Source organism: Methylobacterium sp. Leaf465, from assembly GCF_001424705.1.
Classification (GTDB): domain Bacteria; phylum Pseudomonadota; class Alphaproteobacteria; order Rhizobiales; family Beijerinckiaceae; genus Methylobacterium.
The window spans coordinates 1-53,998 of record NZ_LMRA01000047.1 but is presented as its reverse complement, the minus strand read 5'-3'; the positions used below and the strand labels follow the sequence as shown (position 1 = coordinate 53,998).

Below are 53,998 nucleotides of genomic sequence, written 5' to 3'. Positions count from 1 at the left end.
TTGCTATATATGCAAGGCTAACAATGGAATGCTCATCAAATTGTCGTATGGAATCGTTTCGAAAGACAGCCAGATACCATGCCAATGACAATGGAGTATCACGAGAAACGTTCCATTTCGAATGTCTTATTCAATCTACAATATAGTCCTCTCCAAATAGGTTTTTACAAATATCGATGACATGACTTGAAAATAACACTACTATGAAACGCGACCTGGGTGGCCTGTAAGATATCTCGTGATCGGTTCCTGAATGGGCATTCGCACAAGCGTGTCGATCGCATTCCAGGGCGTATTTGGAAACCCATGTTGCCGAGCCGGGGTCCTCAACGCGACCAGCCCTATCCTCAAGGGCAATGGCGGCGATCGCTTCGCTCGCAAGGGGGGAGCGATTTTCTGAACGTCGCGTTGTTCATTCGCCCCGCATGCCGGCTGGGGTAGAATCGGGATCCAGGTTGATTTGAATTTCTAATTGCAAACGTCCGAAGTCCGATTGAACCCAAGTCATCATCGACTGGCTCGAAACTTTAGCTCGGCTTGTGCCGCACCGCAACATCTTTGATGATTTGGGTGCAGGGGACGTGCCTGAGAACTCGCCCGATAAGGCGCCGAGAGGCAGGGGTGGGTGGCCAGAATGGCGATGATTCCAAAGGCTGCCGAAACCTCGACCGGGACCTGGCGCGGACTTCCCAACGATCCGGCAGTCGTGGGCCACGTTGGGCGCGCGGCGGCCGATGGCGGGGAGCAGCGCGCGGGAAGTCGGGCAGCAGGGCGCCGCGGCGCAGGCAGCTCTGCCGGGCCGGGTCGTCGAGGGGGATAGCGCGGACCGCGCAAGCACCGGATCGCAAGGGCGGTGCATCTTCGCGCGTCGCTGTTTCTGACGTAGACAGGTTGGGACGTCCGCGTGCGAGTGCCCGATATGTCCCCCGTTGCGCGATACCCCGACAAGTCCCCTGCTGGGATCCCGCGGATGCGAATCGGCCTCGGCTTTTCGGCGTCACGGTCCGCGTACCTCTGCGCATTCATGGCGATCTGCGCCGCGAACGGTCTGGCGGGTCGAATGTTGCAGGCCCTGGAAGCCGAGGGTTGGGTCGTTGCCGGATCGCGGACGTTCGACATCAGTGCCATCGTCTGGCTCGGCATCGTCTGCGGGATCGCCCTCGCGTTCACCGACCGAGGGGGGAGCGAACCCATGCGCGGGGATGTCGTGGTGCTCGGTATCGCCGCGCCCTTCGTCCTCGCACCTTCTTCCGCGCTTGCGTGGGTCACGCTCACGGCCATCGCGCTCTGGACGCTGGCGACATCATCCGGCCGCCTCGCTCGCGGAGCCGCGATCCTGCTCGTGGTGACGATGCCGATGTGCTGGACCCGTCTCCTGTTCAACCTCGCGGCGCCGTATATTCTGTCGGCCGATGCGCTGATGGTCGCCACAATTCTCGGAACCGAGTCGTCTGGAAATCTCGTGGCCTCGTCGAATGGCCAAACCTACCTTCAGATCTACCCGGCCTGCTCCTCTCTGGGCAATGTCTCGCTGGCATTGCTGGGTTGGGTGATCGCCATCAATGTCGTGAGGCCGCGCGCCCGGCGAAACAACATGCTTTGGGGAGCGCTCGCCTGCTGCAGTGTCGTCGCGATCAACATCCTGCGTCTTGCAGCCATTGGCCTCCTTCCGGAGCATTTCGAGTTGCTCCATGGCGCGGTCGGCAACAGCGTGACGAGCTGGCTCACCCTCGCTGCCATCGGAGCAGTCTGCTGGGCCGGTGTTCGAGCCCGCCCCTCGGATCCTGTCGCGCAAGACCTTCCGAGGCAGGCCGACACCGGTGCGGCCATCCGATGACGCACCCGATGTCCGACCCAGCCAGGGTCGCCGAACCGGGATACCCGGCCGCTGGGGGGACCGACGCGCCGCGGCGCACGGGCCTGCGTGTTCCTGTGGGCTTGGCTGTCCTCGCCCTGTTCGCCATTACGAGCATCGGTGCGAAGGTTCTTATAGGAACTGCTCCGGACATCCGAAATCCTGCTTCCCTTAAGCGAACGCTGGTCGCGCGCCTCATGACAGAGGGCTTCAGCGTCGACGAGGCCCCAGGCTCGGCGGAAGTCTCGCTCACGGCGAGACGTGGAGACTGTCGCCTCGCATTGACGGAGGCGAGACCTCAGGGCTGGAACCACGCCCTGATCGAGCGGCAGACCGGCGAGACGGACAAGCTCATGTTTCTCTTCGAGGGACAGATGACCAGCGATCTGCCCCGCTACCGCGCGACGTGGCGATATCAGACTGCGCGCATTCTCCGTCAGGTCGGTGGACGGCCTCACTGGCATCCCGTGCTGGCGATCCGCGTGGGCCGGCAATGCCCGGTCCGGTTCGAGACTTTCGCCGTCCCCTTGGCCCTGTAGCATCCGCGCCGTGCCGCGTGATCTGTCGCGCCATCTCCTGCACGTTCGGCGCTGCGCCTGGAGCCGGAACCATGCGCCGACAGGATGTGATCGAGGGGCCGAGATCGACCGCCGGCGATACCTGCAAGCCCTGACTTGGTGGCCGCGTCGAGGAGCGCGCAGGCGGTCTGGGCCATCCCCCTGAGACCCGGCTGCATCACCGTTCGCGTAAATCCCTTCATCGCGTCAGTGCGCGATCACAGTGTGACACGAAAGGAACATCATCCTGGTCTGAAAATGACGCATCAGAACTGCGCATCTCACCTCAGGCGACAGGATAGTAGTCACGATACCAGTTTACGAACTGGGGTATTCCTTCTGCGAGTCGAACCTTTGGGCGATATCCAGTGATTGATCTGATTTTTGAAATATCTGCCCAGGTCGATGTCACGTCTCCTGGCTGCATCGGAAGCATGATTTTCTTTGCTTTTCGGCCAACGGCTTGCTCAATGATTTCGATGAAAGTGAGTAGATCTTCGGGAGAATCATTGCCAATATTGAGAATCCTGTTTTCGGCCTCAGGCGGTGGTCGATCGAGAACGCCGATGATCCCATCCACGATATCGTCAATAAACGTGAAGTCACGGCGCATCCGGCCCTCGCCATAGACCTCGATCGGTTCTCCTAGAAAAATTTTACGGGTGAACGAATAGTAAGCCATATCGGGACGGCCCCAAGGTCCATACACCGTAAAGAAGCGAAGCCCTGATTGTTTCAATCCATAGAGATGCGCGTAAGTAGAACTCATCAACTCGCACGAACGTTTCGTGGCCGCATAGAGCGAGACCGGGGAGTCTACCCTATCTGTCTCCGTAAATGCAGCGCCTGACCCTGGCCGATTGCCGTACACAGAACTGGATGACGCATACACGAGGTGCTCGAACCGGCTGTTGTCGCGGCACGCCTCCAAGACAGACAGGTGGCCTTGTAGATTTGAGTGTTGATAGGCGAAGGGGTTCTCGATGGAGTAACGAACGCCTGCTTGAGCACCAAGATGAACCATTCGCATGACGCCTTCGTCTCTGACGAGGGTCCTGAGCGCAGGCGCATTCGCAAAGTCCATACGTTCCATGCGAAAATTGGCAAATTTTTCCAGTCGCCCGGCCCGCGCCTCTTTCAAAGAAACGGCATAGTAATCGTTAAATACATCGATTCCGATTACGCCTTCTCCGCGTTCAAGCAATCTCTTGGCGACATGATATCCTACGAAGCCTGCGGCTCCACTGACGACGACTGGATCGGTTCTGACTGGCATTATGCCCTCATTATCGTTTCTTATCGCGTTGACATCGGCGCAAAGCAATTATAATTGTAAAAGTAGATAAACACAAAAACATTGACCCGATTGATCGGGTAAATTTTTTGTTTTGGCGATGAATTCGGAGACATCTATCCAGGCGATTTTCTCAGGCGCGTGGAAACGAAATCACGGAATAATTCCCTGGCATCGGGATGGCGAGCGCCGAGGGGCCTTCAGCGCATCCACGCGAATGGTCGGCGACGTGCGCCTCGATGGACGGGACCGCGCTTGCTCGACGCCTTCGGAATCACGCGCCGAGACGGAAGTGTCTGCATCTTGGAGCTCCGGGACGACTGGGAGGGACGTCGTGTCTCGCATAGGGTCGGTGTTAGGCTGAAATGTGAGTGTGACCGGGGAGCCTGACGGGCAGCCATTCGAGGCTGGTGCGCGCCCGCAGGTCGAGGGCCCGGTCCGACCGCAGCGTGCCGACGAAGCACCAGGGGCAGATCAGGTCCGAGAACACCGCGATCGTCGGGGACATTCGCGACTCCGGCAGGTCGGGAGGATCTCGGACGTCACCGCGACGGCGTCGTCGCCAGGCGCCGGGCCGTGACGAGGCCGAGGCCGGCGATGACGACGGCGCAGAGGCTGAGGGCGGTGAGCTGGCCGAGGCCCCGGAGGGCGCCACCGAGGATGGCCACGCCCAGGGCCTGTCCGCAGAAGAACGAGAAGGCGTGGAGCGCCACCGCCGAGGCGCGGGCGGTCGGCGCCACCTCGGTCACCTGCACCTGGAAGGTGTTGTGGAGCATGTAGAAGCCGAGCCCCAGGGCCACCAGGGCGGCGCAGTCGAGCTGCCAGGTGCCGGCCAGCCCGAGGGTGACGAGGGCCCCGGCGCAGATCAGGCCGCCGCCGATCAGCATCCGCGACAGGCCGAGGAAGCGCAGCAGCAGGCCGACCGAGAACGCGTAGAGCAGCCCGCCGGCGGCGAAGCCGGCCAGTGCCAGGCCGGCCTCGCGGGCCCCGCCCTCGCCGCGGGCCTCGATCAGCGGGGCGAGGTGGGGAAAGATCCCGAACACCGCGATCGCCTCGATGAACACGGCCCCGAACAGGATGCGGGCGCGCGGATTGCCCACGATGGTGCGGTAGCGCGCGACCGCCGTGCGGAAGTCCGGTCGCCGGGCCGGGGCTGCCGCGCGGCGGTCGAACCCGAGGAGCGCCGCGCCGCAGCCGAGGGCCGCCACCGCCGCGGTGATGGCGAAGACGCCGGCCCAGCCGATCGCCCCCTCGATCAGGCCCGCGAAGGTCGAGCCGGAGAGCTGCCCGAGAATCACCGCCACGAGGAAGCGGCCGATGGCGACCTGCCGGCGTTCGATCGGGATACGGTCGCCCATCAGCGCGAGCGCCAGGGGGACGACGCCGCCGGCGCTGCCCCCGGCGATCATCCGCAGGACGAACAGGGTGTCGAGGCTGGTGGTCAGCGCGCAAGCTGCCAGCGCCAGGGTCAGGATGCCGAGGCAGATCGCGATGATCCGCTCCTTGCCCAGGGCATCGCCGACGGGGCCGAGGATCGGCTGGATCAGCGCGTAGGGCAGGGCGAAGGCGGTGGAGAGCAGCGCCACCGTGTGGGGATCGCTCTGCAGGTCGCGCGCCAGCACGCCGACCAGCGGCTCGATGGAGCGGCCCGCAAAGGTGCTGGCGAAGCCGGCGAAGGCCAGGATCACGATCAGGCGCGTGGTCGAGAACTCGGCCTTCAGGTCCGTGATCCTTGCTGGCGGCGGGCGAGGGGGGCTGGCGCAGGGCGAGGCCCAGGAGCGGGCATCGCCATACGCGGCCGGGATCGGCCCGTCGATCCCGATCCTCCGCGGTCAGGCCTGGACCCCGGCCCGGGCCACGTCGCCGGCATTCGGCAACTCGGCGATGCGCCAGCACAGGTCCATGACCCGGCGCACCTGGGCGTCGGGCAGGATCCCGTCCGCGAGGTCGGTGAACTTGGTCTCCAGCGCGGCGTCCGACATCGGCCGCTCGACGCTGCCGATGGCATGTTCGATGCGCCGGGGCAGGCTGCGGCCGTCCGTCAGCACCACCGTGAGCTCGACCTGCTCGGGCCGGATCGCCGGGTCGACCACCGGCTTCACCCGGGCGCGCAGGGCCGCGATCACGGGGTCGTTCACCGCCCGGTCGCTGAACTGCTTCTCGCCGCCGGCCCCCTCCACCAGCGCCACCGCGACGGCGTGGGTGATGCTGAACTTGCCCTCGAGGCCGGTGCGCGGCGTGGTCTTGCCGGTGAGTTCGAGCACCAGGGGATGGACCTTCATGTCGACCCGCTCGATCATGTCGGGGGTGAGATGGGCCTCGTTGCGCAGCTGCACCGCCGCGTCGATGGCCGGATGCATGACGATGCCGCAGGCGAAGGGCTTGTAGGTGTTCAGCGCCGCCTCGTAGCGGGTGCCGAGCCCTTCCGTGATCTCGCGGTAATCCTGCTTCGTCGAGATGGTGTTGGCCCAGCCGCGCCTGGCCTCGATCATTCCGTCCGAGCTCGTGTAGTTCTTCGCGGCCAGGATCGCGGCGAACAGGCCGTTCGAGGCGGCCCGGCCCGGATTGAAGCTCTTGTTCATGGAGCCGAAGGATTCGCGCAGGCCCACGGGCTGCGAGGCGGCGAGCCCGAGCGCCCAGACCATCTGCTGCTCGGTGAGGCCCATCAGCTTGCCCGTCGCGGCCGCCGCCCCGAACACCCCGGCGGTGCCGGTGATGTGCCAGCCGACATCGTAGTGGTTCGGGTAGACCGCGTTGCCGATCCGGCACTCCGTCTCGACGCCGAGCACCAGGGCGTTGAGGAAGTCCGCCCCCGAGACCGGGTTCATCTCGGCGTAGGCGAGGATCGCCGAGGCGACGGGGCCGGCCGGGTGGATCACGGTCTTCAGGTGGGTGTCGTCGTAATCGAAGATGTGGCTGGCAACGCCGTTCAGGAAGGCGGCGTTCAGGATGTCGAAACGCTCGGGGCGCCCGAACAGGCCGGCCTGCGGCGGGCCGGAGAACGGCTTGAGGGCCGAGACCGCGACGTCCAGGGTCTCGTGATGCGATCCGCCGATGGCGACGCCGACCCAGTTCAGCAGGGTGCGGGTGCCCTCGCGGCGGACGGCCTCGGGCAGGTCCGCGTAGCGCGCGCCGACCACGTAGCGGGCGAGGATCCGGGTGACCTCCGGCGGCACCGGCTTCGGTTCCGCCTTGGCCTCGCCCTTCGTCTCCGGTGCGGCTTGGGCGGGACGGACGGCGCTGCCGGTTCCCGCGAGCGCGAGGCTCGCGGAGCCGAGCAGGGCGCGGCGGTCGATCGTCGGCACGGGCATGGATCTCTTCCTCTGGCGTCCTGCGGCCCGCGCCCGCGTGGACGCCGCCGTGCCGGACGCGCCGGGGCCGAGGCCGCCGGCGGGACCGGAACCGAGGCATAACCCGACCCTCGCGGCAGGGCTCCCGCTTTCTGCAAGCCATCCGCGGTTTTGCGCGCCGGTTACGCATGAGAAACAAGATATCCGGTGGGATACAAAGGTCTGGATGCGCCGTGCAAGCACAGGTTTCGCTTTCGGAGCGTCCTTCCGGCGACGTGCACTCGGAGAGATGCGATTCGGCGTGAATCCCGACGAGCCCGCCGACGGCCCATGTGCTGGCCGATCCGCTTCAGGGCTTGGGGGCCGTCTCCGTCGCGGTGAGGTCGATGTCGACGCCGACCTCCAGGGCGACCCATTGGCCCGAAGCCCAGGGGCCCTGTCCGACGCCGAACTGCGTGCGTACGAGGTCGAGGTGGCCCACCGCCCGGGCCGTCGCTCCCGCGAACGTCAGGCGGAAGGGCAGGGCCGCGTCGCGGCGGATGCCGCGGATCGTCAGGCTGCCGACGGCCTCGTAGGCGTCGCCGCCCTTGGCGACGAACCGCGTCGCCTCGAACCGGGCCTGCGGCGTGGCCTTGACGTCGAACCATTCCGCCTGGGGCAGGGCGGTATCGCGCTGGGCATCGCCGGTCTCGGCGCTCGCGAGATCGATATCGACCACGGCGTGCCCCGTCTCCGGGGTGGCGGGGTCGAAGGTGATCTGTGCGCTGAAGCGCTTGAAGCGACCCTTGAAGGGCGTGCCGACCTGGACGCCCGAGAACCCGATCCGACTCTGGGCCGCATCGACGGTCCAGGCCGCGGCCGCGGCGCAGGCGGGCAGGGCCAGGGGCGCCGCCGCGAGGGCGACCGCGAAGGCGAGGCGAGCGGCGATCATGGCTGGAATCCGGACTTGAGCGGGGTGCGGGGCAGCATCCGCCGGAGGGTGTCGTCGCGCAGGACGAGGTGGTGGCGCAGGGCCGCACCGACATGCAGCAGCAGGAGACCGATGAGGAACCAGGCCCCCCAGGCATGGACCTGCTTCAGCACCGCCTCCATGGCGGCCTTGTTCGCCAGCTCCGGCAGCACCGGCAGGTGCGGCCAGGGCAGGACGCCGTAGAGCACGGTCGGCAGGTTGAAGGGCGAAGCCGAGACCACGGCCCAGCCGACGAGCGGCAGGCCGAGGAGGAGCCCGTAGAGCAGGGCATGGGCCGCGTGCGCGCCGGCCCGCTCCCGGGCCGGCAGCGTCGCGGGCAGGGGCGGCGGCCGGTGGGCCAAGCGCCAGCCGAGGCGCAGCAGCGTCAGGGCCAGCACCGTGAGGCCCACCGACTTGTGCCACTGGTAGAGCTGGAACCGGCGCATCGGCGCCAGGTCCCCGTGCGTCATGGCGAGACCGATCGCGATCAGCCCCAGCACCGCCAGCGCACTGAGCCAGTGCAGCGCGATGGCGACGCGGGTGTAGCGCGGCTCGGGCCCGACGCGGGCGGTCTCGGTCATGACGCGCTCCCTTCGGCGGGGTGGACGGAAAGGCCTATTCCTTGCGCTCGAAGGCGCCCGCGATGGTGAGGTGCAGGTCGTCGCCGATCAGCGGCACGTAGGTCTTCACGCCGAACTCGGAGCGCTTGAGCGTGCCGGTGGCCTCGAAGCCCACGGTGACCTTCTTGTTCAGCGGGTTCACGCCGGCGCCGATGAGGGTGACGGTCAGGGTCACCGGCTTCGTCACGCCGTGCAGGGTCAGGTCGCCGGTGACCTTCGCCTTGTCCTTGCCCTCGGGCGTTACCTTCGTGGAGACGAAGGTCATCTCGGGGAACTTGGCCGCGTCGAGCCACTGGTCGCCCTTGAGCTCGCCGGTCAGCTTCTCGCTGGTCGTCATCACCGAGGCCACCGGGATCTTGATGGACAGCTTCGAGGCGGCGGGGGTCTTCGGCTGCAGCTCCAGGGTGCCCGAGACGTCCGAGAAGCCGCCCGAGTAGTTCGAGAAGCCCATATGCGAGACGGTGAAGCCGACCTGGGTGTGGCCGGGATCGACCGCGTAGGTGCCGGCCTGGATCTGGGCCGGGTCGCGGGTCGGCGGGGTCTGGGCGAGGGCCGGCGCGGCGAACGCGAGGGCGAGGGAGAGGGTCTGGGCGACGAGGGATGGCGAGAGACGGATCACGGGGTTCGCTCCGAGGATGAGGGCGCCGATGAGGGTGGCATCTGGGCGCCGGGTCGGTGGAGCGCCAATAGGCCGCTTCCCGCGGGTGCGATAGCGCGCTAATCGGGGACACATGGTTGCGCATCTGGAAACCTTCGCCGGAAACCTCGACGATGTCCGGGCCTTCTGTGCCGTCGTCGACCTCGGCAGCATGACCCAGGCGGGCGCCTTCCTGCGCGAGACCAAGGGCAGCGTCAGCCGGCGCGTCGCCCGCCTCGAATCGGTGCTGAAGGTGACGCTGCTCGCCCGTACGCCCCGGGCGGTCTCGCCCACCGCCGAGGGGCTCGCCTTCCACGCCCGGGCCCTGGAGAGTCTCGCCCTTCTGGACGAGGCCCTGCAGACGGCCCGCGGTGCCCGCACCCTGCCGCGGGGGCACCTGCGGGTGACGGCCTCGATCGATTTCGGGGTCGAGGTACTGCCGGATCTCGTGGCGAGCTTCCGGGCCCGGCACCCGCAGATCACCCTGGAACTCCTCATCACCGACAGCCGCCTCGATCTCGCGGCCAACCGGGTCGACCTTGCGCTCCGCCTCGGCGGCGGCGACCACCCCGACAGCGGCTACACCGCGCCGATCCTGGCCGACCTGACGATCGGCCTCTACGCGGCCCCGGCCTACCTGGCCCAGCGCCCGGCCCCGGCCGACATCGACGGGCTGGCGGCGCACGACGTGGTGCTGGCCCGGGAGCGTCTCGGTGCCACCCAGATCCTCGTCTCGGACGTGGAGGGGCGCGAGGCCGGGATCACCCTGCGGCCGGCCGTGCGGGCCACGGATTTCGCCACGGTGCTGCGCCTCACCCTGGCCGGGGCCGGGATCGGCCACATCCCGAGCCTCGTCGCGGCCAAGTCCCTGGCCCGGGGCGACCTCGTGCGCGTCCTGCCCGACTGGGCGAGCCGGGGCGGGACCCTGCGCGCCGTCACCCTCGCGGGCCGCGAACTCCCCGCGCGGGTCCGCCTGTTCCGCGAGCACGTCCGCACCGAGATGGCCCGGCGGGCCGCGATCTGCCCCAGGTCCGGGCTCGATCGTCCCACGCCTGTGCCGGCATCGGTGGCGACCTGTGACGAGAGTTCAGGCAGAGTGTGATCCCGGGGGCGGCGCGCCCCGCGCGGCGGGGTTCCGGCGACGAGCGGTCCGGCAGGGTGTCGGCATGGTGCGAGACGACGATGAGGGGCAGGATTGGCGCTCGGTCAGCACCCGCCCCCTGAACCCGGAAGAGCTGGCGGAGGCGCGCCAGCGCGCGCACGAGCCCGGGCGCGGCCGGGGCGCGACCGACCCCGTCGACATCCCCAAGGCCGGCTGGCGGGACATCCTGTGGCGGGTGTTCTGGGCGATGCCGCAGGACCGGGTGCTGACCACGGCGGGCGGCGTCGCGTTCTTCGCCCTGCTGGCGGTGTTCCCGGGCCTCGTCGCGGTGGTGTCGATCTACGGGCTGTTCTCGGATCCCCACGTCATCAGCCAGCACGTCAGCCTGCTGGCGGACATCCTGCCGCCGGGCGCCCTCGAACTGGTCTCGGACCAGCTGGTGCGGATCGCGCAGCGCAGCACCGGCTCCCTGAGCACCACGTCCGGCATCAGTCTGCTGATCGCCCTGTGGAGCGCCAATTCCGGGGTGAGCGCGCTCTTCGACGCCCTCAACGTGATCTACAAGGAGCGCGAGAAGCGCAGCCTGGTCCGCTTCTACGCCACCACCTTCCTGTTCACGATCACCAGCGTGGTGTTCTTCCTCATCTCCACCGGCGCGGTGGTGCTGCTGCCGGCGATCCTCGACCGCCTCGGCTTCATCACCGCCACCGACACCGTCCTGCAGATCGTGCGCTGGCCGGCCCTCCTTGGCGTGGTCACCCTCAGCCTGTCGCTGATCTATCGCTACGGCCCGAGCCGGAACCGGGCGAAGTGGCGCTGGGTGACCTGGGGCAGCAGCCTCGCGGCGCTGTTCTGGGTCGGCGCCTCGGGGATGTTCTCCTGGTACGTGGCGAGCTTCGACAGCTACAACCGCATCTACGGGTCGCTGGGAGCCGGCATCGGGTTCATGACCTGGATGTGGCTGTCCATCGTCATCGTTCTCGTGGGGGCCGAGATCAACTCGGAGATGGAGCGCCAGACCGCCTGCGACAGCACCGAGGGCCGGCCGAAGCCCCTGGGCGTCCGCCAGGCCTTCGCCGCCGACAGCGTCGGGCCGAGCCAGGACTGAGCGGGAGCCCGGGGCCGGGCGGCGCCGTCGCCCCCCTGAGCCCGGGAACAGCGCCGACGCCCGACGGGTTTCCGGACGGCAGAGCGTCGGGAGTGGCGGATGGCCGGACGACAACACGCACGACCACCCGGGCCGGGCGGAGCAGGGGCCGCTGCGGCGCGGGCCGGCGGAGGCGCAGCCGTGACGGGGGCGCGCCCATGGTGAGCGCTTCGGCGACCGTCGCGCAACGGGATCTCGACCGGCTGATCGCCCTCGGGCGGCAGAAGGGCGAGCTCTCCCCGGCCGACCTCCAGGCTGCCCTGCCGATCCACGGCATGAGCGCCGAGGCGATCGCACAGGTGGTCCTGGACCTCGAGGCCGCCGGAATTCCGGTTGAGCTCGAGGACCTGCTCACGGGGCGGGCCCATCCCGACGGAATCGCGCGGCTGCCCCTCGCGCCCGCGCCCGGACCGCCCTCCCTCGACGCCGCACCGGCCGCGCCGCGCCCGGACGCGCCGGCGTCCCGGGCCGGCGCGCCGGTGGCCGCCGGCTTGGAACCGGGTCCCGCGACCCCATCGGCCGAGGGGCACCGGGTCCGGAACGCCGTGCTGGTGGCGGGCCTGATCGTGCTGGTGCTGATGGGGGCGGTCCTGATCGCCCTCGGCCGATGAAGCGCGGCGCTCGGGAGACCGACATGGACATCCAGACGCCCCTCGCGGCGGCGATCGTCGCCGAACTGAAGTGCCGGGCCGAGGCGAGCGAGCACGGCCTGCGGGTCGCGGCCGGCGAGCCGGATTTCGTGACGCGCGACGGCCGGGTGAACCTCGACGAACGGCATCAGGGCGATCGAGGGCGCCCGGGCGGGCGGTCCCTGATGGTCGGCCACCCGCACGACAGGCCCGCGCCCCCGGGCGAGCCGGAACGCGCCCCCCGGGCGAGAAAGACCGTCCCGCGATGAAAGCCGAGATCCTCAGCCTCCGGACCCTCCACGAGGGCTGGAGCCGCTACTCGCTGGCCCGGGTCCGCCTCGCCGACGGCAGCGAGGCCGAGCGCGAGATCGAGGACCACGGCAACTCCGTGGGCGTGCTGCCCTACGATCCGGTGCGCCGGGTCGCGACCCTGGTGCGGGAGCTGCGGGTGCCCGCCCTCTACGTCGCCGGCGAGCAGAGCCAGCTCGAGGCCCCCGCCGGCCTGATCGACGACGGCACCCCGGAGGACAATGCCCGGCGGGAGGTGCTGGAGGAGGCGGGCCTGCGCCTCGGCGACCTCGACTTCGTCGGCGCCACCTATTCCTGCGGCGGCATCTCGACGGAGCGCATCCACCTGTTCCTGGCCGCCTACGCCGCCACCGACCGGGTGGACGGGGGCGGGGGCGCGGACGGCGAGCACGAGAACATCCGGGTCGTCGAGATGCCGTTGGCCGAACTCGCCCGAATGGCCGATCGCTGCGAGCTGACCGACCTCAAGACCCTGACCCTGGTCCTCGCCCTGCGCGCCCGCCGGCCCGCGCTGTTCTCGGGCTGATCCGAGAGTCTGTCAGGAGTCCTGAACCTGACAGATTCTCGGGTCCTTTCGTCTCGTTTGTCTGTTCGGGATAACCGGTTTCCACGGATCCCCGACAAACGCTAGACCGCGTCGCCGATGACTCCGGCCTCGTCCTGGGCCTGCAGCACGTCGGGGCGGGGCATCGAGATGATGTTGTAGCCGGAATCGACGAAGTGGATCTCGCCGGTGACGCCGCCCGAGAGATCCGAGAGCAGGTACATCGCCGAGCCGCCGACCTCCTCCTGGGTCACCGTCCGGCGCAAGGGGGCGTGCGCCTTCTGGTGGTTGAACATCAGGCGGGCATCGGCGATGCCGGCCCCGGCCAGGGTCCGCATCGGGCCCGCCGAGAGGGCGTTGACCCGGATGCCGTCCGGGCCGAGGTCGCCCGCGAGGTAGCGCACGGAGGCCTCGAGGGCCGCCTTGGCGACCCCCATGACGTTGTAGTTCGGCATGATCCGGGTCGAGCCGCCATAGGTCAGCGTCAGGAGCGAGCCGCCGCGGGGCATTCGCTTGGCTGCGCGCTGGGCGATCTCGGTGAAGGAGAAGCAGGAGATCGTCATGGTCCGCGAGAAATTCTCGCGGGTGGTGACGTCGACGTAGCGGCCCTTGAGCTGTCCCTTGTCGGAGAACCCGATGGCGTGGACGACGAAGTCGAGGCCCTCGGGGAAACGCGCGTCCAGGGCGGTGAACAGCGCGTCGACGCTGGCGATGTCCTCGACATCGCAGGGCAGGACGATGTCCGAGCCGACGGAGGCCGCCAGCGGCGTCACCCGGCGCCCGAGGGCGTCGCCCTGGTAGGTGAAGGCCAGCTCGGCCCCGTGGCGGTGCAGGACCTTGGCGATGCCCCAGGCGATCGAGTGATCGTTGGCGACCCCCATGATGAGGCCGCGCTTTCCCGCCATCAAACCCGTCATGCACGTCCCCCGGTCGCGGATCCTCGGGTCCCTCGGACCCGTCATCGTTGGTGGGAGGCTTAGCGCGGGGGTCGTGGCCCTGTCCAATCCGACCGGAGCCGAAGGCACTTTCGCCGAAACGCAAAGGCCCTGTCGGGCGGGAGCCGCGACGGGGCCTTTGGGTGCAGGCGGGGCGGCGCGACGGCTAGAAGTAGCCGTCGGTGTCGCAATTGGCGCGGTCGATCATGACTTGCTTGATGTAGACGGCCGTGGTCCCGGCAAGGGCGAGGCCGCCGACGGTTCCCAGCGTGAACCACAACATGGCTGTGCCTTCCAGCAATCCCAAGAAACAAGGAACGGCGGAAGGTCTCTCCAGTTCCTTAACGGGCCGGGCCGGACGTTAAGCCCGATCCAGATCCGTCGCCCTCAGGCGTCGACGTGCTTGAGGACGAGCGTCGCGTTGGTGCCGCCGAATCCAAAGGAATTCGACAGGACGTGCCCGAGCTTGGCTCCGTCACGACGCTGGCGCAGGATCGGCATATCGGCGAAGGCCGGGTCGATCTCGTCGATATGGGCGCTCTCGCAGATGAAGTCGTTGTTCATCATCAGCAGCGCGTAGATCGCCTCCTGCACGCCCGTCGCGCCGAGGGAGTGGCCGGTGAGGGACTTGGTGGCGGCGATCGGCGGACAGTCGTCGCCGCGCCCGAAGACCTCGCGGATCGCCTCGATCTCCTTGTCGTCGCCCACGGGCGTCGAGGTGGCGTGCGGGTTGATGTAGTCGATCCTGGCGCCCTTCAGGCCCTCGATCGCCTGGCGCATGCAGCGGACTGCGCCCTCACCGGAGGGGGCGACCATGTCGTGCCCGTCCGAGGTGGCGCCGTAGCCGGCGATCTCGCCGTAGATCGTCGCGCCGCGCGCCCTGGCGTGCTCCAATTCCTCGAGCACCAGCACGCCGGCACCGCCCGCGATGACGAATCCGTCGCGGTTGGCGTCGTAGGCGCGGGACGCCCGGGCGGGGGTGTCGTTGTACTTGGAGGACATGGCGCCCATGGCGTCGAACAGCACCGAGAGCGTCCAGTCGAGGTCCTCGCAGCCACCCGCGAAGATGATGTCCTGGCGCCCGCCCTGGATGACCTCGGCAGCGTTGCCGATGCAGTGGTTCGACGTCGCGCAGGCCGAGGAGATCGAATAGTTCACGCCCTTGATCTTGAACCAGGTCGCCAGGGTCGCCGAGGCGGTGGACGACATGGCCTTGGGCACGGCGAAAGGGCCGACGCGCTTGGGACCCTTGTCGATCGCGATGGCGGCGGATTCGACGATGACCTTCGTGGACGGCCCGCCCGAGCCCATGATGATGCCGGTGCGATCATTGGAAATGTCGCCCGCCTCCAGGCCGGCGTTCCGGATCGCCTGGTCCATGGCGACGTGGTTCCAGGCGGTGCCGCCGCCGTGGAAGCGCATCGCGCGCCGGTCGACGACGCCCTCCGGGTCGAGGGTGGGGCGGCCCTCGACCTGGCTGCGAAAGCCGTGCTCAGCGTAGGAGGCCGAACGCCCGATGCCGGACTTGGCCTCGCGCAGAGAGGCGAGGACTTCCTCGGTGTTGTTGCCGATGGATGAGACGATGCCCATCCCGGTGATCACGACACGCCGCATGGACACGATGCTCTCCGCCGCCGGGGCTTGTTCTTCGCGGTGCTTGTTCTCGAGACGGCACCTTCGCGTGGATTCAGGTAGGACTCGGGCGTCCCGATCTCAACCGCGTCGGGCTCAGCCGCCCGCCGCCTGGGCCTGGAACAGCGCGACGCGCAGGTCCTTGGCCTCGTAGATCCGGGTGCCGTCGGCCTCGAGCCAACCGTCGGCGATGCCGAGCACGAGCTTGCCGAGGCGCACCCGCTTGATGTCGATGCCGTAGACGACCTTGGTCACCGTCGGCAGGACCTGGTCGGTGAACTTGACCTCTCCGACGCCGAGCGCCCGGCCGCGGCCGGGGGCGCCGAGCCAGCCGAGATGGAACCCGACGAGCTGCCAGAGGGCGTCGAGGCCGAGGCAGCCGGGCATCACCGGATCGTTCTTGAAGTGGCAGCCGAAGAACCAGAGGTCCGGTCGGATGTCGAACTCGGCCAGCACGTGGCCCTTGCCATGGGCGCCGCCCTCGGAGCCGATCGAGACGATGCGGTCGAACATCAGCATCGGCGGCAGGGGCAGCTGCGCGTTCCCGGCGCCGAACAGCTCGCCACGGCCGCAGGCGAGCAGTTCCTCGTAGGAATAGTGCGAGGCCCGCTGGGGCGCGGCGGTCGCCGGGGCGGTGCCCGACGGAGCGTTCGGATCGGAAGCGGAAGACATGATGAGCGGATCGGTCCTCAGGGTTGGGTCCGGGGCGCGCGTGGCCCCCTCGGCGTCGCGCCACCGGCGCCGGAACGGACACGGCACGGGCCGATCCGGCCGGCGCTGCGGCGTGAAATCGGCGCTTCGTTAACACAGGGCTTGTGCGCCTCAAAGCTGTCCGCCCGCTCGAAGCGTCCCAATCCGCGGCCGCCGCTCGGAGGCACGACGGGACGGAGGGGGCCGCCGCGTAGGGCAGGGCCAGCCCCGCGTGCGGCTCGGGTTGCGATGCGGCAGCGGGTTCCGTATACATATCCGCTGAGTTTCCCGTTTTCCGCGTGGGATGTTTGTACGCCCGATGTCGAACCTTCTGCCCCTGCAGGCCGTGCTGAACGCGCGGGCCTCCGTTCCCGGCGGCGACATGGCCGCCGGCCGTCGCGGTTGCCCGCTGTCGGATCTGCGCGATCGCCTGCGCCGGGCGGGCCTGCGCCCGACCCGCCAGCGCCTGTCCCTGGGCTGGCTGCTGTTCGGCCGCGGCGATCGCCACCTCACGGCGGAAATGCTCTACGACGAGGCGATGCGCGCCAAGGTGCCGGTGTCGCTGGCCACCGTCTACAACACCCTGCACCAGTTCACCGAGGCCGGCCTCCTGCGTCAGCTCGCGCTCGACGGATCGAAGGCCTACTTCGACACCAACCCGAGCGAGCACCACCACTTCTTCCTCGAGGACGAGGGCCAGGTGTTGGACATGCCCGATTGCGGGATCACCGTGGATTCCCTGCCGGACGCCCCCGAGGGCATGGAGATCGCCGGCGTCGAGGTGATCGTCCGCCTGCGCCGCCGTGGCCCGGTCGCCCGCAAGGCCTGACCGCCGGCCGAATCCGCACGCACCGTCATCGAGGCCCGGGCAACCGGGCCTTTTTCTTTGGCGCGGTGCCCTGACGCGCCGCGCAACGATGGCGCGCCTCGCGAAGTTATCGCCGGCGCGCCGTTCTCCCATCCCATCGAAACCGGACCCATATGGCCCCCACTCGCATCGTCTGCGTCCGCCACGGCGAATCGACTTTCAACGCCGCGCACCGCCTGACCGGACAGGATCCCGGCCACGTCGACGCCCGCCTGACCGAGCGGGGGCAGGGCCAGGTCCGGGCGGCCCGGGCGGCCCTGCACGACATCCCCTTCGATCTGGTGGTGACCTCGCCCCTGACCCGGGCGATCCAGACAACCCAGGGCATCTTCGGCGACCATCCGAGCCGCCCGCGCATCCTCGTCGAGGTCCTGCATCGGGAGTGCCAGGAAAGCAGCTGCGATGTCGGCCGGGCCGCCTCGGTGCTGGCCGCCGAGTTCCCGGACGTCGCCGTCGACCATCTGCCGGAGATCTGGTGGCATGCCGAAGGCGCGCCCGACGCCCGCGGCGTGCATATCGAGCCGCGCACCCTCTTCGACGCCCGCGTCCTCGGCTTTCGCGACTGGCTCGCGGCTCGGCCCGAGCACAGCATCGCGGTGGTCGGCCACGGCACCTTCTTCTATCACCTGACGGGCGTCTGGCTCGACAATTGCCAGACCGTGACCTTCGACCCGATGGCGGCGCCAGCCCCGGTCTGAGCCGGGCTCTACGCGAGCCCCGACCGCGCGGCGTCCAGGCGCCGCTGCACCAGCGCGCGCTCGAGAGGCGCCGCCCGGCGGCCGATCTCCAGGGCTTCGTCGAGGATCGCCACGGCGCTCGCCCAGACCTCCGGCACGAAGGCCGCGGCACCCTCCGCGACCTCGGCCGCACAGCGCGCATCCGCGAAGGCCTTCCCGGCGGCGGTGGCGGCCCGGGAGACCGCCGCGGCCCGAGCGCCCTGCCTCCAGGCCCCGCGCTGCGAGGCCTCCTGCGCCCGCGCGCCGCCCTGCCAAGCGGCGTCCCGGGCGACCACCCGGGCCCGGTCCGAATCCGCGGCCCCGTCGCAGGCCGCGGCCAGGGTGGGCAGGCCCGCCAGATCCAGGAGGGGCGGCAGGATGCGACGGACGCTCGCCAGGGCGAGGAAGGCGACGCGCTCGGCCTCCACGGCCGGGACGTCCGCCGAGCCGGAGAGCCGCAGCACGAAGGCCATCAGGCGCGGCCGCTCGGCATCGGGCATCGCATCGTTCAGGCCGAGGGCGTAGGCGGACAGGAGCGGCGAGAAACAGGGCGGGCAATCGGCCGAGGCGCGGATCGCCCGATAGGGCAGGCCGGCGGCTACGATCGCCGCCTCGTTGATGCAGGTGCCGCCATCCGGACCGGGAAAATCGTGCGAGCCGGCCAGCAGCCGCCAGTTCAGGATATGCTCGAAGCCCGCCGCCATGCCCGCGCTCTCTCCGTCTTCGGATCGCGAGAGTGCCACGGCCTCACGGGCTTGGCGAGGGAGAGCTTGGCGAGGGAAGGCTTGGCGAGGGAAGGCTTGGCGAGTAAGGGCGCCAGAGGCGTCAGCCGCCGAGATCGGCCGCGAGTCCGGCCAGCATGGCGAGGCCGAGCACCAGCACGAAGGCGCCGGCCAGGAGTTCGAGGCCGCCGACCGCGAGCACCCCGGCCCGTCCGCGTCCGCCCGCGAGGCGCAGGGCGAAGGCCTTGGCGAAGACCGCGAGGCTCGCCAGCGTGCCCGTGGTCAGCGCGGTGCCGAGGGCCATGGCCAGGGTCGCGGCGATGCCGGCGGCCAGCAGGCCCTGCGAGGCGGAGAAGACCAGGATCAGCACCGCCCCGGCGCAGGGGCGCGTGCCCGCGGCCAGCACGACACCGGCGCGCTCGCGCCACGAGTCGAGCCGGGCCAGGGCCGCGGCATCGTTCAGGTGGACGTGGCCGCAGCCGGGGGCGCAGGCCGGATCGGTGCGGCCGGCCAGTCGGCCGGCCTTGCGCCAGGTGACGCTGAGGCCGAGGAGCGCCACGAGGGCGAAGCTCACGGTCTCGATCACCGTGCCGGCGCGGGTCATGCCGGCGGCGGTGGCGCCGAGCACCAGGGTCCCGATGCCCACCAGGGCGATGGCGACCAGGGCCTGGAGCAGGGCGGCGGCGAAGCTGAGGCTGAAACCGCGGGTGAGGGCCCGCTCGCCTGCGACGATGTAGCCGGCGATCACCGCCTTGCCGTGGCCCGGTCCGGCGGCGTGGAAGACGCCGTAGGCGAAGCCGAGGAGCATCATCGGCCCCCAGGCGCCGCCCGCCTTGAGGGACTGCACCGCGGCCTGGAGGCTGCGGGAGAAGCTCGCCTGCAGGGCGAGGATCCGGCCCCCGATCCCACTGGCGGACGGGGTGGCCTCGCGAAACCCGATGCCGAAGGGCGAGCGCGGCGGCGGCGCGGTGACGCTCGGGCTCACCAGCCAGGCGAGGCCGGCGACGATCAGGGTCGCGAGGGCGACGGCCGCCAGGACGAGGAGGACCTGCCGGGCGAGGCGGGACCGGCCGTCCGGGCGGGCGGCGTCGAGGGCGGTGCCTACGGACACGCGACGATGATCCGGTTGGCGAACTGGACGCCGTAGTTCGAGGCCGAGGTCAGCGCCTCGAAGAACGCCTCCGACATGCCCGGTTTGGCATCGCCGGGCTTGGCATCGGCGGTCTTGGCGTCCGGGGTCTCGGTCTTGGGTCGGGTAAGGGTGGCGGCGCAGCCGGTCGGCGCCCCGGCGAGGCGGGCGGCATCCACGCCCTCCGCCAGGCTGAAGGCGACGAAGAAGGTCGGGTCGTAGACCTCCAGGGCCGTGACGCCGCGGCCCTGCGCCACCGGCGTCTTCAGGGGCAGGAGGAAGCTCAGGGTCAGCTTGTCGCCCTCCATCGCCATGCGGGGCTCGACGGGATCGGCGAAGGCCTGCTCCTTGCCGCCGACCTTCATTTTCGTGAAGTAGGCGAATTCGGCGAGGTTGGCGGTGTTCTCGGCGGCGAGGCCTGCGAGTTCGTCCGGCGTCACCTGGCCGTCGTTGTTCGTGTCCAGCCCCTGGGTCACGAAGGCCGAATACGAGGCATCGAAGGTCCAGGCGTGGCGGACGCCGGTGACGCGGCCGCCCTCGCCGTAGGCGATCTCGGCCTTGGTGGTCACCCAGACGTGGGGATGCGCCTGGGCGGGGAGCGCGGACAGGGCGGCCCCGAGGGCGGCTCCGGCCAGGGCGGCGAGGCGGAAAAGCGAGGCGGTCGGCATGGCACGGGACGCTCGCGAGTCAGGGTAAAGACTTTGTAAAGCCGCGCCGGCCGCGGGGTCCGTCGCTGCGGACCGGTCTCCCGCCTCACTGGGGCAAAAGCGAGGCGTCGGCCCACGGGCGCTTGTGCCTCCGGACCACGCGCCCCGGGACCTTTGAGGCCGTGTCGCGCAGGCGGGCGGGAGCGACGCCGAGCGCGCTCGGCCCGCAGCCGGCCGGGGTCAGTCTCGCCGGGTCAGAGCGGCGATCTCGGCACGCTCCTCGGCGCTGAGGCCCGCGGCGGCCGCGGCCGGGCGGCGGCGGGACAGGCGCCAGAGCCCGAACAGGCCCAGGCCGATCACCGCGACCGGGGTCAGCCACAGGAGCAGGGTGTGCAGGGCGAAGACGGGGCGCAGCAGCACGTACTCGCCGTAGCGCCCGACCACGTAGGCCTGGACCTGCTTGTCGTCGTCGCCGGCGGTCAGGCGCTCGCGCACGATGAGGCGCAGGTCCCGGGCGAGGGGAGCGTCGGAATCGTCGATGGACTGGTTCTGGCAGACGAGGCAGCGCAGGCCCGACGAGATGTCCCGCGCACGCGCTTCCAGGGCCGGGTCCTTCAGCACCTCGTCCGGCTGGACCGCCAGGGCGCCGCCGACGGAGGCCAGCGTCAGCCCGAGCGCCAGGGCGAGGTGCGGGAGCACGGCCCGGCTCATTCGGCGGGGGCCATGCCGGGCGGGACGGGCTTGGCCCGTGCCCGCGCCGGGGCGCCGACGCGCATGCGCCGGTCGGTCAGGGAGATCGCGCCGCCCAGCGCCATCACCACGGCGCCGAGCCAGATCAGCAGCACGAGGGGCTTGTAGTAGAGCCGCAGGCCGATGGCGCCCTCCGGCAGGACCTCGCCGAGGCTGGCATAGACCTGGCTCGCGCCGATGGTCAGCAGGCCGGATTCCGTCACCGTCATCTTGCGGCTCGGATAGAACCGCTTGCCGGTCTCCACCGTGCCCACGAAGTCGCCGCCCGCGTTGCGGATGGTCAGGAAGGCGGTGGTCTCGGCGTAGTTCTCGCCGGTGCGCGGACCGACCCGGTCGAGGGTCGCCACGTAGGGGCCGGAGGCGAGGGACTCACCGGGCTTCAGGGTCTTCAAGCCTTCCGTCGCCCAGCCCTGCGCGGCGATGCCCAGGACCACGACGCCGACGCCCGCATGGGCCATCGCGGTGCCCCAGGCGGAGCGAGGCAGGCCGGCGGCGCGGCGCCAGATCGCGGCGCCGCGGGCGCGGTTGCCGCCGTAGCCGCGGGCGCGGGACACGATCTCCATCGCGGAGCCGATGACGAGGTAGGCGCTGAGGCCGATCCCGACGGGTGCCATCATCGGGCCGCCCCAGGTCAGGGCCGTCACGGCGAGGCCGACAACCAGCGCGGCGGCCAGGGCCGCGAACAGGCGCTGCGTCGCCGCGTGCACGTCGCCGCGCTTCCAGGCCAGGGTCTGGCCGAAGGGCACGATGAGCAGCAGCGGGATCGCCAGGGGCACGAAGGTGTAGTTGAAGAAGGGCGGCCCCACCGAGATCTTCTCGGCGGTCAGCATCTCCAGCAGCAGCGGGTAGAGGGTGCCCACGAAGACGGTGGCGCAGCCGGCGGCCAGGAACAGGTTGTTCATCACCAGCGCGCCCTCGCGGGAGATCGGCGCGAAGATGCCACCCTGGCGCAGCATCGGCGCCCGCCAGGCGAACAGGGTGAGCGAGCCGCCGATGAACAGGATCAGGATCGCCAGGATGAAGACGCCGCGGGTCGGGTCCGTGGCGAAGGTATGGACCGAGGTCAGCACGCCCGAGCGGACGATGAAGGTGCCGAGGAGCGAGAGCGAGAAGGTGAGGATGGCGAGCAGCACCGTCCAGACCTTCAGGGCGTCGCGCTTCTCCATCACCACGGTGGAATGCAGGAGGGCGGTACCGGCGAGCCAGGGCATCAGCGAGGCGTTCTCGACCGGGTCCCAGAACCACCAGCCGCCCCAGCCGAGCTCGTAATAGGCCCAGTACGAGCCCATCGCGATGCCGAGCGTCAGGAAGCTCCAGGCGATCAGGGTCCAGGGCCGCACGGCCCGGGCCCAGACCGCGTCGATGCGCCCGTCGATCAGCGCCGCGATGGCGAAGGCGAAGGTGATCGAGAAGCCGACATAGCCGACGTAGAGGAGCGGCGGGTGCACCGCGAGTCCGAAATCCTGGAGCAGCGGGTTGAGGTCGTTGCCCTCCACCGGGGCCGGGCTCACCCGGGTGAACGGGTTCGAGGTCGTGATGATGAACAGCACGAACACGAAGGTGATCAGGCCCTGCACCGCCAGGGTGTTCGCCCGCAGGGTCGGCGGCACGGACTCGCGGGAGACCGCCACCAGCGCCCCGAACAGGGCGAGGATGAGGACCCAGAGCAGCATCGAGCCCTCGTGGTTCCCCCACACGCCGGAGATCTTGTAGAGGAAGGGCTTGGCCGTGTGGGAGTTCTCGATCACGTTGAGGACCGAGAAGTCCGACATGACGTGGGCGTAGGTCAGCGCCCCGAAACTGAACAGGATGCAGGCGAAGGCGCCGAGGGCGGCGGGCGTCGCCACGGCCCGCAGGGCCTGGTCGCCCGAGCGGGCGGCCCAGACCGGCATCACCGCCTGGACCAGGGACAGGGCGAGCGCCAGGGCGAGCGCGAAATGGCCGACCTCGATCAGCAAGGCGGGGTGTCCTTCCAAGGGAGGATGTGCCGCGGGACGCGGGGCCGACGGGGGACGGGCCGGGGCGCGCGGGGCATCATCGCTCGCTGCGCTGGCCGAGAGTCTTGTCGCCGGCGACCGTCTGGGCCTCGGGGGCGGCCGCAGCGGGCTTGTCGACCAGGCCCTTGCCCTCCTGCCACCGGCCCTGCGCCTTGAGGGCGTCGGCGACCTCGCGCGGCATGTAGGATTCGTCGTGCTTGGCCAGAACCGTGTCGGCCCGGAACAGGCCGCCCGGCAGCAGGGTGCCCTCGGCGACCACCCCCTGGCCCTCGCGGAACAGGTCGGGCAGCAGGCCGCGGTACTGGACCGCGATGGTGGCGTTGGTGTCCGTCACCGCGAAGTCGACGGTCTGGTCCGGCCCGCGCTGGAGCGAGCCGTCCTTCACCAGGCCGCCCAGGCGGAAGCGCGTGCCCGGGGCCACGGTCTGCGCGGCCACCTCGGTGGGCGAGCGGAAGAACACGATCGACCCGCTCATGGCCGACAGGATCAGGCCGAGCGCCAACGCCAGCACGGCGCCGCAGGCGGCGATCAGGATCAGGCGGCGGCTCTTGCGGGTCACGTGGGCAGGATCCCGGTTGATGGCTGAGACGGTGGGGCGGCGCGCGTTCCGCGCCGGACCGCCCGGCGGGGTTTCTTGCAGGTTCCGGTGTCGGCCGGGGCGCCACCCGGGTCAAGGGCCGGGGCCGGGACCGATTGTCAGGGGCTCAAGGCTTTGCCGCCGCATTGCCGGGCTTCGCACCGGGCTGGAGGCTGAGCTCGCGCGACAATTCGCCGAGCCGCTCCATGGCCGCCGCATCGGGGCTCAGGGCCATGCGAGCCCGATCGAGGGCCTGCAGGGCGCGCTCGCGCTCGCCGAGCACGCTGTAGGAGCGGATGAGGCGCAGCCAATCGTCGACGCTGCCGCCCTTGGCCGCTAGGCGGCGGTCGAGACCCGCGACCATGCCGCGGATGGCGGCGTCGCGCTCGGCCACCGGCATCGCCTTGACGGCCGCGACGGCGGCCTCCGTGCCGGCTCTGGCGGCCTCGTCGGAGGCCGAACCGGTCCGGGCGGGAGGAGCGGAGGGCGTGGCCGCGGCCGCATCCGCGGGGGCCGCGGCCAGACCGGCCTCGGCGGCGATCGCGTCGAGGCGGGTCTTCGCCTCGGGATCGTCGCCCAGGGCCTTGCGCGCCCGCTCCAGGGCGTCCTTCGCCTTGTCGCGCTCCTGGAGCACCCCATAGGAGCGCACGAGGCGCAGCCAGTCCTCCAGGCTCCCGCCCCGGTCGGCCAGGCGCTTGTCGAGGCTGTCGACCATGGCGCGGATGGCACCGTCGCGGCTCGCCGGGGGCAGGGCCTGGAGGGCGGCCGCGGCGCCGGCTTCGGGGGCCTTCGTCTCGCCGGGCGCGGCCTCGCCCTTCAGGCGCGCCAGGTTCTCGCGGACGAGGGGCAGCCAGGGGGCGTCAGCCGGCGCCGCGTCGGCCATGGCCTGGAGGCGCTGGATCGCCTGGGGAATGTCGCCGTCGAGCTCGGCCGCCCGCGCCAGGTAGAATTTCGGCTTGGCGACCTGCCCGTCGAGGTCGACCGCCCGCTGGAAGATGGCCTTGGCCTGGGGCGTGACCGCGCCGTTGGCCGCCGCCACCAGGGCCTCGCCCCAGTCGGACAGGCGCTGCGCCGTCTCGCCGAGGATGCGGGTGGCGGCCTCGTAGGCATGGGCGGCGTCGTCGAAGCGGCCCATCCGCATGTAGACGGGGGCGAGCACGGACCAGCCGCGCCCGTCGGTGGGATCGGCCGCGAGCCGCGCCTCGATCTGGCCGATGGCCTTGAGCAGGTCCTGGTCGCCGCTCTGGGCGGACTGGCGCTCCGCCGCCCTCTGAGCCGGCATGTGCGGCGAGCCGTAGAGACCGTAGGCGATGAGCGCGACCAGGGGGATGGTGGAGAGGGCGAAGGCCGAGGCCGCCCGGCGCTGGCGCAGGGCCGGCTCGGCGATGTCCTGGGCCGCCGGGACGCCGGCGCGATTGGCGCGCAGCAGGCGCCGGGCCGCCTCGGTGCGCGCGGCCTCCGCCTCGGGGGGCGCGATCAGGCCGCGGGCCTCGTCGCGCTCGATCTCGCGGAGCTGGTCCTCGTAGAAGCCCGTCTCGGTGGCGAGGCCACCGCCCTCCGGCGGGGCGGCGGGATTGGCCCGGCGCGACATCGGCCAGAGCAGGGCGAACACCGCCGCGCCGGTCATGACCGCCAGTATGAACCAAAGTGCCGTCATCACGCCCCGAACGCTGCCCCGCTTGCATGTAGACGCGGGCCCCCGCCGGCACGATGCAGGCCTCGGGCGACACGGTGTCACGCGCAGCACGTCGGGGGGAGGACGCAACCCTAGAGCATGACGGCTTGCGGGGAAACCGGGTCCCGGGATCCCGGCCGGGGATCGGCGGCCCTCACGCCGCTGCACGGCGCTCCGCGAGTCCGCGGCTCAGTGCGGGGCCACGCCGGCCGGCGCATCGCCCGGCACCTCGATCACCGCCCGCAGGCCGCCCAGCGTCGCCTCCTCCAGGCGGAAGCGGCCGCGATAGAGGGCCGCGAGATCGGCCACGATCGAGAGGCCGAGCCCGGAGCCGGGCTTGGTCTCGTCGAGGCGGCGGCCGCGCCCGAGCACGTCCGCCCGGTCCTCCGGGGCGAGGCCCGGGCCGTCATCCTCGATCGCCACGAGAAGGTGGGGATAATCGTTCTTGCCCACCGCCTCGGCGCGGATCGCCACGCGGCCGTGGGCCCATTTCGAGGCGTTGTCGACGAGGTTGCCGATCATCTCCTCGAAGTCCTGGCGCTCGCCCCGGAAGCGCAGGCCGGCCGGCACGTGGACCTCGTAGGCGATGTCCTTGTCGCGGTAGATCTTGCCGAAGGTGCGCACGAGGCCGGCCAGCGCCGGCTCGACCTCCGTGGAGGTGCCGAGGGTGCCGGCGAGTGCCGCGGCCCGGGCGCGGTCGAGGTGGTAGTTCACCTGGTCGCGCATCACCGCGGCCTGCTCGCGGATCTTGGTCGCGAGGTCGTCGGGCGCATCGGCGGCGCCGACCTCGTTGACGATGATCGAGAGCGGGGTCTTCAGGGCGTGCGCGAGGTTGCCGACCTGCGTCCGCGCCCGCTCCAGGATCTCCCGGTTGGTCTCGATGAGAAGGTTCACCTCGCCCGCTAGGGGGGCGATGTCGCGCGGATACTCGCCGGTGATGCGGTCCGATTCGCCCCGCCGGATGGCGCCCAGCGCCGTGCGCAGCTTGGCGAGCGGCGCGAGGCCGAAGCGGATCTGCAGCAGGGTCGTCAGGGCGAGCGACAGGCCGAGGAGCCCGAAGGTGACCATCAGCGAGAAGCGGAAGCGGTCGACGTCGTTCTCGATCTCGTCGGCGGGGCCGGCCACCCGCACGGTGTAGCGGCCCTCCTCGCCGAGATCGACGTCGCGCTCGATGATGCGCAGGCGGCGCTCGTCCTGGGCCCGGCCGTAGCCCTGGCGGATCTGGCCGATGCCCGCCTTGCTGTCGGGGGTGGCGGCAGCCTTCAGGGGCACGCCCACCAGGGAGCGCGAGGTGCGCAGGTCGCGCGGCTTCGCGTCGGGCCGGCCGATCTGCCAGTACCAGCCCGACAGGGGCAGGTCGAAGCGCGGATCGCTCAGGGTGAAGGACCGGCTCTCGGGGTCGTTGGGCGAGACGAGGTCGGTGGCGAGGTTGTTGGCGTAGACCAGCAGGCGGCTGTCGAAGGCGCGCTCGGTGTTCTCGCGGTACAGGGTCGTGAGGATCCAGGCGGCGATGAGCAGGATCGCCGAACTCGCCAGCAGCGCCGAGGTGGCGAGGCGCACCGCGATCGAGCGGCGGCGCATCGGGAGCCAGGAGGGGGAGGGAATCATGCTGGCCAAAGTCTGGGTTGCAGCCGATCTGCGTTGCAGCCGAAAATCAACGCGACGGCCGAGGATGTGCCGCCGCCGATCGCACGGGCCTTGGGGTGGTCGCCTGAGATTTCGATCGACTCCGGCTTGACCGGCACGCCCATTCTAGCCTGGGCGCAGGCCCGTGTCTCACCATGACTCGATCCGTATAATCCGCAGAATACGGATCTGTCTCCGCTTGTTGTCGAGGCTTGGATCGGCATGAACCTGTTCAAACTGATCGATACGGATGCCACCGACTTCGCCAAGCGCGCAGGATTCGATCAGGACGAGGCGATCCGTAACCCGGTCGTGATCAGCAAGAACGGGCGCCCGAAGACGGTCCTCGTGGCCTATGACGAATTCATCCGCCTGCGCGAACGCGACCGGCGTTCGTTCACGATCGATGATATCCCGGACGACATCGCCGACGCGATCCTGAGCGCCGAGGTCCCGAAAGGCCTGACGGACACGGATTAGCGCAGGTCTCCGACCATGGTCCCGGGCGAGCCGCCGATCGCCGGAACCGTGATCCGGTACGCGTTCCTCTGGTCGGACGAGAGTCGCGAGGGTTTGGAATCGGCGCGGAAGGACCGACCCGCCGTCCTGGTCATCGCACGCAAACCCACGGACGGAAGCTGCATCGTGGTTCCGATCACCCATCGGGAGCCCGAGGGCCGAACCGTCGGCCTGTAAATTCCCGCGGAGGTTTGCAAAAGCGTGGGCCTCGATGACCGGCGACAGTGGTTCATCGTGTCCGCGGGCAACGATTTCGTTTGGCCGGGCCCGGACCTACGGTCCATTCCCGACCACGACCCGGCGAGCGTGATCTACGGAACCGTGCCGCGGCGCTTCTTCGCCCTCGTGCTCGCGCACATGCAGACCCTGATCCGGGCGAGGCGGCTCGCGGTGAGTCCGCGTCGTTGAGATCACACCCGCGGCGCGGGCTGGTTCGGGTCGACGAGGTAACCGAGGCCCCGCACGGTCTGGATCAGGTCGACGGCGAGCTTCTTGCGCAGGCGGCCGACGAAGACCTCGATGGTGTTGGAATCGCGGTCGAAATCCTGGTCGTAGAGGTGTTCGGTCAGTTCGGCCCGCGAGACCACCCGGCCGGTGTGGTGCATCAGGTAGGAGAGCAGGCGGTATTCGTGGCTGGTCAGCTTGACCGGGTTGCCGTCAACGAAGACCCGGCCCGAGCGGGTGTCGAGCACCACCGGACCGCAGGCGATCTGGCTGGTGGCGTGGCCGGCCGCGCGGCGCAGCAGAGCGCGCACGCGCGCCATCAGCTCCTCCATGTGGAAGGGCTTCGTGACGTAGTCGTCGGCCCCGGCATCGAAGCCGTCGACCTTGTCGGACCAGCGGTCGCGGGCGGTGAGGATGATGACCGGGGTCTTGATGCCGGCCCGGCGCCACTTCTGCAGAACGCTGACGCCGTCGGTCTTGGGCAGGCCCATGTCGAGGATGATGGCGTCGTAGGGCTCGCTCTCGCCCAGATAGCCCCCCTCCTCGCCGTCGAAGGCCTTGTCGGCGACGTAGCCGGCCTCCTCGAGGGCGTTCACCACCTGCCGGTTGATGTCCCGGTCATCCTCCACGACGAGCAACCGCACGGTCCCGAACTCCTACGATGATGGCCCGGACCCGCGGGTCGGCGCGGCGCGCACGTTAGACGTCTCCGCGCCGGCGCGAAACGGCTTCCGGCCGAAAGCCTTCACGGTCCGCTGACCTGCCCGGTGGTGGCATCGACGACGACGTGGACGAACTGGCCGTCCCGGCGCAGGGCCGTGAGCAGGTAGACGAGGGTGTCGTCGCTCCGGCACAGGCGGGCCCGCTGGATCTCCGCGCGGGGAATCACCTGGCGGGCGGCGCGGATGGCCGCCACCGGGGCGATCACCCGCTTCTCGGCGACGGCCTCGCGCAGGTCCGCCGGACTGAGACAGGTTTCGCTGCGGGGCATCGCGATCAAGGGCGCCGAGACCGCGCTGGTGCCCGTCGTCGTCTCCTCCGCGAACGTGTCGATCGAACCCGTCGCGAAGCCCGCGACGGTCAGTCCGATCAACACCAGGGCGAGGAGGATGCGCATGCGATGACGTTTAGGAAGGATGCACTGAATGTGCCCTGAATGCCGACCCAAGCCCAACCTCGGCCATTCGGTTCCCGCCGGGCTCCCGGGGGCTCGCGGCTCAGGCCGGCCCGGGGGCCTGGGCGGCGAGGCGCGCGAGGGTCGCCCGGAGCGTCGCTCCGACCAGGGCCTGGCCGTCGATATGCGCGAGGGCGGCCCGCCGCAGGGCCTGGGACGAGCGGTCGAACCCCGTCCGGGCGGCGTGCAGGCGCAGGGCCGCCACCCGGCGGCGGTCGCGGCGGCGATTCAGCAGGAGGGCGAGGCGGTCCATGGCGGTGTCCTCAGGGGCGCGGCCGGATCTCGGCGAGCCGGCGCAGGATGTCGTCCAGCTTCTCCCGCGCCCGCTCGTCGTTGCGCTCGACGCTGCGCGCGAGCTCGGCGATCACGCGGGCGAGGTCGTCCAGCACCCGGGTCCGGCTCTCCAAGGCGGCCGCCACGGCGGCATGGCTCTGCGACGCCCGCTCGAGGGCGGTGGCGGTGGCGCCGGTATCCCCGAGGCGCGCCTCCTGGGCGCGCACCGAGTCCCGGTGGAGATGGAAGCAGGCGAGGCCGAGGAGGACGGCGACGATCCATCCCGCGCCCTCCTGCGAGACGAGCAGGTGCGCGGCCTCCAGGGCGATCTTCTGCAAGGCCCCCTCCCTCGTGAGATTCCCCCCGCCCGCGGACCCCGTCCGTCAGGCCGGGCGGTGCGCCCGCGCCGCCCGGAGCGCGGGCAGAAGCGTGTTGGCGACCGTGGCCTCCTCCGCCAGGGGCAGGCTGCGAAACACCTTCTCGCCGAGGCCGTCGACGCCGCCTGCGGCCCGGATGAGCCAGCCCGGAGCCGCGTCGAGGCCGCGCTGGACCGCGCCCGCGATCACCAGCGATCCCATCGGGACCGTTGTAGTGTGACTCGAAATCTTATCTCCCTTTATCCGCTAAGTCATTGATGTCACGTAATACGGAGACTCATATCTTTATGTCCGCTTTTTGATTTCTATCGTTCCAAACGCCCAAGTGACTCATATCGCAATTTCTTTGTTTGGCCTGCCCCCGGGAAGGTGGTCCTCCCTGAGGTACGGCTCTGAGTCGTGTTGGAGTTGACCCCGTTTGTGGTCCACGACCTACCCAAGTTCTCGGGCTGTGACAGCTTGGTTGGCGAAGGCTCGGGGCGTCAAGCCGCCCAGGGCCGTATGAGGTCGGTCGAAGGAGGGTATGGCACAACAGCCGGCGAGACGGGGCCGGAAGAACCAGTGCTTTCCACCGTGCCAGCGAGCACGCTTTGGGTGACTTGGTTCCGGTCCGCGAACTTCCATACGGGCCCGCAGCCAACGGCTGCAGCAGAGGCCGGATAGATGGCGGCAACCGACACCGTGCCTACACACTAAAAGCCACTTGCGTTCCAGGAGGCGTCCACAGATGGAAACGGACCCTGACCCTTCACACTGAAGCAGATGGGGTGGATGGCTCCCGCTCCGACTGACGGCATCTCGGTGCCAAGATGTGGTTGCTGTCGAAGCAGCAGCGACGCAGATGTAGGAGCCATCCCCATGGAGATCACCACCGTCGGCATCGATCTGGCCAAGAGCATCTTCCAGGTTCACGCCGTCGATGCAGCTGGGCAGGTCGTCGTTCGCAAGGCGCTGAGGCGGGCGCAGGTTGTGCCGTTCTTCGCCAAGCTGCCGCCCTGTCTGGTCGGCATGGAGGCGTGCGGAACGTCCTACCACTGGGCCCGGGAACTCATCAGGCTCGGCCATGACGTGCGGCTGATGCCGCCCGCTTACGTGAAGCCGTATGTGAAGCGCGGTAAGACCGATGCGAACGATGCCGCCGCCATCTGCGAGGCGGTGACGCGCCCGAGCATGCGGTTCGTGCCGGTGAAGTCGACCGAGCAGCAGGCGGCGCTGGCGCTGCACCGGACGCGCGACCTGCTGGTCAAGCAACGCACGCAGTTGGTGAACATGATCCGCGGCCTGCTCGCCGAGTTCGGGATCGAGATGGCGCGGGGCCTGCGCCATGCGCTCGAACTGGCGGCCCGGCTCTCGGCCGGAATCGCGGCCGAGGTGCCACCCCTGGCCCAGCGGGTGGTGACCGGGCTGGCCGATCAGATCGGCGCCGTGCAGATCCAGCTCACCCGGCTGGAGAAGGAGTTGTTGGCTTGGCATCGGGACAGCGACCTGTCGCAGCGCCTGGCGACGATTCCGGGTGTCGGCATCGTCTCGGCGACCGCGCTGGCCGCTTCGGTGAGCGAGCCCGAGCGCTTCCGCAACGGTCGACAGTTCGCCGCCTCGTTGGGGCTGACACCGCTGCAGAACTGCAGCGGCGGCAAGGAGCGCCTGGGCCGTATCTCACGCATGGGCGATCGCTACCTGCGCCGCCTGCTCGTGGTCGGCATGACCTCTCTGGTCCGGCGCGCGAAGGCGACGCCGACTTCGGTCGACCCGCGGCTGCCGGCGCTGCTGCAGCGCAAGCCGGTGCGCGTAGTGACTGTTGCGGCGGCCAATCGCACGGCGCGGGTCGCCTGGGCGATCATGACCCGCGGCGGCACCTACCGCGCACCAGCGGCCACGGCCGCCTGACAGCACGGCAAGGAGATTTTCAGGGTTGCGAGGACGATGAGAGTTGATGGCGAACCGGTCAGACCGGGAGCCGGGACACCCCGCCGAACGTCCAGGGCGTCATAGCCCGCAAAGCAGAGTGGGACCCAGCTCGCGGATACCATCAGGGCCAGCGGTCACATGAACGACTGCATCAATAGGCCGGACACAAGACTGCACCCGACCAGCGCGTCAGAACCTCAATTCGCCCCTTGCAATGCGGGAGCCATCCACACAGGACGGTTGCTGGAGTGCGAAAATACCTGTGTTCGGCTGCATCCGATCCTCCGGCTCATGGCTAGCGCTCTTGATGCCGCCTTCGCGGCAGATGGAGAACGCCATGCGACTGAGCCTCATCGCCATTACCCTGCTGGCCGGCACCTGTCTTGGAACCGCCGCGCGTGCCGAGACCGTTGCGGCACTCGTCGGCGATGCCACGCTGGCGCATGTCGACACGGCCGCGAAGAAGGTCACGAAGACGGTGACGATCACCGGGATCGGCGGCAGCGTGCTCGGCATCGACGTGCGGCCGGCCGACGGCATGCTCTACGCCGTAATCTCGGATGGCAGCGTCGTCACGATCGATCCGATGTCCGGCAAGGCCGCGGCCAAGTCGAAGCTCGACACGATGCTGGCCGCTGGCACAGCGGCAACGGTCGACTTCAATCCCGTGGCCGACCGCCTGCGCATCATCGGCTCCGACGGCACCAACCTTCGCGCCAATGTCGATGACGGCAAGGTGACGAAGGACGGCCAGCTCAAGTTTGCCGAGGCCGACAGCATGAAGGGCAAGACCCCGAAGGTAACGGCTGGCGCCTACACCAATGCCTTCAAGGGCACGAAGGAGACGGCCCTGTTCGATATCGACGCCTCCGGCGCGCTGCTGAAGCAGGCCCCGCCGAATGACGGCATCCTGAACACCGTCGGCATGCTCGGGATGTCGGGCGAGGCCGTGGCCTTTGACATCCTGTCCGATGGCCAGGGCGGCAACCAAGCCTGGGCAATGGCCGGCGACACACTCTACAAGGTAGATCTCGCGACCGGGAAGGGCGAGATGGTCGCTAAGATCATGGGCGTGTCCGGCAAGGTCCGTGACATCGCCATTCTCCCCAAGATGTAGCATCGCTCCGCCACTGCAGGACCGGCCCGGCGGCCGGTCCTTCCAATCGCCGGGAGGGTCATGAAGCCGTTCGATCACGCCTCCGCGTTGGAAGGCTGCGCCCGGGGGGATCCGACGTCGCTGCGGCGTCTCTACGACCAGGAGGCCGGGTTCCTGCTCGCTATCGCGCTCAGGATCGTGCGGCGGCGTGATGTTGCGGCCGACGTCTTGCACGATGCCATCATGGACATCTGGGAGCGCGCCGGCACATTCGACCGCAGTCGAGGCGCGGGCCGTGCCTGGATCACCAGCATCGTGCGACACCGCGCGCTCAAACACATCCGGGTCGTCGGACGGGAGACGGACCTCGACGCGGCCGCGGCGACAGAGATCGCGGACGACGCGCCCGATCCGTTCGCGATCCTGGCGACATTGCAGGACGGGGCACGCCTCCATGGTTGCCTTGCGCAGCTTGGCGCCGAAAGGCGGGCGGTGATCCTGCTCGCTTATATCGATGGACTGTCGCAGTCCGAGATCGCCGAGCGTCTGGGGACGCCGCTCGGGACCGTGAAGGCATGGGTCCGCCGCAGCCTCATCGCCTTGAAGGATTGCCTGTCATGATCCCGAGCCAGCCGGAAGACCGCGACGTCCTGGCGGGCGAATACGTCCTCGGCCTGCTAGACCCGGCAGCCATGGCGGAGGTCGAGCAGGCCCTGGGTTCGGATGCAGATCTGGCCCGCCGCATCGCAGTCTGGGAAGAGCGGTTGCTTCCGGCCTCCGCGGCCCTCGGGAAGGCCGATGTCGATCCGGCACAATGGGCGCGGATCGAGCAAGCTCTCGCGACGCGCCGGCAGACGCTCGACCCGACCACGGCTCCCTCCCTCACGCGGGTACGACACGGTGTGTTGAGGGCGGCGTGGCGCAGCCCTGCGCTTTGGCGGGCCTCCACGGGCCTCGCCACGGCCGCCGCGATCCTTCTGGCGATCCTGCCGAACCGCGTCGGGGCGCCGGGCGAGAGCCCGACGCGGTACTACGCGATCCTACAGAGTCGCGACGCCGCCGGGCAGGAGAGCGGGCCGGGATGGCTCATCCAGGTCTCCCAGAACGGCACCGTCCAGTCTCTGCCGCTGGCTGACGTGCGGCCAGGAAGCGGGCGCGCGCTGCAACTCTGGACCCTGTGGGATCAGGCGCGCGGTCCGGTCTCCCTCGGCGTGCTGCCCCCGGGCGGAGCGCTCCGCCTGCCGCCGGAGCGGCTGGAAGCCATCGGCGACGGGCAGCTCTTCGAGATCACGCTGGAACCCGAGGCGGGTTCGCCGATCGGTCGCCCGACAGGTCGGATCCTGTTCATCGGCCGCGCGAAGGGGGCGGCAACACAGGACCTGTAGCGGGGCGATCGCGGTGCCCAAAGGAGCTCGTTCGCGTTCGAGGCGAGTTGTTAGAACGCACTGCCGTCGTTGCTTCGACACTCCGATCACAAGCGAACCGCCGCACGTTCAACCCGATCCGATCGGAGAGTGAGCAGGCGGGGCCATACCCAAATTTGCTGCACGAACCGTCATGCGCCCTCCACCGAAAGCAGTCGTTCGTCGATCCGTGAGGTGGGCAGCAGTGTCACATCTGCGGGCCTTTTTCCGATCGTTGGGAGAGGGGCCGACTCCGGTGCAAGACCGAGCTTCGATACTGGCAGCCCCGATCTCGTCAGGTCGAAATCGCTCGCTTACCCCAAGGTCGAGATTTGGCTCGGCGGCTTACCGCCAGCGGCTGAAACTTTTCGCCGACCAGGTCCGTAATGATACGCAAGGATCGGATCGTGCCGAGGCCAAAAGCCTTGATGTGAGCGCGCGATGACTATTGCGTATAAATTTAGTATATAGAAGTATTTTTTCAATTATTTAAGGAACAACGATAAGATTATGCTGTTGCCCCGTGGGTTGGATAAGATGTTCACCTCCACAGGAGATCCCACATGAAGAAGTTCACCCTTGCGCTGACCGCCTTGACCGCCCTCGGCGGCATCGCCCTCGCCGCCGGGTCGGCCACCGCCGCCCCGATGTCCGTCAACGGCCTGCAGTCCGAGAGCGGCATCACCCAGGTTCGCATGGACCGCAGTGAGCGGATGATGATGAAGAAGCGGATGATGCGGAAGCAGATGATGAAGCGTCGTATGATGAAGAAGCGGATGATGAACCGCGGCATGTGATCGTAAGCCGTTGACGCCTCCGGAGGTCCCGACGCAGGGGCCTCCACCCTGTTGGCGACGACTTCGAGGAAGACCGTTTGGCTCGCACTGATCTGACCCGCTCTGCGCCCGAGATCGGTGAGGTCGAGCGTCGCCGATGGATGTTCAGGCATCCTGTCGTCATCCGCATCACCCATTGGGTCAATGCGGTGTGCCTGCTGGTCCTGCTCATGAGCGGCCTGCAGATCTTCAACGCGCACCCGGCGCTGTACTGGGGCAACGTCTCGACTTTCGATACGCCACTGATGGCAATGTCGTCGACGGAGGACTACCCGCCCCGAGGTGTGACGACTGTGTTCGGTCATGCTTTCGAAACGACGGGCTGGCTAGGCTCATCGACGGGTTCCAACGGTGAACCGGCCGACCGCGGCTTCCCGGCGTGGACGACCCTGCCAAGCGACCAGGACCTCACGGGCGGCCGCTCCTGGCACTTCTTCTTTGCCTGGGTCTTCGTCCTGAACGGCGTCGCCTACCTGTTCTATGGGCTGGTCAGCGGACAGCTTCGGTTCCGTCTGATCCCGTCGCGAAATCAGATCCGGCACTTCGGCGCATCGGTGTGGGAGCACTTGACGCTGCGTTTCCCGCAGGGCGACGAGGCCAAACGCTACAACGTCATCCAGAAGCTCAGCTACCTCGTCGTGCTGTTCGTGCTCCTGCCGGTGCAGGTCCTGGCCGGCCTCGCGATGTCCCCGGCGATGGACGCGGCCTTCCCCTTCCTGCTGACGCTGTTCGACGGACGCCAGTCGGCCCGCACGGTCCACTTCGTCGTGGCGGCCATGCTCGTCCTGTTCGTAATCGTGCACGTCGCCCTCGTCCTGCTCTCGGGCTTCTGGAACAACATGCGTGGCATGCTCACCGGCTGGTTTGTGATCGAGCGCAAGGTCGAGTCGTCACCCATCACCGAAGAGCCCCGGGCATGAACCGCCTTCCCAGCCGACGCACCCTCCTGACGGGAGCGTCCGCCATGGCCGCAGCGGCGATGATCGGCGGCTGCGACCGCCTCGGCAACGCGGAATGGTTTCGTCGAACGCTCAAGACCGGCGAGGACGCCAACCTTTTCGTCCAGCGCCTGCTGCTTACTGACCGGACGCTGGCCCCGCAATTTACCGAGGCCGACATCTCGCCGTGGTTCAAGCCGAACGGGACCGAGGACCCGCCCGATAAGGACTACAAGGCCCTGGCGAAGGGCAAGTTCGCCAAGTACCACCTGGAGGTCGGCGGCCTCGTCGAGGCGCCCTTCAAGCTGTCCCTGAGCGACCTCCGCAAGCTTCCGGCCCGAACCCAGATCACCCGGCACGATTGCGTCGAGGGTTGGAGCGCCATCGGCAAATGGACCGGAGTGCCCCTCTCCGAACTGCTTAACCGCGCCAAGCTCAAGCCACAGGCGCGCTACGTGGTGTTCCACTGCGCCGACACCATGGACCAGGGCAGTCTGCTCGAAGGCGGGGGAGACGTCGAGGATGTCGATGAGGTCCCTGCCGGTAACGCCAACCCGAGCATGACGAAGCAGTCGGGCGGCGACGAGAGCAGGAAAGACTCCGGCGGCCAACAGGCGACGGAGGACGATGCGGCCAGCGGCGGAGCGCCGGTCCGTTACTACGAGAGCATCGACCTGGTCGATGCGTTCCACCCGCAGACCATCCTCGCCTACGACATGAACGGGCAGGCGCTTCCGGTGTCGAACGGCGCACCGTTGCGCCTTCGGGTCGAGCGCAACCTCGGCTACAAGCAGGCGAAATACGTGATGCGCATCGAGGTGGTCGAGAGCTTCGCCAACATCGGCGCCGGCAAGGGCGGCTACTGGGAGGACCAGGGCTACGCCTGGTACGCCGGCATCTGAGTTGGCGCGCACGTGACGTCCACGTCACTTTGAGCATGCATGGCGCCAACCTCTCGTGGCGAGCTCCGACAGAGTTTTCCGGTGACGTTCGGCGCTTGCAAACTGCCGAGTGGGGTCGGACCCGCGCCATGTAGCTGGCAATCGGACCGGCGACGTGGCCTGGAAGCGTCCGGTGAGAATGGCCCGCGGGCGCGACTGAAATACCCGGCCTGACGAGATCCGGGACGGCCCGATGTTCGGACCGCAGCGTGAATATCGAAGGACGATGCTATCATGTCCCTGCATTTTGAACGCCTTGGCACGGGCCGGCCGCTGCTCATGGTCCATGGGCTAGGATCCAATCTCCGCACCTGGGATCCGCTACTGCCCGCATTGCGCGATTCGCGCCAACTGATCCTGGTCGACCTACCGGGGCATGGCAGATCGGCTCCGCTTGCGGGTCGGCAGACGACGGAGGCTCACGCGGACGCCCTCGCCGGCTTCGTGCAGGCGCAAGGCCTGACGACAGCGGACCTTGTCGGCAGTTCGGTGGGGGGCCGGCTGGTGCTGGAGCTGGCGCGGCGGGGCATCGGTCGGCACTGCGTGGCGCTTGATCCCGGCGGTTTCTGGCGCGGATGGGAAACGCACTGGTTTCACTGGACGCTCGCGGCATCGATACACTTGGTGCGATTGCTGCGGCCCTTCCATGCCGGCCTATCGCGCCACGCCGTCACCCGTACGCTGCTGCTCGCCCAACTGTCGGCCCGTCCGTCGGCACTGCCACCGCAGCTTGTCGTAGGGGAGTTGCAGAGCCTGGCGGCCACACCGGTGTTCGATGCGATGCTGCGTGAGCTGGCACGCGGGCCGTTGCAGGAGGGTTCAGCAACGACGCCCGGCCTCGTCACCATAGGCTGGGGCCGCCAAGACCACCTGCTGCTGCCGCGTCAGGCTGCACGCGCCCAGGTAGCATTCCCGTCGGCCCGTCTGCACTGGTTCGAGCGCTGCGGCCACTTCCCGCATTGGGATCAGCCTGCCGAGACGGCGCGCGTGATCCTCGAAACAATTCAGAAGGATGCACCTTGAATTGGCTGGTCGAACACCCGAGCCCACGGTCATCCAGGCGGCCTCTAGGTCTACCTGGCTCTGAGCGACTTCCGCCACCCTGATAACGGCGTCGCGGCCGGGGACACCGCCGGCATCGACCGCATCCCGACGTGAGGAACGGCGCGATGGCGCCTCCGTTAAATCCCGACATCCATAAGGACGATGACATGAGCTTGCAGAGCAAGAAGATCGCGATCCTGATCGCACCGCGCGGTACCGAGGAGCCGGAGTTCGCGAAGCCCCATGAGGCGGTGAAGCAGGCCGGGGCGACCGTGACGGTCATCGGCCTGGAGGCCGGCGAGGCCGAGACCGTGAACAACGACCTCGATCCGGCCGGACGCTACCAGGTGGACAGGACCATCGAGGGAGCGTCAGCGGCGGACTACGACGGGCTCGTCATCCCCGGCGGCTGCGTCGGCGCTGATAAGCTCCGGGCGAGCAAAGATGTCGTAGCGTTCGTTCGGGACTTCTTCGCCGCAGGCAAGCCGGTCGGCGTCATCTGCCACGGGCCTTGGACCCTGATCGAAGCGGACGTCGTGAAGGGACGGACGCTGACCTCCTATCCCACGGTCCGGCGCGACATCGAGAACGCCGGCGGCACCTGGGTCGACGAGGAAGTCGTTTGCGACAAGGGGCTCGTCACGAGTCGCACTCCAGAGGACCTCCCGGCCTTCTGCGCCAAGATCGTCGAGGAGTTCGCGGAGGGCCGCCATCCCGAGCAGGCTCGAAGCGCCTGAGAAGTCGGGTAGCCAGCGATCCGCTCTTGAGTTTCCGGGGCGGTCGATGGGCCGCCCCGGGCCATACCTTGACGACGTCCCGTGGCCGGGACGCCCTCGCGGAAGCCTCCATCAGCCCTTGATGGCGCCGATCTGCTTGAGGATGCCGAGCTCGTCGGATGAGCCCCACCGCTCGACCATCTTGCCGTCGACGAAGCGGCCGATTTGCATGCCGCGGACCTTGATGGCCTTACCCGTCGGCTTGTGGCCGTTGAAGTTGCCCTGGTGCGTGCCGGTGAGCGTGTAGGCGAAGGCGACGCTGTCCCCGTCGGCAACGAGCTTCTTCACCTCGACCTGCATGTCGGGAAAGGCAGAGCGGAGCTGCGTGAAGAAAGCCTGGTATCCCTCGGGACCCATGTGCTGGCCCGGCGCCGGATCGTGATCGTGGCAATCCGGGGCGACGACCTCGGGGAAGGCATCGAACCGACCGCCATTGACGAGTTCGCCGAACTTTTCGGTCGCTTGGATACTGGTCTCGCGTGACATGATGTTCCTTGGTTTCGAGGGCGGCGACACGGCGCCGGCTATTTTCACGAACGGGAAACTCCCGCCACGGTCCGACGTTGCCGATGCCGCGCACGACAGGGTCTTAATGAACGCCAGGCACGACGGTGGATCGTGGCACGGTGCCTGCCCACGCTGGCTAAGACGTCGTTTACGAGGCCGTAGGTAGCCGACTGCCGGGTCGTCCGTCCCTAGGTGACGTTCACCCGCACCCGATGCCAGCAGGCGCAGAGGTAGCCCTTGTGGTTCCAGATTTCGTCCGGCAATGCCGGCTGCGTCTGGCCCGCTTCGTCCCAGGCGCGCACGGCAAGCTCATGCTCGCCCGCAGGCAGGTCGAGGTCCGCGCTCCAGAACGTCCAGGCGAACGGAGCGTCGGTCTTGTGCTCCAGTTCGGCCTGCACCCAGGATCGCCCCCCGTTCCCGGAGACGTCGACGCGTACGACGGCCCGATCTCCGCTTACCGCGTAGCCGCGGATCCTGTTGCTCCCAGACTTGAGGGCCGCCGTCCTTGATCTCGCCACCCGCAAGATCGTCGGCTGGTCCATGCGCGACCACATGCGGACCGAACTGACGCAGGCCGCCCTGATGATGGCGACCCAACGGCAACGACCGGGGGCCGGCCTCATCTGCCACTCGGATCGCGGTAGCCAATATGCGGCCGAAGCCTATCGCAAGCAGCTCGCCGACATGAAGGCGACGCCCTCCATGAGCCGGACGGGCTGCTGTTACGACAACGCTCCGATGGAGAGCTTCTTCCACACCCTCAAGGTCGAACTCGTCCACCAACGACGATGGGCGACCCGGGACGAGGCCCGACGCGACCTGTTCGCCTTCATCGAGGGCGACATCAATCGGCAGCGCATCCACTCGGCGCTCGGCTACATCACCCCCGAGCAGGCCGAGCGGAACGCAAGCTAACCCTGTGTCCGTGGAAGCGGGGGACGATCACTTAATCGCTACCCCTTCGGTCCGGATAGGTCGACGTGGAAACCGGAGCTCTCGTGTGCCGAGGTGATTACACTCGACCTTCCGCCAAGATGCCTTTCGATCTGTCAGTGCTAGGGTCCGCACCACGCGTGAATGTCACCGCGAAGAGCAAGCGGTGCCGGAGGAGAAACAAAATGTCGGATCTCGCGACCCTGCGCGGCCTGTCCGGTCTTGGTACGGAGCCTCCATCTCTCAAGGGCTCGGCCCTCGTGATGATCGACCTGCAGGAGACCTATCGACAGGGTGTGATGCGCCTCGAAGGCGTCGAGCCGGCTCTTAAAGAAGCGGCTGCCCTGCTCGCGCGGGCCCGGGCCGCCGGCATACCGATCATCCACATCCAGCACGATGCCGGGCCCGGCTCGCCCTACGACGTTACGGCATTTATCGGTCAGATCAGCGGCGAGGTGGCCCCCCAGGGCAGCGAGCCGGTAATCACCAAGGCTTATCCGAACGCGTTCGTAGGAACCGATCTTCAGGCGCAATTGGAGGCGGCGGGGGTCAAGGACATCGTCCTGGCAGGGTTCATGACTCACATGTGCATCAACTCGACGGCGCGTGGCGCCTTCAACCTTGGGCTCCGGCCTACCGTGGTCGCCTCGACCACGGCAACCCGCGACCTGCCTGCGCCGGATGGTTCAATTGTCCCGGCTGCGCAGCTTCAGGCAGCAAGCCTGGCCGCACTCACGGACCTTTTTGCCGTGGTCGCAGGCAAGCAGACCGATATCCCGGACTGAGCTTCGTTTCGCTCACGAACGTAGCGGCACGGCTCTGGGATCACGGTCGGCATGGCGTCGTCAAACCGACGATTGGTCTCTGCCGCTGGGAATCAAGGCCGCCTGAAGCCCTCGCGAGATCGCATCCGGCCGGACTGCTCTCCGTACGGTCCAGTCGTAAAACGGATAGGCAGATCCCGACCCAACCCCGCCAAATCCGACAATCTAGATCATTCCTAATAGCGGACGTTCCGCCCCTTGGTCCTCGATGAAACATGGAAGCAAAATACAGTGGGAGTGAAAACCACGTTCATTGAATGGCGTAAGGCCGTTGAAACGCTGCGTGTATAAAAGCTGGCAGCGCCGCGCCGTAGACTTGCATGGGCATATAACAAATTGTCATTGGCAGACAGGAAGCTAGATCAGCGCATCGTGCGGTGCGTCACCACTTCGGCCAGGAGCTTGCCATCCACTGAGGCGCTCAACAGGGCACGATGGCGGCACGCTGCGCCATCCTGTGCTACAAACATTCGCACGGTGATGTCGTCACCCACCTCGATGTTCGCGTGGAACCGCGCTTGACGCCCCCGGGTCGAGAAATGGCCCGACCGTTTGCCGATGAAGTGCCATTCGGCCCGATCCACTGCGGCAACGAAGCTGCTGAAATACAGGAGGCCAGCGCCGTTGAAGTCCAAGTGTGGACACATCGTGATATCTGTCGTGCCTAGTTCGTGCTCATCTACGCGCGTATCGTGGGCCAACGTCTCATGACCACGATACGCGGGCTGCGATGGCATGGTTTCGAGGGAGGATTCTGCGCTTCCAGTACCCTCGATCCTGACACGGGTGATGGAGCGGTTCACGCCTTTGGCTTGCCGGCTGACGAACACGGATGTCATCTCCACATCCGCGATCAACCGGTCCCGACACGCGGCGAAATGGCGACTGACGACCCGAGTTTCCGAGAGGTGCGTGATCGTCGAGCGTACATCCAAGCTGTCGTTCTCCCGAACGCCGCCAAGGTCGCCACCATACAGCGAGATGTTTCGGAACGCGGCGTAGATGGGCTGGTCGCCCACGGAACCGAACCCAGTCGTCGCCCTGCCGTAGGTCTTGGCGATCAAGTTCCAGTGACGATGCCCGAGCTCTTTCCAGAGCCAATTCTCCGAGAGGCCGTTCGGGTTAAGGTGCGGCATGCCTAGGACGTAGCTGGACGCGTCCGAGAGGGGCGAGCCGACATCGGCCAACCGCATATGTACACTCATCGACCTACTCCGTTGCGGAGGGCGGGACCGGGTGGCGGTAGCTGTTGAGACTGAACCACCCGGCCCCTATCGAAGCGGGGTCCTTGGGAAGGATTTGCACTTCGATTGCGGACGCGGCACCGTCACCTCACGCGTGGGCGAACCGGGCCGCGAATTCTGGGATCAATACTTGCGGACGAGATTGACCGGCATGGGCTCGGCAGCTTTCGGCGCGCTGTATAGCGGGGCGATGAGACGAATGAAGCCGTCAGTGGATTCGGTGCCGCGGGTCCGGACCGCGACGTCGCGGGCGACCATCAACTGCGCCGTGAACGGCCCGAAATCATAGCCGATCAGGCCGCCGACCGCGAAGCGCCCGGCTCGGGTGTAGCCCTGCGCGGAGGCCCGCGCGAAGTCGCCGCCGCCGAGCGGCAGGTCCGTCACCCCGTAGGCGACCGCACCGACCTCGAACTTGCCGAACTTCTTGGTGGCCGTGAGGTCGAGCAGGAGTGCGTCGGCAAGGTAAAGCGGACCAATCGCCCGGCCGACGGCCCCCTCGAACCGACCGGGGGAGTCGTAGAAGTTATGGGTGAGGTTGGCGGTGAGGTTCCAGCCATCGCCCGTGTAACTCGCTGCGAAGCCCTGGCGGTAGGTGTTCGACGAGAACTGCGTCAGGCCACGACCGGCATCGAGATCGTTCAGATGGACCGCCGCCAAGTAGCTGACGCCGAAGTTGTTGCCGAGGTCCCAGGCGAAGATCGATCCGACTAGGGTTCCGACGTTGACCGAGAAGTCGCGGTTCGGCAGGCCGCCTGGATTGTTCGGGAACCCGAACACCGTGGGCTGGGCGAGCAAAGGCTGGACGTTGGCACCGAACAGCTTGAAGCCCGTCGACCAGACCAGGACCGGCACGTTGATCGCGGTATCCGTCGAGAACCGGGTGTCGTTCCGGCGGTAGATGAAGGTGTCGATGGCGTAGATGCCCTCGGGGAGCGGCGCGCCGACGGCGAGGCCGACCTGCTCGCCGGGGATAGTGGTGGATTGCGCGAACGAGGCGGTCGCGCCCAGGGCTATTGCGGCGAACGTCCCTGCCGCGGCCGCGAACTTCTTCAACATCATCAATCCCCTTTCGGATCTGCATTGGGCAGCCGCACCCGTCCGCCAGGAAGCATGGGCGTCGGCGGCATATCGAAGTTCTCGTTAGGTATTGATTTTGATTGATTGGATCTGCACACAATTTGTATGCAAATCCAACAATGATTATATTTTACGTGATCAGTATTTAGAGTCTACGAAATTTTGCTGCGTCGATGCTTGGAATGATGTCTTGTTGCATGGATGGCACAGGCACTACATCGTTCGATTGATCCCTTGGGCTTCGAGGGAACGAGACGTAAGCGGTTGCACCGGAGATGCCCTCCAGTGCCATCCAGGTTACCGTAAAGGACAGCCTCAGACTGCGAACTTCAGGGTGAACCGCTCGGTGCCGAGGCGCTGCTGGATCGCCTGGACGACGTGTTCGGCATCGCGGCCAACCGCGCCGAAACGCCCGGACCCCCAGGTGTTCAGCCAGGGCAAACCGATGAAGTAGATCCCCTCCTCGTTCGTGACGCCGCGCCTGTGCTTCGGGTTGCCCGAACCGTTGAACACGGAGGCGTCGAGCCAGCGGAAGTCCGGCGAGAAGCCGATGCACCAGACCACCGACGTGATGCCGGACCCTTCAAGGGCGAGGCTAGTGATCGGCTCGCCCGGCTCCCAGACCGGCGCGTAGTGTTCCTGCTCCGGGGCCTCGATGCCCTTCTCTGCAATGTACTTGTCGATAGCCGCGTTGATGCCGTTGTAGGTCCGGTCGGCGCTGTCGAGCGAACGCTTGAGGTCGTCTCGGAAGCGCAGGCTGCCGTCCCGGTAGTCCTCCATCAGGCCGTAGAGCTTCATGCCCTCGGTGGCGAAGCGGCGCAGGTCGATGTCGCGGCCGCCGTCACGGCCGGTGACGTAGTGGTTGGTGTTGTCGCGGACGCCGTCGCGCAGCGGATGGTTGTCGACAGTCATCTCGTAGTAGCCCATGTCGGCAAGCCAGGTGACGACGTCGCGGCCCCGGTAGAACCGGGCGCAGCGGGGCGCGTCGCCGACCGCGAGATGCACCTTGCGACCGGCCAGATGCAGATCCTCGGCGATCTGCGCACCGGACTGACCCGAACCGACGACAAGCACCTCGCCCTCGGGCAACTGGGCGGCGTTGCGGTACTGGTTCGAGTGGATCTGCGTGATGGAGCCCGGCAGCTTCTCGGCCATGCGCGGGATGATAGGCGTGTGGTAGCCGCCCGAAGCCACGACGATCTCGTCGGCGGTGTAGTCGCCTTCCGAGGTCTGGACTGAGAAGATCCCGTCTTCCCGCCGCTCGACGCGGGTGACCGAGACGCCCTCGCGTATCGGCGGGTTCACCTTGGCGACGAAGGCCTTGAGATACGCGACGATCTCGTCCTTTCGCATGAATCCGTCCGGCTCCGGCCCATCGTAGGGATGGCCTGGCAGGTCGCACTGCCAGTTCGGCGTGACGAGGCAGAACGTGTCCCAGCGCTGCGTCGACCAGGTGTGGGCCGCCGTGTTCTTTTCAAAGACGAGGTGCTCGATGCCGCGCTGCTTGAGGTGATAGCTGACGGACAGGCCGGCCTGGCCGCCGCCGACGACGGCAACGGGAACGTGACGGGGGGGGGACGTCATGGCTCTCACTCCGTGAGGTTGCTGAAAAAGGGGGCCGACTCAGGGCTCGAAGGTCTCGACCGTCACCCGGCCATCGGAGGGCTGAAGCTTCGCGGCGGCCTCGATCCGGGCGAGCTGATCCAGGGCGGACGAGCAGGCGAAGCCGTATTTCTCGCGTACGCGCTCGCTCGCGATGTTGAGGGCGGTACGGGTCTTCGCGACAAACTCGTCGACGGCGTAGCTCTCGCCCGGCACGAGGAAGTCCTTCACCACGAGGGACGGCGAGTAGCAGGCCTCACGCCGACCGTCGGGCCAGCGGACGTGGAAGTGCATCTCAGGCATGGGTCGGCTCCTGTCGCATGCAGGCGCAGCCCGCGTAGGCATCGAGGTGGCGCTCGGCGCAGGCCCGCCAGGAATGGGCGGCGGCCCGTGCGAAGCCCGCGAGCCTCAGGCGGTCGTGCGTCTCCGGCACGAGTGCGATTGCCATGGCTCGGGCGATGTCGTCGGGGGCGGCCGGATCGACGAACAGTGCGTCGTTCTCCGCGAGGTATTCAGTGAAGGGCGGTCGGTGCGAGACGATGACCGGGGTGCCGCAGGCCATCGCCTCCAGTACGCACAGGCCGAACCCTTCCTTCAGCGAAGGAAACGCCAGCATGTCGGCGATACGGTAGAGGGCCGGCATATCGGCCTGCGGAACCGGACCGGTCTCGATCACGGGACCGCTTGCCCCAGCCGCGAGGCCGTGGGCGGTCAGGGCCGCCTGGCATCGCGCGCGGTAGGCGGCGTGGTCGAGGAGCGAGGCTCCGCCGGCGATGACGAGCTGGGCCCCGGGATGGCGCTCACGCAAGCGCGCAAACGCCTCAATGATACCAAGGGTGTTCTTGCGCGCTTCAAAGCCGCCGACGCTCAGGACGAAGGGACCGCCGCCCAACGCCCAGCGCTCCCGAACCACGGCATCTCGCAGGTTGGGCGTGGACCGGTAGGCCGCCAGATCGACGCCGTTGCCGACAACCTCCGGCAGCGCACCGAAGTCCGACCGGACGCGCTCGGTCCAGCCATGGCTGACGCAGAGGAGGCGTCGAGCCTCCTGGATCGAGCGATCCTGCCAATCGGCAATCTGCGGTTCGGCGAAGGCGTCGAGGTGATGGACGGTGCGAACGAAACCCGGAATCAGGCGCCGGTGCTTCAGCGTCGCGAGCGCGTTGCCGCCGATGCCGTCATGGGCATGGAAAACATCGAAGTCGCAGGCCGCCGGCGACCCGAAGTGCATCAGGTAGTCGTTGATGCGGGCCCTCACGAGATCGACCGTCGTGCCGCCGACCGGCCTGGCCGCGACGGATATGGTCGGACAGGCGGCATCGCGAAAGAAACCCCGTCCGGACGGGTCCGGGGCGTGTACCACGGCCTCGTGCCCGAGCCCGCACAGGGCCTCGGCGAGGGAAAGGCAGTGGGCGACGCCCCCGCGTGGGTTGGTGGAGTGTGTCAGGAGGGCGATGCGCAGGCCGGTCATGAAACCGGTCCCCCATCTTCCTGGCCGCAGCCGATCAGCGGGCTGGCCACGAAATCCCAGACCACGGCCTCCTCGCCCCCGGCATCCCGGATGCGGGCGACCCTGCTTGCGTCGATGCCTCCGATCCTGGCGGCCGTAATGCCCCGCCCGGCGAAGCGCGCGAGGACGGCCGGGGTGTGGTCGGGGCGCACGCTCAGGAGGTAGCCGAAGCTCGGGAAGGCGTTGAGCCAGCGCGCCATCGGAACGTCGTCGGGGCGCGGGATCGCGTCGAGGTCGATGACGGCGCCGACGTTCGAGCATTCGAGCAGCATCAACGCCGTGCCGACGACGCCCGCCATGCTGATGTCCTTGGCGGCGCGGCAAAGGCCGTCCTCGGCGAGCCCCGGCAACAGGGCGAGGTCGCCGCGCAGGCGTTCGCCCGGCGACCCGGTCGAGGCGTCCCAGTAGGGGTGCGGCTCGCGAAAACGGCCCCGCAGGTCGATGACGGCGATGAGGTCGTCGCCGGGCGCAGCATCGAAGCTCGTCAGGAGGCGGGGGCCGGCGCGGCCGAGCACGGCGACCGCAAGGTTCCCGGTCTCGGAACGCGTGTTCGTATGACCGCCGACGACCGGTACGCCGTAGAGCGCGGCCGCATCCGACAGGCCGGCCAGGATCGGGTCCGCCGCCGCCGCGTCCCGGCTCCACAGGGCGTCGACGACCGCGAGCGGGCGCCCGCCCATGGCCGCCACGTCGCTGAGGTTCACCATGATCCCGCAATAGCCGGCGAAGTAGGGATCGGCGGTGACGAAGCTGTCGATGAAGCCCTCGATGGCGAAGAGCAGGTGTCCATCCCCATCGGGGATGGCGGCGCAATCGTCTCCGACGGGCACCGCATCATGCCGTGCGCCCAGTCCGAGGCGCGTGACGACGGCATCGATGTCGCGCTTGTGGGCGACGCCCCGTGCATCCCGGATTTGGCCGGCCAGGGTCTTGAGGTCGACGGCCGCGGTCATCACGCGGCCCTGCGGAACGTGACGAGCCCGTGCTCGGGGTCGTGCATCGGCGGGTAGGCGGCGAGATCGGCCTGCATCAGGTGGTGGAGGCGACCATGGAGCTCCACCGCATCGAGGCTCGCCCAGTGCAGGGCCTCGAACAGCGGCACGTTCCGGTCCTGCACGTGCGCCAGGAAGCGCGTGCATCCCCGTGCATGGGCCGACGCGACCGCGACCTGGATCAGCCCGGCCCCGAGCGCCGCCGTGCCGCGGAAGGCTTTGGCAACGGCCAGTCGCGAGCCCCACCACTCGCCAGGACGTTCCGCCACCTCATGGATGCGCACGGTGCCGACGACGGCATCGGCATCCCCGCCGAGGGTGGAGAGGGCGCAGATCGGGATCGCGTGCCCGTCGATGGCATCACGGTCGTCATCCGTGAAGATGCCTTGCTCCGTGCAGAACACCTGTCGGCGCAGGGCGGCGCAGGCGCGCCGCTCCCAGGCGGAGGTGGCGAACTTCACCCGGAAATGGCTTGGGCGGTACGGCGCGACGGGTTCGAGGATCATGCCGCCACCCCCGTACGCTCGTAAGTGGAGAGGGCCGAACAGGCGCCGCAGCGACCGCAGCCGGCCTTGATGTCGGTGGAGCGCAGGTTCGCCCGACCCAGCATCTCGGACAGGGGCTGCAAGATCGCGTGCATGAAATCCGGCGACGGGGCCGGGTGGCTCTCCAGCGGGGTGCCGGAGATCGGTACGAAGGGCACGACGAAGGGGTAGACGCCCATCCCGACTAGACGCTCGGCCATGGCGAGGATCGCCTCCGGCGCATCGCCGAGACCGGCGAGGATGTAGGTCGAGACCTGGCCCCGCCCGAAGACCGGCACGGCCGCCGCGAAGGCGTCGTAGTAGCGCTCCAGCGGCACGCTCGCCTTGCCGGGCATGATCCGGTCACGGACCTCCGGGGTCACCGCTTCCAGGTGCATGCCAAGCGCGTCGACGCCCGACGCCTTCATGCGTTCGAACCAGCGGTCGTCGTCCGGCGGCTCGCATTGCGCCTGGATCGGCAGTTCGACCGCGGCCTTCACCGCGAAAGCACTCTCGCAGAGGATGGCGGCGCCCCGGTCGGTGGCGTTCGGGGTGCCCGTGGTCATCACCATGTGCTTGACGCCGTCCAGCAGAACGGCGGCGCGGGCGACCTCGGCAAGCTGCTCAGGGGTCTTGCGGGATACGGTGCGGCCGGCGGCGAGGGACTGCCCGATGGAGCAGAACTGGCAGGTCTTCGTGCGGCTGGCGTAGCGGATGCAGGTCTGCAGCACGGTGGTGGCGAGGACGTCGCGCCCATGCAGCACGGCGATTTGCGAGTAGGGCACACCGTCGAAGGTCGAGAGCGCGTAGAAGCGCGGTTTGCCCGGGAAAGTCACCCGGCCGATCACCGTGCCCTCGTGCTCGATCACCGAGACCCCGTCGAGGTCCGGGCGGCGCACCAGGAAGGGCGAGTCGAAGGCCGTCTCGGTGTGGACCGGCACCATCACGGTGCGGCCTGCGATGGTCATCGCCTTATGGTCGGAGGGACCGGCGCCGCCGCGCCGGCTCGGGGCACCAGCGCGGCTGTCGGCGAGCCTAACGCCGTAGGACTGCAACGCGTTGATCAGGCGTTCCGTCGGCATCCCGACCAGGCCCGCTATGCCCGGCGGAAGCGTGGGCAGGCTCGTCGGAAGTGGGGAACTGCTCATTGTCGAGGCTCCGGGATTGATGTTGCGAACGGATTGGCTGGTGCACGAACGAGGCCGGGCGGTCGTCGTGGAGAAGGCTAAGGAGTTCCGGACGGGCGTAGTGGCCGACCGAGTCCATCATCCGCTTGCGCTTGGTCACCAGCGCGAGGTCCATGTCGGCGATGAGGATGCCCTCGCCCGGGCCGAGCGGTTCGGCGAGGTGCTTGCCCTCGGGCGAGACGATGGCGGTGCAGTTGCCGCCGCGGCAGGCGCCGCGCAGGCGCTCATCCGGGCAGACCTGGGCCACCTGCTCGTCGGTGAGCCAGCCGGTTGCGTTGACGACGAAGCATGCCGCTTCCAGGGCGTGGTGACGGATCGTCACCTCCATCTGGTCGGCGAAGATCTGACCGACCAGCGAGCCCGGGAACTGGGCCGCGTGGATCTCTTCGTGTTGGGCCATCAGCGCGTAGCGGGCGAGCGGGTTGTAGTGCTCCCAGCAGGCAAGCGCCCCGACGATGCCGACCGCCGTGTCGACCACGGTGAGACCGGCGCCATCGCCTTGACCCCAGATCATGCGCTCATGGTAGGTCGGGGTGATCTTGCGGCGCTTTAGCTTCAGGGTGCCGTCGGCGTCGAAGATCAGCTGCGCGTTGTAGAGCGAGCCGTGGTCGCGCTCGTTGACGCCGAGCACGATGACGGCGCCATGGCGGCGCGCGGCGGCGGACACGGCCTGCGTCACCGGGCCCGGCACCGCCACGGCGCGCTCGTAGAGGCGAAGGTGCTCCGGCCCCTGCATCGCCGGCGGCAGCACGAACGAAAAGTACGGGTAGTACGGCACGAAGGTCTCGGGGAAGACGATGAACCGCGCGCCCTTGGCAGCGGCCTCGTCGATGGCGTTCAGCACCCGTTCCAGGGTGCCCTCCGGCCGGTCGAGATCGGGCGCGATCTGGACGGCGGCGGCCCGCACGATCCGGTTCTCTGACATGGATGATCCTCCGGAGGTGACGGCGGCCGCGTCGCGTGCGGCCGCCGGATGCGACGTCCCGGTCGATGGGCCGAGGGCCCGTCAGACGGTCCAGGTGTCGATGATCACCGCGTTGTCGCGCTTGTGCAGGAGCATGCAGTCGAGGACGTCGAGGGGGTTGATCATGCGGATGCCCTCGATGAAGGCGGCCTCGCCGTGGCCGTAGAGGGCCTGGGTCGAGAACCGGCAGGCGTAGACCTTGCCGCCCTCGGCCATGAACTTCTCAAGCTGGTTGTTGAAGTTCAGGTGGCCCGGGAAGGCCTCGTCGCCGAGCCGCGGGAAGCCGCGCTGGACACCGAGGGTGATGCCGGGACCGTAGAGCAGGATCGAGGTCTCGAAACCCTTGCGCTGCAGGCGGGTGGCCTGGAGCAGGTTCACGAGGCCGATGGAGCCCTCGAAGGCGACCGTGTGGAAGGTGACCAGCGCCTTCTGGCCCGGCTCGGCCTTCACGTCCTCGAAGACCTTCTCCTCGTAATCGACCAGGTAGTCGCCCTTCTTATGGGGTTCGCGGTTCACTGCGGGCATGGATCTCACTCCGTGATGGGTTGGACCGCGTCAGCCGAAGCCTCGGGTGGTCACATCCCGTCATGGCAAGCGACGTGCCAACGGGGACCAATCAACAAAACCATCAATAGCCCCAAGTTGAATGCATACAATATTGCATTCAATCATCATCGCACGTCGGTTTCGGATGGCTGTTCTTGGCTGACAATCGGATCGGCATGTGCACAAGAGGGCATCACGCGATGCCTAGTCCGACTGCATGGATTGATGGCATTGTATGTATTAGCCCTGTATGCCGTTTGGGCCTCCCATACGGTACGGAGATTGCTACCCATACAATCAGATATTGATCGCATCTTGATGGTGTACTTGGAGAACGGATGACCTCTGCAGCGCGAGACGGGCGACCTATGCCTTCGGATGTCGGGAGCGGGACGTGGACGCCCGACCTGAAGCGCTGGGGGAAGCCCCACTACCTCGCCATCGCCGAGGCGTTGGCGGACGACATCCGGACCGGTCGCCTGACGGTCGGCACGCGGCTCCCGACCCAGCGTGCCCTGGCCGAGGCCCTCGACCTCAACTTCACGACCGTTTCGCGCGGCTATGTCGAGGCCCACAAGCGCGGCCTGATCGAAGGACGCGTCGGCCAGGGCACCTTCGTGATCGATCCCGTGCGCCCGGGCCGGGCCACGCCTTCGAAGGACGGCTCACGGATCGGGCCGGTCGACTTCACGATGAACCTACCTCCCGAGCCCGACGCTCCGGCGTTACAGGCGCGGATGCAGGCCTCGTTCTCCGAGTTGTCCGGCGACCTCTCCAACCTGCTGCGCTACCAGGGCTTTGGCGGGACGGACGAGGACAAGGAAGCGGCCCTGCGCTGGCTGAAAGGTCGGGGCATCGACACCCCGCGGGAGCGCTTGCTTATCTGCCCGGGCGCCCATAGCGCCCTGTTCAGCGTGTTGGGCCAGATAGCGCGCCCCGGTGACGCCATCTGCGCCGAGCGGATCACCTATCCGGGCATCCGGTCGCTGGCGGCGCATCTGGGCCTGCGCCTCGTCGACCTGCCCATGGACCGGCACGGCGTCGACCCTGACGGGTTCGCGGCCGTCTGCACCAAGGTCGCGCCGAAGGCGATCTACCTGAACCCGCTCCTGCAGAACCCGACCACCACGACCCTGTCCCGAACTCGGCGCGAGGCCATCATCGCAGTCGCGCGCCGGTATGCCGTCACCATCATCGAGGATGACGCCTACGCGCGCATCTGCCCGGCGCCGCCCCCGAGCTTTGCCGAGCTCGCCCCCGAGATCACCTACTACGTGGCCGGCCTCGCCAAATGCCTCGGCGCCGGGTTGCGCCTTGCCTTCTTGGTCGCCCCGAGTGCCCGATCCGCCCTCCCGCTCGCTGGCGCCCTGCGGGCCGCCACCGTCATGGCCTCGCCGATCTCGACAGCGCTGGCGACGCGCTGGATCCTGGACGGGACGGCGGATGCCATCGTGCAGTTCGTGCGTGAGGAATCGGCTGCGCGCCAGCGCATCGCGACCGCGTTGCTTCCCGGTGGGACCTACAACGCGGACCCGCACGGCTTCCACGTCTGGATCACTCTGCCGGAGGGCTGGACCCGCTCGGCCTTTGCCAGTCAGGGGCGCTCCGCCGGGCTCGGCGTCGTCGCCAGCGACCCGTTCTGCGTCGCTGGCACGCCGCCTGAGGCGGTACGCCTCTGCCTCGGCGGCCCCTCCACCCGGCAGCAGATCACCCAGGGCCTGGAAGTGCTCGCTCACGCGCTGGAAGGCTCGCCGGCCCTCGCGTCGTCATACATCTGAGTAAGCACTCCGCTCCTGCGCTTGCGCCGACTGTACGGTCGAGCGGGAGCACGTCTCTGCATCGGGCCCGTCCCCCACGGCCAATTTCCCCGCGTAGGAGGAAGGGACGACATTACGTCCGGGCCCGTACCGACCATGGCGCCGGGTCGATCTCCTCGGTGAATTAGCCCGCCCTAAGCTAAGCCCGGAGGGCCCAGGCCACGGCTCCGAGGGTTCAGGAACCTCGGCTGCCCTGAAAGCCCTTGCGCACCTGTGATATAGATCTCTGCGTACTCGACTCGTTTGATGGATAGACCACGCGGTTTCGGTCAAACAGCTGTCCATGGGTGCGGCACGAGCGTCCGCTTCCGTGAGGTAGCCTCCTAAAAGCGAACTGGCAGAGAACCACCCATCTTGGCTGTCTAGCGAGGCGGCCAATGTCAACACAGACTCACCATCCCGCAAAACGCTGTGTCCGTGGCTTACTGAACATTGAATATCTGAATGGGACCCGCAGGACGGAGCGGCCGGCGACAACAGAGCGTCGGTCGGCGCTCGTCAGGCGCGAAGCGTGCGTCCAAGCTCCAGGACAGCCCGGGTCATATGGGACCCGCAGGACGGAGCGGCCGGCGACAACAGAGCGTCGGTCGGCGCTCGTCAGGCGCGAAGCGTGCGTCCAAGCTCCAGGACAGCCCGGGTCAGCAGGCCGTCCGCCGGCCGCAGATGATCGTAGATCGTGAAGTGGTTCGCGCGCGGCACCGGGATCAACGCTCCTGCCTGATGTCTRGCCGAGCGATAGGCGTGAAAGGATCGACTGTTCTCGACAAGCGCTGGCAGCTCGGCGGTGCCGTAGGCGAGCACCAGCGGCTTGTCGACCGAAGGCAGACGCAAGGGCGAGAGCGTCGCGATCTCGCYGTCGCTCAGATGCAGTTTCGCGTTCAGGTAGGTGTCTCGCAAGGGTCCGAGTTCGTAGATGCCGGACATCGCCAGACCGGCGCGCACGCTCGGATGTCYGAGACCCACCGCGCAGAGATGGCCGCCGGCCGACCAGCCAGACAGAATGATTGGCCCCGCAATACCGTGTGCCGGGCCTTCGGCGCCGAGCCAGTCGAGGGCCCGATGAACCTCCGCCACGATCTCGGTGAGGGTCGCGTCCGGGGCCAGCGTGTAGCCCGGCATCGCGGCGGCGAAACCGGCGGCGAGGACGCCTTCCATCATGCAGGAGAAGTTCTCGCGCGAGCGGGCCTGCCAGTAGCCGCCGTGAACGTGAACGAGGCAGGGCGCCATGCGGTCGGGAGCGGGAAACAGGTCCCACTTGTTGCGGGGGCGAGGCCCATAGGCGAGATCGATGGTGCCGGCATGCTGCGCGCGGAGGCGGGCGGAGTCCGTCGTCCAACCCTCCACGATCCCCGCACTGCCCGGMACTGCGGTGGAGTTGTTGTAGGCGCCGTCGCGTTCGCCCTGACTTGCTGTCATCCAGTTKTCCSGGGCGGCGGCCAGCGATTGGGCGGACACATTCGTCACGAGACCCGCGGCGGTAAGAGCGCTCGCGGATGTTGCGAGAAGGCGACGGCGGTTTGGATCGATCATATGTTTTACATAGCGCGAGCCTGCGCTGGAGCCACCCTGAATACGGGACCGCCTCGGCTTCAGAGAGAATTAAATCCGAAGGAGCTGTCTGCCGATCCGCCAATCTGCCGACTGA

Annotated in this window: 58 protein-coding genes and 1 pseudogene; 23 read left to right on the top strand and 36 right to left on the bottom strand. The window is 68.3% G+C overall.

Annotated elements, in window-relative coordinates; genetic code table 11:
- Positions 1-970: 970 nt before the first annotated feature.
- On the top strand, positions 971-1,837 hold the full coding sequence (locus ASG51_RS21155; RefSeq protein WP_056382882.1) for an exosortase/archaeosortase family protein: 867 nt from the start codon (positions 971-973) through the stop codon (positions 1,835-1,837).
- A gap of 8 nt (positions 1,838-1,845) precedes the next feature.
- Positions 1,846-2,394: a hypothetical protein gene (locus ASG51_RS21150; protein ID WP_056211858.1), complete on the top strand. Its 549-nt coding sequence runs from the start codon at positions 1,846-1,848 to the stop codon at positions 2,392-2,394.
- Between the two features lie 304 nt (positions 2,395-2,698).
- Here the strand turns inward: ASG51_RS21150 and ASG51_RS23690 are convergent, their stop codons facing one another.
- The 7 genes from ASG51_RS23690 to ASG51_RS21120 form a co-directional block, all read right to left on the bottom strand.
- Positions 2,699-3,688 (bottom strand): NAD-dependent epimerase/dehydratase family protein, encoded by a 990-nt coding sequence (locus tag ASG51_RS23690; RefSeq protein ID WP_082514171.1) that lies wholly within the window; start codon positions 3,686-3,688, stop codon positions 2,699-2,701.
- A gap of 373 nt (positions 3,689-4,061) precedes the next feature.
- Positions 4,062-4,214 carry a DsbA family protein gene (locus ASG51_RS24395; RefSeq protein WP_156389807.1) on the bottom strand — a complete coding sequence of 51 codons (153 nt, stop codon included), beginning with the start codon at positions 4,212-4,214 and terminating at the stop codon, positions 4,062-4,064.
- 34 nt (positions 4,215-4,248) lie between these two features.
- On the bottom strand, positions 4,249-5,436 hold the full coding sequence (locus ASG51_RS21140; RefSeq protein ID WP_200941369.1) for an MFS transporter: 1,188 nt from the start codon (positions 5,434-5,436) through the stop codon (positions 4,249-4,251).
- Between the two features lie 102 nt (positions 5,437-5,538).
- Positions 5,539-7,017, bottom strand: coding sequence for an MmgE/PrpD family protein (locus tag ASG51_RS21135; RefSeq protein WP_056382880.1), 1,479 nt, complete (start codon positions 7,015-7,017; stop codon positions 5,539-5,541).
- A 328-nt stretch (positions 7,018-7,345) separates the two neighbouring features.
- The gene (locus ASG51_RS21130; RefSeq protein WP_056211863.1) at positions 7,346-7,927 is read right to left on the bottom strand and encodes a YceI family protein; all 582 of its coding nucleotides are present in this window, start codon (positions 7,925-7,927) and stop codon (positions 7,346-7,348) included.
- The gene (locus ASG51_RS21125) at positions 7,924-8,526 is read right to left on the bottom strand and encodes a cytochrome b (RefSeq protein WP_056382878.1); all 603 of its coding nucleotides are present in this window, start codon (positions 8,524-8,526) and stop codon (positions 7,924-7,926) included. The genes ASG51_RS21130 and ASG51_RS21125 overlap by 4 nt, the downstream gene beginning before the upstream one ends.
- A gap of 34 nt (positions 8,527-8,560) precedes the next feature.
- Positions 8,561-9,184 (bottom strand): YceI family protein, encoded by a 624-nt coding sequence (locus ASG51_RS21120; protein WP_244472638.1) that lies wholly within the window; start codon positions 9,182-9,184, stop codon positions 8,561-8,563.
- A gap of 112 nt (positions 9,185-9,296) precedes the next feature.
- Between ASG51_RS21120 and ASG51_RS21115 the strand changes: the two genes are divergently transcribed.
- The 5 genes from ASG51_RS21115 (at position 9,297) to ASG51_RS21095 (ending at position 12,915) form a co-directional block, all read left to right on the top strand.
- Complete coding sequence (locus tag ASG51_RS21115; RefSeq protein ID WP_056211869.1) at positions 9,297-10,304, top strand: LysR family transcriptional regulator; 1,008 nt, start codon at positions 9,297-9,299, stop codon at positions 10,302-10,304.
- Between the two features lie 64 nt (positions 10,305-10,368).
- Positions 10,369-11,412 carry a YihY/virulence factor BrkB family protein gene (locus ASG51_RS21110; RefSeq protein WP_056382876.1) on the top strand — a complete coding sequence of 348 codons (1,044 nt, stop codon included), beginning with the start codon at positions 10,369-10,371 and terminating at the stop codon, positions 11,410-11,412.
- Positions 11,413-11,609: 197 nt separating this feature from the next.
- Entirely contained in the window at positions 11,610-12,062 is a 453-nt protein-coding gene (locus ASG51_RS21105) for an RNA polymerase sigma factor region1.1 domain-containing protein (RefSeq protein WP_056382873.1), read from the top strand.
- Between the two features lie 23 nt (positions 12,063-12,085).
- Positions 12,086-12,349 carry a hypothetical protein gene (locus ASG51_RS21100; protein ID WP_156389806.1) on the top strand — a complete coding sequence of 88 codons (264 nt, stop codon included), beginning with the start codon at positions 12,086-12,088 and terminating at the stop codon, positions 12,347-12,349.
- Positions 12,346-12,915 (top strand): NUDIX hydrolase, encoded by a 570-nt coding sequence (locus tag ASG51_RS21095; protein ID WP_056382871.1) that lies wholly within the window; start codon positions 12,346-12,348, stop codon positions 12,913-12,915. Before ASG51_RS21100 ends, ASG51_RS21095 begins: the two co-directional genes overlap by 4 nt.
- Positions 12,916-13,016: 101 nt before the next feature.
- Here the strand turns inward: ASG51_RS21095 and fabI are convergent, their stop codons facing one another.
- From fabI to fabA, 3 genes are all read right to left on the bottom strand, one after another.
- Positions 13,017-13,850: an enoyl-ACP reductase FabI gene (gene fabI / locus ASG51_RS21090; RefSeq protein WP_056211878.1), complete on the bottom strand. Its 834-nt coding sequence runs from the start codon at positions 13,848-13,850 to the stop codon at positions 13,017-13,019.
- 405 nt (positions 13,851-14,255) lie between these two features.
- A complete protein-coding gene (fabB, locus tag ASG51_RS21085; protein ID WP_056211879.1) occupies positions 14,256-15,482 on the bottom strand; it encodes a beta-ketoacyl-ACP synthase I in 1,227 nt (408 codons plus the stop codon).
- 114 nt (positions 15,483-15,596) lie between these two features.
- Entirely contained in the window at positions 15,597-16,172 is a 576-nt protein-coding gene (gene fabA / locus ASG51_RS21080) for a 3-hydroxyacyl-[acyl-carrier-protein] dehydratase FabA (RefSeq protein WP_056211882.1), read from the bottom strand.
- Between the two features lie 337 nt (positions 16,173-16,509).
- Between fabA and irr the strand changes: the two genes are divergently transcribed.
- Both irr and ASG51_RS21070 read left to right on the top strand, forming a co-directional pair.
- Entirely contained in the window at positions 16,510-17,019 is a 510-nt protein-coding gene (gene irr, locus ASG51_RS21075) for a Fur family transcriptional regulator Irr (protein WP_056211884.1), read from the top strand.
- A gap of 152 nt (positions 17,020-17,171) precedes the next feature.
- Positions 17,172-17,756 (top strand): histidine phosphatase family protein, encoded by a 585-nt coding sequence (locus ASG51_RS21070; protein WP_056211886.1) that lies wholly within the window; start codon positions 17,172-17,174, stop codon positions 17,754-17,756.
- A gap of 8 nt (positions 17,757-17,764) precedes the next feature.
- Here the strand turns inward: ASG51_RS21070 and ASG51_RS21065 are convergent, their stop codons facing one another.
- From ASG51_RS21065 to ASG51_RS21030, 8 genes are all read right to left on the bottom strand, one after another.
- Entirely contained in the window at positions 17,765-18,478 is a 714-nt protein-coding gene (locus tag ASG51_RS21065; protein WP_056382869.1) for a hypothetical protein, read from the bottom strand.
- A gap of 121 nt (positions 18,479-18,599) precedes the next feature.
- On the bottom strand, positions 18,600-19,607 hold the full coding sequence (locus ASG51_RS21060; RefSeq protein ID WP_056350960.1) for a nickel transporter: 1,008 nt from the start codon (positions 19,605-19,607) through the stop codon (positions 18,600-18,602).
- Entirely contained in the window at positions 19,598-20,293 is a 696-nt protein-coding gene (locus ASG51_RS21055) for a DUF1007 family protein (RefSeq protein ID WP_056382867.1), read from the bottom strand. Before ASG51_RS21055 ends, ASG51_RS21060 begins: the two co-directional genes overlap by 10 nt.
- A 219-nt stretch (positions 20,294-20,512) precedes the next feature.
- Positions 20,513-20,983 carry a cytochrome c-type biogenesis protein gene (locus ASG51_RS21050; RefSeq protein ID WP_056277367.1) on the bottom strand — a complete coding sequence of 157 codons (471 nt, stop codon included), beginning with the start codon at positions 20,981-20,983 and terminating at the stop codon, positions 20,513-20,515.
- The gene (locus tag ASG51_RS21045) at positions 20,980-22,980 is read right to left on the bottom strand and encodes a heme lyase CcmF/NrfE family subunit (RefSeq protein ID WP_056382865.1); all 2,001 of its coding nucleotides are present in this window, start codon (positions 22,978-22,980) and stop codon (positions 20,980-20,982) included. Before ASG51_RS21045 ends, ASG51_RS21050 begins: the two co-directional genes overlap by 4 nt.
- Before the next feature lie 76 nt (positions 22,981-23,056).
- The gene (ccmE, locus tag ASG51_RS21040; protein ID WP_056211898.1) at positions 23,057-23,578 is read right to left on the bottom strand and encodes a cytochrome c maturation protein CcmE; all 522 of its coding nucleotides are present in this window, start codon (positions 23,576-23,578) and stop codon (positions 23,057-23,059) included.
- 145 nt (positions 23,579-23,723) lie between these two features.
- The gene (gene ccmI, locus ASG51_RS21035; protein WP_056382863.1) at positions 23,724-25,253 is read right to left on the bottom strand and encodes a c-type cytochrome biogenesis protein CcmI; all 1,530 of its coding nucleotides are present in this window, start codon (positions 25,251-25,253) and stop codon (positions 23,724-23,726) included.
- Positions 25,254-25,460: 207 nt separating this feature from the next.
- On the bottom strand, positions 25,461-26,879 hold the full coding sequence (locus ASG51_RS21030; protein WP_056382861.1) for a sensor histidine kinase: 1,419 nt from the start codon (positions 26,877-26,879) through the stop codon (positions 25,461-25,463).
- Positions 26,880-27,119: 240 nt separating this feature from the next.
- Here ASG51_RS21030 and ASG51_RS21025 point away from each other — a divergent pair, with 240 nt between their 5' ends.
- Both ASG51_RS21025 and ASG51_RS21015 read left to right on the top strand, forming a co-directional pair.
- Positions 27,120-27,377 (top strand): type II toxin-antitoxin system prevent-host-death family antitoxin, encoded by a 258-nt coding sequence (locus tag ASG51_RS21025; RefSeq protein WP_056382860.1) that lies wholly within the window; start codon positions 27,120-27,122, stop codon positions 27,375-27,377.
- A 240-nt stretch (positions 27,378-27,617) separates the two neighbouring features.
- Positions 27,618-27,824: a hypothetical protein gene (locus ASG51_RS21015; protein WP_056382856.1), complete on the top strand. Its 207-nt coding sequence runs from the start codon at positions 27,618-27,620 to the stop codon at positions 27,822-27,824.
- Positions 27,825-27,826: 2 nt separating this feature from the next.
- On the opposite strand, the gene ASG51_RS21010 is transcribed toward ASG51_RS21015, so the two are convergent.
- The 5 genes from ASG51_RS21010 to ASG51_RS20990 form a co-directional block, all read right to left on the bottom strand.
- Positions 27,827-28,504 carry a response regulator transcription factor gene (locus tag ASG51_RS21010; RefSeq protein ID WP_056211908.1) on the bottom strand — a complete coding sequence of 226 codons (678 nt, stop codon included), beginning with the start codon at positions 28,502-28,504 and terminating at the stop codon, positions 27,827-27,829.
- A 101-nt stretch (positions 28,505-28,605) separates the two neighbouring features.
- On the bottom strand, positions 28,606-28,977 hold the full coding sequence (locus ASG51_RS21005; protein WP_056211910.1) for a PepSY domain-containing protein: 372 nt from the start codon (positions 28,975-28,977) through the stop codon (positions 28,606-28,608).
- Positions 28,978-29,077: 100 nt separating this feature from the next.
- Positions 29,078-29,287 carry a hypothetical protein gene (locus ASG51_RS21000; protein ID WP_056382854.1) on the bottom strand — a complete coding sequence of 70 codons (210 nt, stop codon included), beginning with the start codon at positions 29,285-29,287 and terminating at the stop codon, positions 29,078-29,080.
- Positions 29,288-29,297: 10 nt separating this feature from the next.
- Positions 29,298-29,645 carry a hypothetical protein gene (locus ASG51_RS20995; RefSeq protein WP_056277385.1) on the bottom strand — a complete coding sequence of 116 codons (348 nt, stop codon included), beginning with the start codon at positions 29,643-29,645 and terminating at the stop codon, positions 29,298-29,300.
- A 45-nt stretch (positions 29,646-29,690) separates the two neighbouring features.
- On the bottom strand, positions 29,691-29,873 hold the full coding sequence (locus ASG51_RS20990; protein WP_244480219.1) for a hypothetical protein: 183 nt from the start codon (positions 29,871-29,873) through the stop codon (positions 29,691-29,693).
- 669 nt (positions 29,874-30,542) lie between these two features.
- Here ASG51_RS20990 and ASG51_RS20985 point away from each other — a divergent pair.
- From ASG51_RS20985 to ASG51_RS20945, 9 genes are all read left to right on the top strand, one after another.
- A complete protein-coding gene (locus tag ASG51_RS20985) occupies positions 30,543-31,571 on the top strand; it encodes an IS110 family transposase (RefSeq protein WP_056382852.1) in 1,029 nt (342 codons plus the stop codon).
- A 358-nt stretch (positions 31,572-31,929) separates the two neighbouring features.
- A complete protein-coding gene (locus ASG51_RS20980) occupies positions 31,930-32,709 on the top strand; it encodes a DUF4394 domain-containing protein (protein ID WP_056383009.1) in 780 nt (259 codons plus the stop codon).
- Positions 32,710-32,769: 60 nt separating this feature from the next.
- Positions 32,770-33,309: a sigma-70 family RNA polymerase sigma factor gene (locus ASG51_RS20975; protein ID WP_056382850.1), complete on the top strand. Its 540-nt coding sequence runs from the start codon at positions 32,770-32,772 to the stop codon at positions 33,307-33,309.
- Positions 33,306-34,073, top strand: a complete 768-nt coding sequence (locus tag ASG51_RS20970; RefSeq protein ID WP_056382848.1) for an anti-sigma factor — start codon at positions 33,306-33,308, stop codon at positions 34,071-34,073. Before ASG51_RS20975 ends, ASG51_RS20970 begins: the two co-directional genes overlap by 4 nt.
- 581 nt (positions 34,074-34,654) lie before the next feature.
- A complete protein-coding gene (locus ASG51_RS20965) occupies positions 34,655-34,888 on the top strand; it encodes a hypothetical protein (RefSeq protein ID WP_056382846.1) in 234 nt (77 codons plus the stop codon).
- A gap of 77 nt (positions 34,889-34,965) precedes the next feature.
- On the top strand, positions 34,966-35,847 hold the full coding sequence (locus ASG51_RS20960) for a cytochrome b/b6 domain-containing protein (RefSeq protein ID WP_244480218.1): 882 nt from the start codon (positions 34,966-34,968) through the stop codon (positions 35,845-35,847).
- Positions 35,844-36,767 (top strand): molybdopterin-binding protein, encoded by a 924-nt coding sequence (locus ASG51_RS20955; RefSeq protein WP_056382842.1) that lies wholly within the window; start codon positions 35,844-35,846, stop codon positions 36,765-36,767. Before ASG51_RS20960 ends, ASG51_RS20955 begins: the two co-directional genes overlap by 4 nt.
- 273 nt (positions 36,768-37,040) lie before the next feature.
- Positions 37,041-37,829 carry an alpha/beta fold hydrolase gene (locus ASG51_RS20950; protein ID WP_056382840.1) on the top strand — a complete coding sequence of 263 codons (789 nt, stop codon included), beginning with the start codon at positions 37,041-37,043 and terminating at the stop codon, positions 37,827-37,829.
- 188 nt (positions 37,830-38,017) lie between these two features.
- Positions 38,018-38,587 carry a type 1 glutamine amidotransferase domain-containing protein gene (locus ASG51_RS20945; protein WP_056382837.1) on the top strand — a complete coding sequence of 190 codons (570 nt, stop codon included), beginning with the start codon at positions 38,018-38,020 and terminating at the stop codon, positions 38,585-38,587.
- 111 nt (positions 38,588-38,698) lie between these two features.
- On the opposite strand, the gene ASG51_RS20940 is transcribed toward ASG51_RS20945, so the two are convergent.
- A complete protein-coding gene (locus tag ASG51_RS20940) occupies positions 38,699-39,112 on the bottom strand; it encodes an ester cyclase (RefSeq protein WP_056382835.1) in 414 nt (137 codons plus the stop codon).
- A 209-nt stretch (positions 39,113-39,321) separates the two neighbouring features.
- Entirely contained in the window at positions 39,322-39,675 is a 354-nt protein-coding gene (locus ASG51_RS20935; protein ID WP_244480217.1) for a hypothetical protein, read from the bottom strand.
- On the opposite strand from ASG51_RS20935, the pseudogene ASG51_RS20930 reads away from it, so the two are divergent.
- Positions 39,629-40,048, top strand: a pseudogene (locus ASG51_RS20930) (IS3 family transposase); the annotation flags it as partial. The gene ASG51_RS20935 and the pseudogene ASG51_RS20930 sit on opposite strands and share 47 nt — an antisense overlap.
- Positions 40,049-40,251: 203 nt before the next feature.
- A complete protein-coding gene (locus tag ASG51_RS20925) occupies positions 40,252-40,851 on the top strand; it encodes a cysteine hydrolase family protein (protein ID WP_056382831.1) in 600 nt (199 codons plus the stop codon).
- A 401-nt stretch (positions 40,852-41,252) separates the two neighbouring features.
- On the opposite strand, the gene ASG51_RS20920 is transcribed toward ASG51_RS20925, so the two are convergent.
- From ASG51_RS20920 to ASG51_RS20875, 10 genes are all read right to left on the bottom strand, one after another.
- On the bottom strand, positions 41,253-42,095 hold the full coding sequence (locus ASG51_RS20920; protein ID WP_056382830.1) for a Pnap_2097 family protein: 843 nt from the start codon (positions 42,093-42,095) through the stop codon (positions 41,253-41,255).
- Between the two features lie 162 nt (positions 42,096-42,257).
- Positions 42,258-43,190: a transporter gene (locus ASG51_RS20915; RefSeq protein WP_056383007.1), complete on the bottom strand. Its 933-nt coding sequence runs from the start codon at positions 43,188-43,190 to the stop codon at positions 42,258-42,260.
- 336 nt (positions 43,191-43,526) lie between these two features.
- Positions 43,527-44,795 carry an MSMEG_0569 family flavin-dependent oxidoreductase gene (locus tag ASG51_RS20910; protein WP_056382828.1) on the bottom strand — a complete coding sequence of 423 codons (1,269 nt, stop codon included), beginning with the start codon at positions 44,793-44,795 and terminating at the stop codon, positions 43,527-43,529.
- A 39-nt stretch (positions 44,796-44,834) separates the two neighbouring features.
- Positions 44,835-45,116 carry an MSMEG_0570 family nitrogen starvation response protein gene (locus tag ASG51_RS20905; RefSeq protein WP_056382826.1) on the bottom strand — a complete coding sequence of 94 codons (282 nt, stop codon included), beginning with the start codon at positions 45,114-45,116 and terminating at the stop codon, positions 44,835-44,837.
- Entirely contained in the window at positions 45,109-46,284 is a 1,176-nt protein-coding gene (locus ASG51_RS20900; protein WP_056382825.1) for an MSMEG_0565 family glycosyltransferase, read from the bottom strand. Before ASG51_RS20900 ends, ASG51_RS20905 begins: the two co-directional genes overlap by 8 nt.
- On the bottom strand, positions 46,281-47,276 hold the full coding sequence (locus ASG51_RS20895) for a sll0787 family AIR synthase-like protein (RefSeq protein ID WP_056382823.1): 996 nt from the start codon (positions 47,274-47,276) through the stop codon (positions 46,281-46,283). The genes ASG51_RS20900 and ASG51_RS20895 overlap by 4 nt, the downstream gene beginning before the upstream one ends.
- On the bottom strand, positions 47,276-47,821 hold the full coding sequence (locus ASG51_RS20890) for an MSMEG_0567/Sll0786 family nitrogen starvation N-acetyltransferase (RefSeq protein ID WP_056382822.1): 546 nt from the start codon (positions 47,819-47,821) through the stop codon (positions 47,276-47,278). Before ASG51_RS20890 ends, ASG51_RS20895 begins: the two co-directional genes overlap by 1 nt.
- The gene (locus tag ASG51_RS20885; protein ID WP_056382820.1) at positions 47,818-48,921 is read right to left on the bottom strand and encodes an MSMEG_0568 family radical SAM protein; all 1,104 of its coding nucleotides are present in this window, start codon (positions 48,919-48,921) and stop codon (positions 47,818-47,820) included. Before ASG51_RS20885 ends, ASG51_RS20890 begins: the two co-directional genes overlap by 4 nt.
- Positions 48,875-49,951: a Nit6803 family nitrilase gene (locus ASG51_RS20880; RefSeq protein WP_056382818.1), complete on the bottom strand. Its 1,077-nt coding sequence runs from the start codon at positions 49,949-49,951 to the stop codon at positions 48,875-48,877. Before ASG51_RS20880 ends, ASG51_RS20885 begins: the two co-directional genes overlap by 47 nt.
- Positions 49,952-50,032: 81 nt before the next feature.
- Positions 50,033-50,515, bottom strand: coding sequence for an MSMEG_0572/Sll0783 family nitrogen starvation response protein (locus ASG51_RS20875; protein ID WP_056382815.1), 483 nt, complete (start codon positions 50,513-50,515; stop codon positions 50,033-50,035).
- 389 nt (positions 50,516-50,904) lie between these two features.
- Here ASG51_RS20875 and ASG51_RS20870 point away from each other — a divergent pair, with 389 nt between their 5' ends.
- Positions 50,905-52,314, top strand: coding sequence for a PLP-dependent aminotransferase family protein (locus ASG51_RS20870; protein WP_244480216.1), 1,410 nt, complete (start codon positions 50,905-50,907; stop codon positions 52,312-52,314).
- A 636-nt stretch (positions 52,315-52,950) separates the two neighbouring features.
- On the opposite strand, the gene ASG51_RS20865 is transcribed toward ASG51_RS20870, so the two are convergent.
- The gene (locus tag ASG51_RS20865; RefSeq protein WP_056383005.1) at positions 52,951-53,769 is read right to left on the bottom strand and encodes an alpha/beta hydrolase; all 819 of its coding nucleotides are present in this window, start codon (positions 53,767-53,769) and stop codon (positions 52,951-52,953) included.
- Positions 53,770-53,998 lie beyond the last annotated feature (229 nt).

Excerpts from the sequence above, each read along its gene's own strand:
- ASG51_RS21155 (WP_056382882.1), top strand. The coding sequence starts at position 971 with ATGCGAATCGGCCTCGGCTTTTCGGCGTCACGGTCCGCGTACCTCTGC.
- ASG51_RS21150 (WP_056211858.1), top strand. The coding sequence starts at position 1,846 with ATGTCCGACCCAGCCAGGGTCGCCGAACCGGGATACCCGGCCGCTGGG.
- ASG51_RS23690 (WP_082514171.1), bottom strand. The coding sequence starts at position 3,688 with ATGCCAGTCAGAACCGATCCAGTCGTCGTCAGTGGAGCCGCAGGCTTC.
- ASG51_RS24395 (WP_156389807.1), bottom strand. The coding sequence starts at position 4,214 with ATGTCCCCGACGATCGCGGTGTTCTCGGACCTGATCTGCCCCTGGTGC.
- ASG51_RS21135 (WP_056382880.1), bottom strand. The coding sequence starts at position 7,017 with ATGCCCGTGCCGACGATCGACCGCCGCGCCCTGCTCGGCTCCGCGAGC.
- ASG51_RS21130 (WP_056211863.1), bottom strand. The coding sequence starts at position 7,927 with ATGATCGCCGCTCGCCTCGCCTTCGCGGTCGCCCTCGCGGCGGCGCCC.
- ASG51_RS21125 (WP_056382878.1), bottom strand. The coding sequence starts at position 8,526 with ATGACCGAGACCGCCCGCGTCGGGCCCGAGCCGCGCTACACCCGCGTC.
- ASG51_RS21115 (WP_056211869.1), top strand. The coding sequence starts at position 9,297 with ATGGTTGCGCATCTGGAAACCTTCGCCGGAAACCTCGACGATGTCCGG.
- ASG51_RS21110 (WP_056382876.1), top strand. The coding sequence starts at position 10,369 with ATGGTGCGAGACGACGATGAGGGGCAGGATTGGCGCTCGGTCAGCACC.
- ASG51_RS21105 (WP_056382873.1), top strand. The coding sequence starts at position 11,610 with ATGGTGAGCGCTTCGGCGACCGTCGCGCAACGGGATCTCGACCGGCTG.
- ASG51_RS21100 (WP_156389806.1), top strand. The coding sequence starts at position 12,086 with ATGGACATCCAGACGCCCCTCGCGGCGGCGATCGTCGCCGAACTGAAG.
- ASG51_RS21095 (WP_056382871.1), top strand. The coding sequence starts at position 12,346 with ATGAAAGCCGAGATCCTCAGCCTCCGGACCCTCCACGAGGGCTGGAGC.
- fabI (WP_056211878.1), bottom strand. The coding sequence starts at position 13,850 with ATGACGGGTTTGATGGCGGGAAAGCGCGGCCTCATCATGGGGGTCGCC.
- fabB (WP_056211879.1), bottom strand. The coding sequence starts at position 15,482 with ATGCGGCGTGTCGTGATCACCGGGATGGGCATCGTCTCATCCATCGGC.
- fabA (WP_056211882.1), bottom strand. The coding sequence starts at position 16,172 with ATGTCTTCCGCTTCCGATCCGAACGCTCCGTCGGGCACCGCCCCGGCG.
- irr (WP_056211884.1), top strand. The coding sequence starts at position 16,510 with ATGTCGAACCTTCTGCCCCTGCAGGCCGTGCTGAACGCGCGGGCCTCC.
- ASG51_RS21070 (WP_056211886.1), top strand. The coding sequence starts at position 17,172 with ATGGCCCCCACTCGCATCGTCTGCGTCCGCCACGGCGAATCGACTTTC.
- ASG51_RS21065 (WP_056382869.1), bottom strand. The coding sequence starts at position 18,478 with ATGGCGGCGGGCTTCGAGCATATCCTGAACTGGCGGCTGCTGGCCGGC.
- ASG51_RS21055 (WP_056382867.1), bottom strand. The coding sequence starts at position 20,293 with ATGCCGACCGCCTCGCTTTTCCGCCTCGCCGCCCTGGCCGGAGCCGCC.
- ASG51_RS21050 (WP_056277367.1), bottom strand. The coding sequence starts at position 20,983 with ATGAGCCGGGCCGTGCTCCCGCACCTCGCCCTGGCGCTCGGGCTGACG.
- ccmI (WP_056382863.1), bottom strand. The coding sequence starts at position 25,253 with ATGACGGCACTTTGGTTCATACTGGCGGTCATGACCGGCGCGGCGGTG.
- ASG51_RS21030 (WP_056382861.1), bottom strand. The coding sequence starts at position 26,879 with ATGATTCCCTCCCCCTCCTGGCTCCCGATGCGCCGCCGCTCGATCGCG.
- ASG51_RS21025 (WP_056382860.1), top strand. The coding sequence starts at position 27,120 with ATGAACCTGTTCAAACTGATCGATACGGATGCCACCGACTTCGCCAAG.
- ASG51_RS21005 (WP_056211910.1), bottom strand. The coding sequence starts at position 28,977 with ATGCGCATCCTCCTCGCCCTGGTGTTGATCGGACTGACCGTCGCGGGC.
- ASG51_RS21000 (WP_056382854.1), bottom strand. The coding sequence starts at position 29,287 with ATGGACCGCCTCGCCCTCCTGCTGAATCGCCGCCGCGACCGCCGCCGG.
- ASG51_RS20985 (WP_056382852.1), top strand. The coding sequence starts at position 30,543 with ATGGAGATCACCACCGTCGGCATCGATCTGGCCAAGAGCATCTTCCAG.
- ASG51_RS20980 (WP_056383009.1), top strand. The coding sequence starts at position 31,930 with ATGCGACTGAGCCTCATCGCCATTACCCTGCTGGCCGGCACCTGTCTT.
- ASG51_RS20975 (WP_056382850.1), top strand. The coding sequence starts at position 32,770 with ATGAAGCCGTTCGATCACGCCTCCGCGTTGGAAGGCTGCGCCCGGGGG.
- ASG51_RS20970 (WP_056382848.1), top strand. The coding sequence starts at position 33,306 with ATGATCCCGAGCCAGCCGGAAGACCGCGACGTCCTGGCGGGCGAATAC.
- ASG51_RS20965 (WP_056382846.1), top strand. The coding sequence starts at position 34,655 with ATGAAGAAGTTCACCCTTGCGCTGACCGCCTTGACCGCCCTCGGCGGC.
- ASG51_RS20955 (WP_056382842.1), top strand. The coding sequence starts at position 35,844 with ATGAACCGCCTTCCCAGCCGACGCACCCTCCTGACGGGAGCGTCCGCC.
- ASG51_RS20950 (WP_056382840.1), top strand. The coding sequence starts at position 37,041 with ATGTCCCTGCATTTTGAACGCCTTGGCACGGGCCGGCCGCTGCTCATG.
- ASG51_RS20945 (WP_056382837.1), top strand. The coding sequence starts at position 38,018 with ATGAGCTTGCAGAGCAAGAAGATCGCGATCCTGATCGCACCGCGCGGT.
- ASG51_RS20940 (WP_056382835.1), bottom strand. The coding sequence starts at position 39,112 with ATGTCACGCGAGACCAGTATCCAAGCGACCGAAAAGTTCGGCGAACTC.
- ASG51_RS20935 (WP_244480217.1), bottom strand. The coding sequence starts at position 39,675 with ATGGACCAGCCGACGATCTTGCGGGTGGCGAGATCAAGGACGGCGGCC.
- ASG51_RS20925 (WP_056382831.1), top strand. The coding sequence starts at position 40,252 with ATGTCGGATCTCGCGACCCTGCGCGGCCTGTCCGGTCTTGGTACGGAG.
- ASG51_RS20920 (WP_056382830.1), bottom strand. The coding sequence starts at position 42,095 with ATGAGTGTACATATGCGGTTGGCCGATGTCGGCTCGCCCCTCTCGGAC.
- ASG51_RS20915 (WP_056383007.1), bottom strand. The coding sequence starts at position 43,190 with ATGTTGAAGAAGTTCGCGGCCGCGGCAGGGACGTTCGCCGCAATAGCC.
- ASG51_RS20910 (WP_056382828.1), bottom strand. The coding sequence starts at position 44,795 with ATGACGTCCCCCCCCCGTCACGTTCCCGTTGCCGTCGTCGGCGGCGGC.
- ASG51_RS20905 (WP_056382826.1), bottom strand. The coding sequence starts at position 45,116 with ATGCCTGAGATGCACTTCCACGTCCGCTGGCCCGACGGTCGGCGTGAG.
- ASG51_RS20900 (WP_056382825.1), bottom strand. The coding sequence starts at position 46,284 with ATGACCGGCCTGCGCATCGCCCTCCTGACACACTCCACCAACCCACGC.
- ASG51_RS20895 (WP_056382823.1), bottom strand. The coding sequence starts at position 47,276 with ATGACCGCGGCCGTCGACCTCAAGACCCTGGCCGGCCAAATCCGGGAT.
- ASG51_RS20890 (WP_056382822.1), bottom strand. The coding sequence starts at position 47,821 with ATGATCCTCGAACCCGTCGCGCCGTACCGCCCAAGCCATTTCCGGGTG.
- ASG51_RS20885 (WP_056382820.1), bottom strand. The coding sequence starts at position 48,921 with ATGCCGACGGAACGCCTGATCAACGCGTTGCAGTCCTACGGCGTTAGG.
- ASG51_RS20880 (WP_056382818.1), bottom strand. The coding sequence starts at position 49,951 with ATGTCAGAGAACCGGATCGTGCGGGCCGCCGCCGTCCAGATCGCGCCC.
- ASG51_RS20875 (WP_056382815.1), bottom strand. The coding sequence starts at position 50,515 with ATGCCCGCAGTGAACCGCGAACCCCATAAGAAGGGCGACTACCTGGTC.
- ASG51_RS20870 (WP_244480216.1), top strand. The coding sequence starts at position 50,905 with ATGCCTTCGGATGTCGGGAGCGGGACGTGGACGCCCGACCTGAAGCGC.